We start from the raw sequence: 57,671 nt of genomic DNA, 5'->3' as shown, positions 1-57,671 counted from the left end.
TTAATACCGCCCGCCGTACTTAAAGAACCTCCACCAATAAACATGAGCACCATGGTTACCAGTGCGGATGCATCAGTCATGTCGCCTACATTTAAACTATTAAATCCAGATGAACGCGGAACGGTTGCATGAAACCAAGCATTGACTGCTTGTTCCATCGTGCTCATCGGAGCTAGTGTAAGTGGATTATTTGCTTCTAATAGCCAAAATATAACGAAGGAAAATAGATTGAGTCCTGCAATAGTCAACAAAATTAGCTTGCTATTTGGACTAAGTTTTTTCCAGCTTCTTTTATGTTTAATGTCCATTAAGACCAAGAAGCCAATCCCGCCAACGATGTACAGCAGGCTAATGGTAAATGTAATGAAATATTGGCTAGAAAAGTCCATTAAACTATTGGGAAATAAAGAAAACCCACCATTGTTAAATGCGGAAACACTGTAAAAAGCCGCATAAAAGAAAGCTTTTAAGAAATCATATTCTTGCATCCAAGCGATAGTGAGAATGAATGTGCCGATGGCTTCAAAAAATAATGAGTACAGTAGAACCGCTTTAATGGTGTGCGAAACCTTCGATAAACTGGTATGTCCGATTGTTTCCTGTGCCATGATCTGCTGTTTTAACCCAATTTTATTTGAAAGGCTCATCACGGCTAAAATGGCGAAAGTCATAAAACCTAAACCACCGCATTGGAGCAACAGCATAATGACGACTTTGCCAAATACCGTATAAGCTTCACCCACATTGACGGCAGATAATCCTGTAATTGTGACTGCCGATGTTGCTGTAAATAGCGCATGTATCCAAGATAAATCACCGTGATGGGCAATCGGTAATTTGAGTAGCAGGGTCCCAATGAGGATAAAACTTAAAAAGCCGAGTGCTAATAAGCTAGGAGGGCTTAAGTTGACCGTATTTTTGGGCTTTTTCTGGATTATTTTCATATTATTTAAAACGATTCGATAATTTGCGGAGTTGTTCCAAATGACCCTCAACCACAATGATATCGCCACGCTGTAATATCAAATTAGGGTCTACTTGATATAAAAGGTCTTTGCCGCGCTTATGTAAGATGACATTAATTTCAGAGTTGTATTCACGGATGGTTTGAAAACGAGTGCCATGTAAATTGTCTTTAATCTCAATTTTTACCATATAGCGATCATCTTCCAATGACATATAACGACTGACCATAGGATAGCTGAGTGACTGCGCAACACGGACGCCCATATCCTCTTCTGGGTGAATAATTTTATCGATGCCTAAATGGCTCAGAATCATATGGTGAGATTTTGATTTTGCTTTTACCCAAATTTTTTCGATGCCCATATTCTTGAGATGTAAAACACAAAGAATACTGGCTTCAATATCCTCTCCAATGGCCACTACAACAGCATCACAATTTTGAATATTTAATTCATTGAGTACGTGTTCATCGGTTGCATCTGCAATTACAGCATGGGTCAGTACATCAGAAATGTTTTCTACATATTTTTTATTGCTGTCGATACCCAGTACGTCATGTTTTAGCTCAACCAATTCAGTTGCAACAGTTGCACCAAAACTTCCCAAACCAATCACTGCAAATTGAGCCATGTTAGGTCCTTATCTTGTTGGGTGTATTATTATTTACACATTTAAATTTCATAATGTCTAATCATAGCCTTAATTGATGCTTGAAATGAAGTTTTGCTGTATTGACTGTACATTTAGTAGTGCAAGCAAAATGAATCAAATAATTAGGATTTTAATATGAACGAGAAGAAAATTTATAAGCAGTTAAGAAAATGGTTCCCTGAGCTGAAACAGAAGCCATTACCTAAAAAAAAGCATCGTGCAAAAGCAGAGTACCTTTTAACGTGGTTAAATACTCGGGAAAATGAGCAAACTTTTGAATATTTAATTGCGTTGAACATGCATCAATATTTGGAAAATGGACTGGCAGAGCATCCTTTTTTTCAGCACATGACCACTGAAATTGAAATGGTGCAAGCACAAATACAATCACGTGCAGATCCAATTTTAAAACACTATGAGCAATTTGAGCATGCGATAGGTCGTTTTTATCGGGTACAGGATCAAATTTTAGAAATCATCTTAGATGAAATTTATGGGTTTCTGAAATCTCAGAATTTCGCATTATTGTTGCTTTGGGGAAAAGAGCATTATTGGCTTGCTGTGCCGAATCAGTCGAAAAAAATAAAGGAATTTTGTGAGTTATTTAATCAACAATTTGATGAGACAGATTTAAAAGTAGAAAAGTATCAACCTTCAGAAATGTCGTGGTCTATTTAAATCACAAACAGAGTCATAAAGACTCTGTTTGCGTGAATTCAATTGATTATTTTAAGAAGCGTTGGTAACCAAGATTGTTGGTAATTTCCACGTATGGATAAGTAATACTTTCCAGTGTTTCAATCAATCCATCTGGATTTTGTTTGGCATCGCTGGCTTCTAAACCGACCAAAACACGACCTTCGGCAGCGCCGTGGTTACGGTAGTGGAAGAGGGTAATGTTATGGGTTGGACCTAAACGCTCAAGGAAAGTGAGCAATGCGCCCGGACGCTCTGGAAATTCTACGCGGAATAAACGTTCATTTTCTAAGTCTGCATGACCACCGACCAAGTAACGAATGTGTAGTTTTGCAACTTCATCATCAGAAAGATCATCGACATCATATTGAGTTTTCAGTAACTCATGAATGTCGTGGCGTTCTTTTTCCCCACTTTTTAGGCTAATGCCTACAAAAACTTGTGCGGCAGATGCATTGCTTGCACGATAGTTAAACTCGGTGATGTTACGACCTTGTAGTGCACGACAGAATTTGAGGAAAGAACCTTTTTCTTCTGGAATAGTTACCGCAAAAATCGCTTCTTTGTGTTCACCGAGTTCTGTACGTTCTGCGATATAGCGTAAACGGTCAAAGTTCATGTTTGCACCGCAAACAATGGACACCATGTTTTTACTGTGAATATTGTGCTCTTCAACGTATTTTTTAATACCTGCTAAAGCCATTGCACCAGAAGGTTCGACAATGCTACGACATTCGTCATAAGTATCTTTAATGGCTGCACAGATTTCATCCGTATTCACCAGAACGACTTCACGCTCAACAATAGGCCCAGAGTTATCTGATTTTTGCAGTTGTAGTACTTCAAATGGTTTTTCACCAATTTGTGCGACGGCTGTACCATCGGCAAATAGACCAACTTGAGGGAGAATCACACGTTCATTGGCTTCAAATGCCGCTTTTAAACAAGCTGATTCGTCATATTCAACAGGGATAATTTTGACATGCGGTGCAACATCGCCTAAATATGCTGCGATACCTGCGATTAAGCCGCCACCGCCAACAGCGACAAATACATATTCCACATCACGCCATTGACGTAAAATTTCATTGGCAATCGTACCTTGACCCGCCATGACCAATTCATCGTCATAAGGGGGAATAAAGGTCATGCCTTCATCTTTGGCACGTTGAATCGCATATTTATTGGCAACATCAAATGAGTCACCATGAAGAACAACATCACCGCCTAAACGTTTTACGGCTTGCACCTTAATATCAGGCGTGGTCTTTGGCATAACAATAATGGCGTGAATACCTAACTTTTGACCAGATAAAGCCACGCCTTGAGCATGGTTACCTGCTGAAGCAGTAATAACGCCACGTTCCAACTGAGATTTCGGCAATTGACTAATACGGTTATAGGCACCGCGTAGTTTGAAAGAAAAGACAGGTTGTAAGTCTTCGCGTTTAAAGCGAATGTTGTTGTTTAGCTTTTCACTAATTCGTGGCGCTGCTTCGAGTGGGGTTTCGATTGCAACGTCGTATACCGTTGCTTGTAAAATTTGTCGAACCAAACGAGACAGCATGTTAATTTTCCATCTAACAGTTTAAAATAGGCGTTTATTGTAACAAACCCCTGCACATTTGCGTTTTAAAATTGCGCAAAACGTGAAAAAAAGTTGAGTGATGTCATGAGTCTATATGCAACCCAAGATGAGAAAAAACAAGCAGCAGCGAAAGCCGCTTTAAAACACTTACCAAAAGGCGGCATTTTAGGAGTGGGTACAGGCAGTACCGTTAATTTTCTAATTGATTTATTGCCAGAACTTCAACTTGAAGCGGCTGTTGCGAGTTCAGAAGCAACGGCAGAGCGTTTAAAGAAACTTGGCATTGAAGTGGTTGATATGAACCATGTGGGTGGTTTAGACGCTTATGTTGATGGTGCTGACGAAATTGACCGTCATATGCATATGATTAAAGGCGGCGGTGCTGCTTTAACTCGTGAAAAGATTGTGGCATCAATTGCGAAGAAATTTGTGTGTATTGTTGATGATTCAAAATGGGTTGAACAATTGGGTCGTGAGTTCCCATTACCTGTAGAAGTGATTCCTATGGCGCGTTCTGCTGTGGCACGTAAAATCGTGAGCTTGGGCGGTGACCCAGTTTACCGTGAAGGTGTAGTGACAGATAATGGCAATGTGATTTTAGATGTTTATAACTTAAATATTCTGAATGCACTTGAACTTGAAAAAACCATCAATAACATTCCAGGTGTGGTATGTAACGGTATTTTTGCGTTGAATAAAGCAGATATTGCTATCGTTGCAACAGACAACGGTATTGAAGAACGTACTGCGGTTTAATTTTAAATCTCCCCAAACTCTGAGCAAATCTTAAAGCACTGCTTTAAAATTTGTGCAAGAAAACTAATGAGTAAAATGATTACTCATTCGTTTTCTCCCTCCTTTCAAAAAGGAGGGCTGGGGAGGATGATTAAATAAAAGAATAATATTAATGACCTTAGCAGACGTACCTGAAATCCAAATCACTCATCATGCTCGTGCAACGCGGTTACGTTTACGTGTGGAGCCAACTCAAATTCGCTTAACAGTTCCGAAGTTTTGTACAAAAAAACAAATACAGGCTTTTTTACAACAGTCTGAACAATGGATGATTGAGACTTGGCAGAAACAACAAGATAAAATGGGACAGCTTGATCAAAGCTTACCGATACAATTAAATCTGTTTAATCTAAAACAACCTTTACACGTTATTTATAAAACACAAAAGCAATCTTTTATTTTGGATGAACAAAATCATCAGCTTTGTGTGAGTGATCGACAGCCCGAACAATATCTCAAAGCGTTTGTGATTGCCCATGCTAAGCAGCATTTACCTCATTATCTGACACAAGTAAGTCACGAGACGGGGTTACAATATATGCAATGTAGTATTCGACAAGCAAAAACTCGTTGGGGCAGTTGTAGTGCGAAGCATGACATTATGTTGAATAGTGGTTTAGTGTTGTTTCCTCGGGAAATTACGCGCTATGTGTGTGTGCATGAATTGGCACATACGGTTTACTTTGATCATAGTGCTTATTTTTGGGGAAAAGTTGCTGAGCATGATCCAAACTTTAAACAGCATCGCCATACATTAAAGAACACAGCATTACCCTTTTGGTGGTTCTCTTCTTGAAATAGCTAAACTTCATGATGTGATGGATTTAAGTTTGAATGCGTAAATAAATCATCTACACTGCGATTACTTTTAGTACAGACTTTTAGTATTGGGCGTGAATTTTACAGATACCCATTATTTTATATTAATTGTTCCAGCTTGCCTGATCTTAATGGGAAGCTTGTTTTTAATATGCCATTATTTTTATCAGGCTCCAAAATACTTATTTTGGCTAGGTCTAGGTTATATCGTGCCTTCTTTTTCAGTGGCAGCACAAAGCTTTATGTCTAACACTGAGTTGGCGCTGTATTCTCCAGTATTGGGTGGTCTGTATTTGTTTGGTGCTTGGGCAAGTGCCTATGCAATGGCTTTAAGGAAAAAAGCGCACGCGCACTCGTTTTGGTGCTTTGGTTTAATTGCGATAGCACTATTGTTATTGAGCTATTTTTCCTATGTAGACAATCAATTATGGATCAGGATGTTGATTCTTAATTTTGCTATCGCAACAGTCGAGTCGTTGGTTTTATTCTCGATATTTCGGCATTATCAAGATGTGGATATCTTCAATAAGATTGTAGATTTTTCTTATTTATTCATTGTGATTTATACCTTTACGCGTAGCTTAATTATTTATCTTTTTTTAAGTAATATTGAAGCAGATGTGCTAGTCACCTCCGTTTGGTGGTTAATTATGCTTGCCGCAAGTATCTTTTTTAGTATGTGGTTTGCGATTATTTTATTGGGAACCTTGGTGCGAGATATTATTCATAAGTTGAATGATGAGCGCTTAAAAGACCCCTTGACCCATTTGTTAAACCGACGCGGTTTTTATGAACGGGCAAAGTTAATACTCTCACGTATACCAGAACAATCCTATTTTTTGCTCATGTGTGATATTGATCATTTTAAGCAGATTAATGATCAATATGGGCATTTGATTGGTGATTGTATTTTGCAACAGGTTGGAGAAATTATTCGAGGAAATGTTCCCGATCAAGATTTAGTTGGGCGTTTTGGCGGCGAAGAATTTATTCTGCTTCTACAAGTACAAGATCAATATCAGGCTTACGCAATTGCTGAACGTATTCGCGTCAGTATAGAAGGGAGTCAGTTATCAGTCAGCAAAATATCAGTGACTGCCAGTTTTGGTTTGGCGCAGATCATTGAGCAAGATTTTGTTCGCGCGATAGGTGTTGCAGATCAATTACTGTATTCCGCCAAGCGATCTGGACGGAATTGTATCGGTTTAGATAGTTCAAATATGATTTCTACTGCATTGAATTAAAGCTTTAACAATACTAAAACATATAAAATCCAAGTAAAACAGTTTAGAAAGCCCTAACTTCCTGTCATACTACGCAGTTACAAAATGGCTGCTTTTGAATAGGGGTAAAGCGCGTGATTTCAGTAGGTATTGTTGGTGGAACAGGTTATACAGGTGTTGAATTATTGCGCCTATTGCTTCGACATCCAAATGTACAAGTCAATGTACTGACATCACGTACCGAAAATGGCCGCCGCGTCGATGATATGTTCCCGAGCTTACGCGGTCATACAGACCTCAAATATTCAGATTTAAATATCGAACAATTAAAAGAGTGTGATGTGGTGTTTTTTGCGACACCGCATGGCGTAGCGATGAAACATGCGGAAGAACTCGTTGCAGCAAATACTAAAGTGATTGATTTAGCCGCTGACTTTCGTTTGCAAAATTTGGTGCAATTTGAAAAATGGTATGGCATGCAACATGCTTGCCCTGAGCTACTTAAAGATTCGGTCTATGGTTTATCAGAACTAAACCGTGACAAAATTAAGCAGGCAAATGTGATTGGTAACCCTGGTTGTTATCCAACAACGGTGCAACTGGGTTTAGCGCCATTATTTAAGCATAGCGACACATTGGTTAAACCTGAGAGCATTATTATTGATGCGAAATCAGGTGTTTCTGGTGCAGGGCGTAAAGCCAGCATGGGCATGATTTACACTGAAAATGCCGATAACTTCAAGGCTTATGGTGTAGCAGGACATCGTCACCATCCTGAAATTGTAGAAGCCTTAGAAAATATTTCAGGTCAAATAGGTGTTTTTGATCAAATTTTGTTTGTTCCGCATTTGGTACCTATGATTCGTGGCATGCTTAGCACCATTTATGTGGATTTGACGGAAGCAGGTGCTGCTGTTGATTTACAAACATGGTATGAACAATTCTATGCAAACGAAAGTTTTGTTGATGTAATGCCTGAAAACAGTTCACCTGAAACGCGTTCTGTACGTGGGGCGAATCAATTGCGTATTGCTCTGTATAAGCCACAACCTCAGAAATTGGTGGTTTTGGTTGCACAAGATAACTTGGTAAAAGGTGCTGCTGGTCAAGCTGTTCAAAATATGAACTTAATGTTCGGTTTTGATGAAACAGCAGGTCTAGAAGGCATTGGTTTATTACCATAAAACTTATTAAATACCTTCACACACATTTAAATTTAGATTTAAATGTGTGTTTTGAATAATTCAAAATAAGAGATGACGATGCAGAACACTGACTCGAACACTACGTCACAATCGAATGAACCTGTCAAAAAGCCTTTTCTTGAAACCAATTTGCCGCTAGTGATTGGTGCCGCCGTTTTGGTGCTCGGAAGTGGTTTTATTGGCTATTCGGTGGGGCATCGGCAGGGTTTAACAGTGGTTGGTTATGATGCAGATGCCGAACAACTGGTTGAAGTTGTACAAAAGCAAAAACAAACGCTTGAAGGCTTAAATAAAAGCATGAATACCGCAGTACAAGAGCGTGATGTCGCGGTAAGTAATTCAAATGATTTATTTACAGCATTAAATCAAGCGAAAGACAGTGAAACTCAGGCGCGTAGTCTGAGTGCACTTTATCGTGAGGTTTTACGCCAACGCGGTGGTTTAAGCTTAACTGTACAGAATTTAAGTATTAAGCCTTTACCTGAAAATGCTTTTGAATATCAATTAGATTTAGTGCAAGTTAGCCCAAGTAAAGGTAATACTTCTGGGGAAGTAGAGTTACGTCTCATTCAAGGTACTGAAGTTTTGGTTGTTCCAATGGAAGATAAAAACTTTAACTTTGATGAATACGAGCGTTTGACTGGGCGTTGGACAATGCCTAAAGGTTTTACCCCACAATTTGTAGAAGTTCGTTTAACTGGAACGAATACACCTGTAATTAAACGCTTTAGTTGGGCGAAAGGGAATGCAGTAGAATCACCATCTGCCAGTATCTCTGAAATTCCTCAAGCTGAAGCGAATGCCCAATAGTTGTAATTTATCTTATGCGAAATTCGAAACGCCAAATTTGTCTAAACGACATTAAAAGTAGTTTTTATCAGTCAGGTTTAGTGGACTGGCATTTTAATCCTCGTTTAGTGGATGAGCCTCAGCACGATGAGCATGGGGATGTTGCTGTACAAACTGCACCACCCGAATTAAAGCGTCCACCTTTGTATGCTGTCGTTTTAATGAACGATGATTACACCCCAATGGACTTTGTAATTGAAATTTTACAACAATACTTTGCAATGAATCTTGACCAAGCCACTCAAGTAATGTTAACAGTACATTACGAAGGTAAAGGTGTTGCAGGCGTATATCCAAGAGACATCGCGGAAACCAAAGCGAACCAAGTCAATAATTACGCTCGATCTCAAGGTCATCCACTACTTTGTCAGATTGAGCCAAAAGATTAAGGGGGTTACATGCTCAGTCGTCAATTGGAAGTATCATTACGTTTGGCTGTAAGCATGGCTCGTCAAAAGAGACATGAGTTCTTAACAGTTGAACATTTATTATTGGCATTGCTAGACAATGATTCTGCTGTGAATGCATTAAAAGCATGCGGCGCAGATATCATCGTCTTACGGAAAGAATTAGAAGAATACGTAGAACAACATACTCCGAAACTTGGTGAAAACAGCGATCAGGCACCGCATCCAACCGAAAGCTTTGATCGTATTCTGCAACGTGCCATTTTCCACGTACAATCGAGTGGTGGTGATCGGACTGTAGAAGGGGCAGATATTTTAGTGGCAATGTATTCTGAACGGGATTCATTTGCAGTTTATTTATTAAAACGCCATCAAATTAATCGTTTAACTTTAACGCAATACTTGTCGCATGGTACGCGTAAAGACGAAGTGCAAGTTGAAGAAGAAGCAGAGGAATTGGATGGGGAATCTGCATCTTCAGCCAATGCTGGTCCATTAGAGCTTTATACGACCAACCTGAATCATGAGGCACAAAAAGGCAAAACCGATCCGCTGATTGGTCGTGAAAAAGAAATTGAGCGTGCGGCACAAATTTTATGCCGCCGTCGTAAAAACAATCCATTACTCGTTGGTGATCCAGGTGTGGGCAAAACTTCGATTGCAGAAGGTTTGGCTTGGCTTATTGTCAATGGTAAGGCACCAAAGCCACTTGCAAATGCTGAAGTGTTTAGCCTAGATATTGGCGCCTTGGTTGCTGGGACTAAGTACCGTGGAGATTTCGAAAAGCGTTTAAAACAATTGTTGAATGCGTTGAAGAAAAGACCTGAAGCTGTGTTATTTATTGATGAAATTCATATGATTATTGGTGCTGGCTCAAGTATGGGTAGCACAATGGACGCATCGAATTTAATCAAGCCTGCTTTAGCGAATGGATCGTTGCGTTGCATTGGTTCAACCACATTCCAAGAATACCGCCAAGTGTTTGAAAAAGATCATGCGCTTTCACGTCGTTTCCAAAAAATTGATGTCAATGAGCCATCAATTTCTGAAACGATTGATATTTTACGTGGTTTAAAATCTAAATTTGAAGATTTCCATCATGTGAAATATGACGATAAAGCACTGGTTTCGGCAGTAGAGCTCTCTGCCAAGTTTATCAATGATCGCTTCTTACCAGACAAAGCGATTGATGTAATTGATGAAGCAGGTGCACAGCGTCGTTTGAAAGCTGAACAAGATGAAAGCTTGATTACCGTTGAAAATATTGAAGATATTGTTTCGAAAATTGCTCGTATTCCACCAAAAACAGTATCGAAAGATGATAAAACGGTACTTGAAAATCTTGAACGTGATTTAAAACGTGTGGTGTTTGGTCAGGATGAAGCAATTGACGCATTGTCTTCTGCCATTAAATTGTCACGCGCTGGTTTAAAATCTCCAGACAAACCTGTTGGTAGTTTTGTATTTGCGGGTCCTACGGGAGTCGGTAAAACAGAAGTTACTAAACAGTTGGCGAAATTGTTAGGCGTTGAACTGGTTCGTTTTGATATGTCGGAATATATGGAACGTCATGCAGTTTCACGTTTAATTGGTGCGCCTCCTGGTTATGTTGGTTTCGACCAAGGTGGCCTGTTAACCGATGCCATTCATAAGAATCCGCACTGTGTATTGTTACTTGATGAAATTGAGAAAGCGCATCCAGATGTCTTTAATTTGTTATTACAAATTATGGATCATGGTTCGTTAACTGATAATAATGGTCGTAAATCTGATTTCCGCAATGTGATCTTGGTTTTGACCACGAATATTGGTGCAGAAAGCATTTCTCGTATCAGCATTGGTTTTATGGAGCAAGACAATAGTCGAGATAATCAGGAAGCAATGAAACGCGCATTCTCTCCAGAATTCCGTAACCGTCTTGATGGTGTAATTCAGTTTAAAGCACTTCCTACGACTGTTATTGAAAGTGTCGTTGATAAGTTCTTGACTGAGCTGCAAGCGCAACTCGATGATAAGAAAGTTATGCTTGAAGTCGATCAGAGTGCGCGTGAATGGATGGCGGAGAATGGCTATGACCGCTTGATGGGTGCTCGACCAATGCAAAGATTAATTCAAGAACATTTGAAAAAGCCACTTGCTGAAATGATTTTGTTTGGTGAGTTGGCAGAACATGGCGGCAACGTTGCAGTTTCTGTCAAGATGGAAAATGGCGAAGCAGTAGGTTTAAAACTTGAAGTTTTTGAAGATCAAACGGCTGAACCTGCGTAAGATCAAACCGTATTGAACATCAATAACCCGTGTTAACACGGGTTATTTTTTGCTTGTGCTTTTAACATGTTTATTTAAATAGACGGATATCGCGAAAAAATTTATGGATTATCCAATTTTAAAAATTTTGACAACCTTCTTTTTATTTGTATTGACCGCTATTGCTGAAATTTTAGGTTGCTACTTTCCGTATTTAATTTTGAATCAAGGTCGTTCACATTGGTTGTGGATACCGACAGCATTGAGTTTAGCTATTTTTGTATGGTTGTTGACTTTACATCCTGCGGCATCTGGACGTATTTATGCGGCTTATGGTGGGATCTATATTTTTTCAGCACTCATGTGGTTGCGATATGTAGACCAAGTCATGCTATCAAGATGGGATGTATTGGGTGGGGCAATTGTATTAATAGGGGCTGCGATCATTATTATGCAACCCCAAGGACTCATTCGTTAAAGCCTGTTATTCAAAATTACAATCAGAATTCTTCAAATTAAGCGCATAGCTTTTTTGTTCTGCCGTGAGTTTAATTTGAACTTGATATGGATTCACTCTTTGAAATTGGTGTTCGAAAAATTTTGGACAACTATGCACTAATGTTTTTTTCATCATTTCATGGACTTGATCATCGCCAATATCTTGTGCAAATTGCTTAAAGTCAGGAGAAGTAATTAGCCCTGAGATTTCCATATGATTTGCATATAGGCGCATTTTTTCAATCACGATGTTCTGATCAAGTTGGTAAGGCATGGTGCGAGAATCTTCATCACTAATATAATCAAGAATTTCATTGAGGGCAGTGGTGTTCTTAATGGTGTAGTTTGTGTCGATAATTTTTTTCTTTAGTAAATATTGATCTAAATCTGTGGGTTGTGCCAAAGCAAGCATAGTGAAAGTGCTGGTGAATACGCCGAGAATAATCTTTTTTAATAGCATGTGTGTAAATCACTTATAGAGTTTATGGTTTTGATTATATCGTCGCAGAAATAAAAAAAGCACCTAAAGGTGCTTTTTTTATATGTAATTTTTAGTCTCTTTTAAGATTTTCATTAATCAGAAATTCAACTAGAGCTTTCTGAGCATGTAAGCGATTTTCAGCTTCATCCCAGACAACAGCATTCAAATGGTCTAGCATAGTTTCAGAAATTTCTTCACCGCGATGGGCAGGTAAGCAGTGCATGAATAAACAATCAGGGTGAGCAAGGTTCATTAATCGTTCATTGACTTGGTAATCAGCAAAGGCTTTTTCACGGGTTTTCTGTTCTTCTTCTTGTCCCATGCTTGCCCAAACATCGGTCACAATCAAGTCAGCATTGACTGCTGCATCTTCAGCAGAGTTAACTAATTCAACGCAATGAGCAAACTCTGATAAGAATTTTTCTTGTGGTTCATAACCTTTAGGTGCTGCAATTTTTAATTTGAAGCCCCACATATGCGCAGCTTCAATATAAGAGTTACACATATTGTTACCATCACCAATCCAAGCGACTGTTTTACCTTCGATTGAGCCACGATGTTCAAGGAAAGTCTGCATGTCAGCAAGTAATTGACATGGATGATGGTCATCTGTCAAAGCATTAATTACAGGGACTTTTGAATAAGAAGCAAACCGTTCAACAATATCGTGTCCAAAAGTTCGGATCATCACAATATCTAACATGCTTGAAATAACGCGTGCTGAATCTTCAATAGGTTCGCCACGACCAAGTTGGGTATCTCGTGGAGATAAGAAAATTGCGCTACCACCAAATTGGCCCATTCCAGCTTCAAACGAAACGCGTGTACGGGTGCTCGATTTTTCAAAAATCATGCCCATAACTTTACCAACGAAAGGTTGAAAAACTTCGTTGTCGTGCTGTTTTCGTTTCAATTCGATGGCACGATGCAAAATTTGGTTGAGTTCTAAAGTCGATAAATCGCGTAAAGTAAGAAAGTGACGTAGAGCCATGGTTACTCCACAATAATTGCTATTTCATGTACAGCAATTAGTTGTTGGTTGGTTAAAAGAAAAGACTAACAGTTATATACTAAAAATGTCAGGAAATGCAAAAAAACTAGGCTTTTTGATGACCGTCTAAGAAGCGGTCGACGCAATAATGAATATATTTTAAGTTTTCTTGCTCATTTTCTTGTACGTAGATATTCATGAGCACTTGCCATTCTAAATTACGGACGATGCCAAAAAAGAGTTGGGCAGAATATTGAGGTTCTTCGCATCTAATGAGTCCGAGTTCATTCGCTTTTGTTAATATACATGCAATCGCATTTTGAATATGCTTTGGGCCTTGCTCATGGATATGTTGAGCAAGTTGGGTGCTACGTTGCGTTTGTTCCATAATGAGACGAAAGAACGAAGCATTTTCAGGTAAAACGAGGTGAATTTGCAAATTCAGCAAAGTCTGAATGAGATAATGACGTAAGTCATCTTTCTCAATATTGAAGGGCATACAAATATCTTTAAAAAACTGCTCACGACGATAGTCGCAGATAGCAGTAAATAGACCTTCTTTATTCCCAAAATACTTGTAGATAGAGGCTTTAGAGCCACCAGCATGATTGACGATGTCATCCAATGAAACTGCATCATAGCCATGTTGTAAAAACAACTCATTTGCGCTTAATAAAAGTGCAAGACAACGTTCATGCCCACGTTTGGTATGTGGAACATCACGTGCGAGAGGTTCTAAATCTGCTATATCATGCATGTTTTTGAAAAGTATCTTTAAAAATCACTTGAAATTATAACAAAAGTTTGCGCAAATTTATTTAAACCATAGTATTTATATGTATTTCCGATGTTATGAGATTAATTAATAACACTATATTTATCTATTATTGTCGTGCATTCACGTTTAAATCGGATTAATCATAACATGGAGAAACTTTACTCCATGTTATTTAACTGGTTTTGCGACTTTGTTGATTAAACTTATTGCGCAATGACTTTGACTAAAATGGTTTGGCTTTCTTCAAAGTCATCTTGAATTTGTTTACGATGAAGTTCCTTACTTTTCACTTTGAAATCCCGATTTTGAAAGTGAATCACTAAAGGGATTTGATCAAAATATTGGCCATCTACATCCAATTCCTCTTCAAACAGTGGTGTGCCAAGCTGGTAATCTTTACTTTTTAAAACCACATATTTGACGGTTGTTTTCATTGTAATCTCTGCCTTTGTTTCTATGCTTTATTTTTAGTTGTATCAGTTTTTAAGCACAGAATAAACCTTTATGCTTAGGGTTTGACTAGGAAGTGGACAAATAACACTTTAAATGGCGTCATGAAGTGTCATGGGGAAATTATGCTCAAGCAATGTTGTAATGAATTAGAGCGCCAACAGCTCAAAATAGCATTCATAGAAAGTGCTAGCTCAGGTTTTTTGTGCAGCCAATTTTCTATTTATAAGCATAGTGGTGCGGAAATTTTATTGGGCAGTTTGGTCTGTTACGATCCAAGCATTAAGCTACAAGTGTTACATATTGACCCAAAATTGATTGAGCAGTATACCGCTGAGTCGGCAGAAGTTACGCAGGCTTTGGCAAATGCAGGGCAAAAACTATTTAGCGCGGCTGATGTGATTGTGGCCTGTACAGGTTTGTTAAAACCTGGCGGCAGCGCAACAGCAGAAAAGCCAGAAGGAACTTTTTTTATAACCATTCTATTTGCTGGGAAATTACATGCTTACCGTTATTTGATTACAGGAACGCCAGTACAAAGATTAAATGAGCTGACAGAAAAAGTCGCAGCATCAGTTCTGTTATTAATTACAACGGACAATAGATTGTCAGCAGGATAAGAAAAATTTGATGTTTGGCTGATAATGTTTCATTTATGTCTATAAATGTCAAAATTTGTCACACTTTTAGGTTGTAAATGTAGCTTAAACGTGTCTAAATAGAACTACCTCTTAAGAAATGGGGGTGGGGTATGAAAGCTTTAGAATTATTAGTAACGTCATCGTCGGTTCTGATGTTGATGGTTGTAGTTTATGCCTTTGGGCAAATGATGCATTAACGACCTTGAAAATATCATCTTATTTAAGATAAACCCTAGTTTTATAACTAGGGTTTATGTTGTGTGGTATAAAAAAGAAAGGCTTCTTTTTAACTCCACCAATACCGCAAAATATGAAAAAAAATTGGTGCTGAGAAGCAAATGGAATCTATGCGGTCTAACATGCCGCCATGACCATGAATCAGTTGCCCCCAGTCTTTGACACCTCGGTCTCTTTTAATTGCAGACATAACCAAACCACCAAAGAAGCCAAAGATGCACACAATCAATCCAATGAGTGCTGCTTGCCAATAACTAAATGGTGTTAGCCATTTCATAAGAATGCCTAGCCCTGTTGCCAAGAAAATACCACCTAACAGACCTTCAATGGTTTTGGAGGGTGAAAGTATCGGTGCAACTTTGTGTTTTCCAAATAGTTTTCCGCAGACATATTGCAGTACATCAGAGGCTTGTACCACAATAATCAGCCAGATGGCCAGCCAGATTTTTTCGCCTTGAAAGCCCGGCAATTTTAAATTGATGAGGGCTGGAACGTGCGAAATACAAAAGACACAAACCATGAGTCCCCATTGGATTTTGGCACTTCGCTCTAAAAAGTGTTTGGTGTCTTCCTGTTTCAAACTAGCGATTGGAATTAAAAGAAAAACATACAAGGGAATAAAAATGGAATATAGACCGTACCAATCGATATAGACCAAATAATATTGATAAGGAATAACAAAATAAAAAGCGATTAATAATGGAAAATAATCACCACGGCGTGTGGGCAGTAGACTGATAAACTCTCTCAGTGCAAAAAGTGAGATGAGGGCAAAAAGCAGAATAAAAGTCACTTTTCCCATTAATATCGCAGTCGCAAGAACGACTAACATGACCCACCAAGCATTGATACGTGCGTTTAAATTATCAATAACAGGTGAAATTTGCTGAGCAGTACGCTTCTTTAAGATCCAACCGACGGTTGAAGCGAAGATGAGAATTCCAGTAAAAATTGCAAAGAGCAAATAGGTTTGCTGTAAGTTGGTTGCTGTCATTGGAACTCAACCTCTTTTAATTCTAATAATGCTTTTTGTGCTTGCAATAAGAAGTCATTTTTATCTGTATGGGATGTAAATGTTAATGGAGCACCAAAAATTACAGTCGATAATAAGGGTAATGGGACTAAAGCCCCTTTGGGCATGACACGTTTAAGATTGGAAATCCAAACAGGAATAACTTCAACTTCTGGAAATTGTTGGCTTAAATGATAAAGCCCACTTTTAAAGGGTAACAGTTCTACATCATCATTCAGGTTACGCGTTCCTTCGGGGAAGAAAATAATAGAATCGCCTTGCTGAAGGACATTTTTTATCGGTTCAAGAGGGTCTGACTGCCCATCATGATTCCTTTGAATTGTCACACCTGTAAAGGTGTCATGAATGAGAAAGCGTCGAAAGCCATCTTTCAGCCAATAATCTGACGCTGCTACAGGGCGTGTTTTACGGCGGACAGGCGTTGGTAATGATGACCACAGTAAAATAAAATCGATATGGCTATTGTGATTGGCATAGTAAATTCGTTGCTTGGTGGCAGGTTTGCAACCGATCCATCGACTACGCGCACCTGTTAATAGCCGTGCGCTACGACGGGTTAAAAAAGCAATAAAACGTGCCAGTGACTGAGAAAGAAAATGGGCTTTATGGTCGGTTTCAGCTGAGGAAGAATTTGTACTTTGCATAAAGTCACCGAATTTTATTTTTGTTGTAATAAAAATATCATGAGCGATATTAAAACGATATATTGGCATAAAACCATAACGACATGAAGCTTAAATAAGCGCATACAGCCCTGAATACGAACCTCCCAACTCCGCTGTTGCTTTTTAGCAGGAATGAGTCCTAACTCGAGTAAACTCTGGTCAAGTCTTTGCGTTTTCTGTGCTATGGATGGTATTTCTTCGCTATTTCCCGAGTTAGTCCCTATCAAACTTAGCAGCTCTGCATCAAACTTAACCCGAATACTCAGATAATGTTGAAGTAGACATAAAATAAAAATAACGATGAGTGAGAGGTAGACTCCAATTGATTGCCAAGCATAGAAAAAATAGCAAAGCACGGAAAGACTAAATGCGATGTAACCGGCATTGCGGATACCATCTGTATTTTGTAGTAGCTTGGCGACAATCAGTAATTTCATGTCTTGACCTGCTGTAAATATTGTTTTTGATAAGTATCTATCGCTGCAAGTTGCTGAGTGTTGAGTACAATCCAAGGTCGAGCTTGACGAATGATTTGAATGGCATCATCAACATGATGGGCATGCCCAGTTTGGAGCAACCATGCAGCAAGTATACTGCTACTGCGTGAATATCCTAAGGCACAAAAAATCAGAATTTTCGTATTGCCGTACTGTGAAGACAGTAATTGATTCAAGGCTTGTACGGCAAGATTTAGCTGTTCAGCCTGTAGCGGAATAAGATCAAGACTCAAAAATTGTTGATATGTAAGTTGCTGTTTGATAGGAAGCTCGGCGCAGCAATCAAATAAACCATTATACTGTTGCATATTTTGAGTTGATGGAATTCGACCCAGAAAAATCTCAGTGTTCTCTTTGGTCAGAATTAAAGAATCGTTGGGATGTGTTCTGGTCCAGATACGGCTATTGAGTTTTGCGAAAAGAAAATAAGGCGAAAATAAAATCCACGCTGCAATGCTCATCGTGCCATCAGATTGTTTCTGAAAAAAATGTGGACGATTTAAACCATAGGCACAAGCAACTAAGAATAAACTGTTTGCGGGATAAGCCAACCAAAGCATCCATCCTTTCAAAAACAGAGCTAAAAATGCCAGAAGGCATGCTGCAATCAGATAATAACTGGCTAATTTAAAATGCTTAAAAGTTCGTTGTTGTAATTTCTGTGCTTGTAATGGAGAGACTACATGTAACGGAAACAACCATAAACAAAATGCACCAACCCAAATGCCAGTCGGGATATCAATAAAATGATGCTGCCATGTGGTTAGTACCGATACAGCAATGAGAAAACTCCAAAGATCGACAATCCAGCGGTACAAGGAAGGCACATGACGACGATAGAAATCCCATAAGATCATTAACAGGACAATATGTAAGGACGGAGCTTGATTAAATGGTTTATCAAAACCCATGAGAATATCAAACCAAACACCAAAGAAGCCTTGTAATTCGGGGCGCTCAAAACTGAATTTCAGTGGAAATAATAAAAAACAGCTAATCGAAATCAGTTGCGCGCTGAAAAGTCGAAACACATGCTGTTTGAGTTCAAATTTATTCCAGCACAGCAGCAGTGAAAGTCCATAAAACAAGTCGATTGACCAATAGGGCACAATACTCCATGGCCACAAAGGAATATATTTTTCCCAAGAGAACACAATGCTTGGAACGTGACTAAGCCCCGCAGCATAGTGATTGGCAAAGCCATAACTTAAAAAGAAAAAAGGGGCAAGAAATAACAGGCAGAGTATTCCCCATTTCCAAGTACCTGCCTGACGAGTGAGTGCCTGCATAGAAGGTTACGACTCGATCTTTTGCGCGACAGAAACCGTAAAAATGCCGAACTCATCAATACATTGATCAATTTTCTTAAATCCAGCTTGTTCGACTAAGGCATCCATCTCCGCTTGTGAGCGTAAACGCATGACCCATGCGTCGCCTTGACGATGTGAGGTTAGGGCGCGAGCAATAAATTCTTGCTGTGGATGCCAAATTTGTCCCGTATAAATCAGATAGCCATCTTTGAGCATGGCTTTATAGAGTCCAGTTAGGGATTGGCGTAAGAGGTCATTATCACTAAATAGTTCATACAACCCTGAAACGACAGCTAATGTCGCTTTGGGTTTAATGTTTGCGAGCGATTCGGTATCAAAGGCATCGGCTTGAACAAAATTTGCGATTTGGCTTAAGCCTCTTTCTTGAATGAGTGCTTGCCCAGCTTCGACATTGATTTCGCTATAATCACGTAGCAAAACAGATTCGGGCTGTTTGGGTAACTGTGCAACCGCATCTAAAATATAACGCCCATGTCCAGCGGCAATATCTAAGATGCGAACAGGCTTACGCTTTTTAACCAACAATGCTGCATATTTTTCCAGTAGAGATTCAATATTTTGTTTACGAACCCGAATACCTCGCCAGCCAATTGCATTTAAATACTGTTGATCAATGACTTTACCCAGTAAATTTTGGCTTTCTGATTGATTGCGATAAACAAAGTCTAGGGTACTGCCAGAGTCGTAACCCGTTTGTTCGCCAATTTTAAGGCCTTTAGAAAACTGACTACCAAATTTGAGTTGACGTTGAGTCAAATTCCAAAACAGTTGTTTTAGTGATTTTTGCGGAAGCGGCTGGCTGAATTGCTCCGCAGTCGAGCAGCTGGCGCCAATTTTATCGGCATTCAAAATATCTGGCGTATCATAAGGATGAGCAAAACATTGTTGAATAAAACGGCGGACTTTTTTAACGGCAATCTCGCGGTTTTGTTCACCTAAAGTGTCGTGAAAAAAGCCTTCTAAAACATGAAACTCTTTATTGGGATGCGCCAAACGTTCATAAAAGTCCCGTTGTGGTTTTTGCTGCACCACAAAGTCAGCACCTGAACACAGCACTTGAGTGGGTACATAGATATTTTGGGCATCTTTAACCAACCGTTCGGCAGCATCATACAGCCCTAGCAGCATACGTACAGAAATGGCCTTAGCAATTTTCGGGTCATGGTCATATTGTTGCGCACGATCTACATCGTGAGTCAGCATTTTGGCTTTGACATAGCTGTTAATGAAAAAATTCCCGCGTAATTTATTCAGTAACGTTAAACCTTGTTTGGCAAATGGGACGTACAACTTAATATCAAAGGCAGGGGATGCCAAACATAAGGCACGAATTTTAGGGGCATAGTCATGTACCCATGTGGCTGCCAATACAGCGCCAACACTTTGAGCAACAATCGCAATATTCTCAGATGGTATTGCATAGGTCTGTTCAATATGTTGAATAAAGTATTGAATGTCTTTGACACAGGCAGAGAAGCTAGGAGCATCGCCACGTTCACCTGGCGACTCACCGTGACCGCGCGCATCCCATGCAAAAAAATCAAAATCAGGAAGATCTAATTCTTCAACCAAATGCGCCATACGCCCTGAATGTTCATGCCCACGATGAAACATCACAATGGCTTTTTTCTCGGGGTTATGAGGCGAAGCCCAGTGTTGATAGAATAAAGATGTACCATCATGACTCATGAAATGTTGTTGGCTGTTTTTGTAATACATGTATTTATAGTCCTAATAATTAATTTGAATTAATGTGAAGTACTTTGAATTGCATGACGTATGCGGTTATAGATTGTGATCATGAGTAAAAGTGCTATGACGGCTAATAAGCCATTACTCATTAATTGTTGTAGTTTAAATGTCACATGTTCTGAAAAATATTGGCTGAGTGTATAGAAGATGGCCAAAAGACTAAACCAGAAAGCTCGGTCACTTTTTCCCATGGGGCCATCATAACGGCGTTCTTGCCCAATCACGGGAGCCATGACACCTGCATATTCGCTGAGAATGGCTAAGAATACGACGCCTAACAATAAGGGTGCAGATATACAGCTTAAAATGATAAAGCAAAGATAAAGCGCCGTATCAGAAATCACATCACACAATTCATTCAGATAAGCACCCAATTTAGATTGTTGTTTAAATTCACGTGCCAACATGCCATCAATTGCATTAAAGGCCATGCGAATGAGCATCCAAAGGGGAATAAGAAGGAAATAAAATGCATTTGCTGATGTTGAATGACTAAAAATAAAACCTAACCAAGCCGCTATAAGCAATGAAATTAACATTGCAAATAAAGTCACCTGATTTGCCGTAATGCCATGTCGATATAAGCGGCGAACGATAGGCCGCAATAAATTCTGAAAAGCAGGTTTAAGCTGATAAATAGATGGCATTGGCTTTTTTTAAGTATCGTATTTTGGTTGAATTGTACTCATTTCGGTAAGTTGAATTCAAGTCATGTGACTTTTAAAACAAAATAGCCTAAGTTGAATTCACATTTTCATTATGAAGTGCCTATAATTATTCAGTTTATTCCAAGAGTAGAAGCAAGATGACGCCAGCCTGCAAATTACTAAAAAGCAAAAAAATTGATTTCTCTATCCATGAATATGAGCATGATGCCAATGCGAAAAGTTTTGGTTTAGAGGCGGCAGAAAAGCTAAATTTGCAAGTAGAGGAAGTGTTTAAAACACTCTTAGTCACGGACGATAAGACCTATTACGTTGCAATTTTACCAGTACATCATTTACTAAACTTAAAAAAGGTAGCGGCTGCGGTTGGAGCAAAAAAATTGCATATGGCAGATCCTAAAGATGCTGAGCGCTTGACTGGTTATTTGGTTGGAGGAATTAGTCCCGTTGGGCAAAAGAAAAGACTCAAAACTGTGATTGATCAAAGTGCTCAAACTTTGGCAAAGATTTATGTGAGTGGCGGTAAACGTGGCTTAGATATTGGGTTAGCGCCACAAGACCTGAGTGAAGTGTTAGGTGCAGTATTTGCAGATGTGGTTGATGAATAATCACGATATTTCACCGAATAAATTTAAGTTTATTTTTGAAGTGTTGCTAGCTCATGATTGACGTGTCTCATTTTGCGAAATGTACATACAGTCATTCTCGAATTTGAGTTTGTGCTATTTAATCAACTGATTTGTTTCGAGAAAGTCAGAATGATAATATGCGCGACCTTAATATGCAGCGAACAGGGATGAACTAAGATGGGTAAATGTCGGATTATAGCAACGCTATGCATGAGTCTTTTACCGTTATGGGGGTGTTCTGTCGCACCTATAACAGCGCCACCACCACCATCTGCTATGGTACCTGTTGCACCGATTCATGACTCAGATGTGATGACTCGCCAATTCACCATATCATTGGCCGACTTAACTCCAGTTGCGCATAGCACCCGACCTTCTGCCGTGATCTTTTTTAATAAAGGTGTGAATGCAGAAAAATTTAACAAAGCACTGTGTGAGGGCTTTGTGCAATTAGAAACGGCTCAAGATGTTGAATCCAATCAAGGCGTGGCTATTGAGCATCAGGTTGTGACTAAAGTTCCTGTAACCACAAATTTGTCGCAAAATACTGATGATTGCGAGTTAATTTTAAACGTATATGACTACAATCTTGCGGAAAGTGAATTAGTTAAGCTTAATCCTAAGTTGCTCTATTCAACGGGTCCTTTTATCGCCGTATACAATCCTAATTCTTCTCAGATCGATCAGATTATTGATTTAAGAGGAACTTCTACGGCTGATTTGAAAAAATTCGGAAGAAATTGGAGCGCGATCTTTACTCAGGCTGCTCAGCAGTACGCGCAAACTAATTCAAATAGATCAAATTCAGTTGAAGTAAAAGAATTCAACATTTGGTTGTTCGTTCGAGATTTATTTCAAGCTTCGGTCTGTGTCACAGATCCTAACCTGATCTACATTTTTAATGAGCCTGCTGGAAAAATAGCAGATATTGTTTGTAAAGGAACCAAGGCTTAAGTTGACAAAAGCCCATCATTAGATGGGCTTTTTTTGTACAGTTTGCTTACCATGCCGAGATCGCGTAGTATGTAAGTTCAAAGTTGGATACGTTTTGATATCCATTCTACATGCTTTGCTGATGTAAATATTATAAGTTCATAGGCGCATTGCCGCTTTATAGAATAAACTCCAAACTCCCGAATGGTCTTATTTATGAAATACTTTTTGTTTGCAAAGGCTCAATATATGAGTAATTAAGTTGAATTTTTTAAATGGCTGGACAACAGCAAGAGCCATAAATGGCGATGAAATACGGGTAAAAATTATCCCTCTGAAGCGAAAACAAAATAATTTATTTGGCGTAAGCTGGGTCGAAGTGGGCAAACAGATTGAGTTTGAGTCTGGTGAAAAATGCGCTCTAAATATTGATGGTAGATCGTTTTATACCTTGCAGAACAAGCTTTACAAGTTAAAGAGTTAAATCTGCTATCATTTCGTCGATAAAACGTATATATTTATGCGCACTAGAAGAATAATTTTATTGTGTTTACTGATTTTATTGTGTTGTTGATTTCCATCCTTCATTGTATTAGAGGTTTATGTTAAATAAATTATTTTCTATTCTCAGCTTAATTTTATAGGAAATATCTTATGTCTAATTTAACTACTGGTACTGTAAAGTGGTTTAACGAAACTAAAGGCTTTGGCTTCATTGCTGCTGACAATGGTGAAGATGTGTTTGCACATTTCAGCGAAATCCAAACCAATGGTTTTAAAACTTTACAAGAAGGCCAACGAGTACAATTCACTGTTACTGCAGGGAAAAAGGGTGCTCAAGCTAGTGGCATCACAGCAATCTAAGTTTGACTTGATTGTTTTGATGAAAAAAAGCTCGCATTAAGCGGGCTTTTTTATTGCCTAATTTATAGGTAAAACTCAACTGTTTTAATGCAAACATAGTTAATTATGAATGAATGCGTTATTTATTTAAAATAAAGTTTGCTTTATTACGCATTAAGGCGTATAAAGTCAACTCGTTGATGCGGGATGGAGCAGTCTGGTAGCTCGTCGGGCTCATAACCCGAAGGTCGTTGGTTCAAATCCAGCTCCCGCTACCAACGAGAAAAGATTCAAAGTTTATAGCCCAGTCTTCCTAGACTGGGTTTTTTTATGGGCGATTGTTTCTGTTGAGGTGAGGTCTCTACTCAGACCTTGTGAAGTGCTTTATCGCTTGTGTTGCAGTGCAAATGATGTTCATTGTGGTGTCGAACAGAACAACAATAAAGACAGTATGGTTCGGCTAAGGATGAATAACCATTCTAAGTACGAAGCAGCATTTATCAGTGTGTTGCCCCGCCTTTTAATTTTCAATAGTTGCTCACGATCTCGGCTATTTCATTAGCCACTAAAATATTCAATCTCATGCAGTACTATCTTTTGCTGGACGCTTTATGACTGGTTATTTGTATTGAATTCAGGTACAAGTAAGCAAGGCATAGAGTAGAACAATAGAGGAGAAATACGTGAGTGACTTGAATTTAGAATTTTTAGACCAGACCATCGATAAGTACGAAGCAAAAGGCAAAAAAATTAAGAAAATTCGCATTGGATATAAACTATATGCAAAATTTATGGCTGATCAAAAGTTTGCAGATGAAGTAATTAATTCGGCATTAGATCCAGATAAGCGCAGCTATCGCGGAATTAGAGTTAAAATCACCCATGATGATTATGAGTTAACTTTTTTAATGAAAAATTAATTTTAGATGTAGTCGTTGTAACCATTTGACCTACTCAATATTTTGGGTAGGTTTTTTATTGTCTTCAATTGGATGGAGGAAAAAGCCAAAGTGATTTTTTTATTACATAAACTTACCAAGCATTAAAAAAATAAAACATGAATGAGGGGGATTTAGGTTTTTATGCGTGTTTTTTAATCAAAATTATTTCATATCGTGTCATTTTTGCTCAACTGTTATTTATTTGATTAGGCTAACGGCTGTACATAACAATAACTTGAGGAACATAAATGCTGAAATTTCATGAACATGTTGTTTTGGGTGCTATTTTTGATATGGATGGAACAATGTTTGATACTGAGCGTCTTCGGTTTCAAACATTGAAACAGGCATCTCAAGAACTTATCGGTCAGTCTTTTTCCAATGCGTACTTAATGGCATGTTTAGGCTTAAGTGCCACAACAGCACATGAATTGGCACAGGAAACCTATGGAGCAGATATTCCTTATGCCGCAATTCGTAAACGTGCAGATGAATTGGAATTAGAGTCTGTACGTAGCTATGGTGTTCCAATTAAAAAGGGGCTTGTTCAGGTTCTAGAGCGTTTAAGAAAGTCAGGTTTACGTATGGCGGTAGCGACTTCTAGTCGTCGTGCCATTGCAGAAGAATATTTGATTAATGCCAATGTATATAAATTCTTTGATGTGGTGGTCTGTGGCGATGAAGTTGAAAAGGGTAAACCCCATCCAGAGATTTTTTTGACCGCTGCTGAAAAGCTCAACTTAAACGCTGACCAATGCTTAATGTTTGAAGATTCGGAAAATGGCGTGACTTCAGCATTTGAAGCTAAAGGAATTACCGTTTTATTCAAAGATATTAAGCCAGCAAATGCCAATATGCGTGACAAAGCCAATTACTATTACGAAAATATGTATGACTATCTGGAAGATTTAGATGGTTATATTGCCAAACAAGATTTACCCCAATTACAAGAATCTTTTCCTCAAACTTTAAATCAGCTCACTGTGGGTATTCATGGCTTTGGGGCTATAGGTGGTGGTTATTTGGCGCAAATATTGTCGCATTGGGATGGCTACACGCGCCCTAAACGTATTGTGGCATCGACACGTAATGCTCTGTTTCGTGAGGCGGTAAACGCTTTTGGTGGTTACTGCATTCGCTATGGACAGATCTCCTATGATGAGTCAATTCAAAATATGACTGTGATTGATGCAGATGATGAAGCACAAATGACGGACATGTATGTTGAATCTAGTTTGATTGCTGTGTGTTTACCTGAAAATGCCTTAGTACATGAAGTGAAGATGATTGCCAAAGGTCTATATGAACGACATACACATCAATCAGGACAAGCAACAGAACCTCTGACAGTTTTGATTATTCTGAATAAGGTGAATGCGAAACAACTTTTTCTTGATTATTTACGCCAAGCCTTAAATGACTTAACCAGTGTGGCCATTACCGAGCAGATTCTACAACAACATTATTTTTGCGATACCGTAGTCAACCGTATGGTGTCGAAACTGAACCAGAAAAATCTATATCGTCAACTCAAAATTAAATACAACATTTTTAAACAGTTTCAGGAAGAAGTCGAAAATGAAAATGCTGATTTAGATGAAAGTATTCAGTTGGATTCGACCCAAGAGCATCAAGCCGCTGTGTATATTGAAGATTTGCGCCGTAATTTCCAACCGAGCCATATTTTACAGAGTATGGATTTAATCCTGTTTCATGCAGAGTTGGATATGCCAATTTATGTGGAAAACCAAAGTCCTTTACTGAGTAAAATGCGACAAATGGTTCTGGTCGATGATATTTCCGAGATTCAGTTGATTAAGAACCGTTTGTGGAACGGAACCCATGCCATGATGGCGTGGTATGCCAGCCTATTGGGGCATGAGACGATCGGTATCGCCATGGGGGATGTACAGCTACAGCAGTTTAGTCAGCAACTCTTAGCACAAGTTAAGCAAGGTTTATTGCTGCAACTACCGCATCGGGAAGCGGATTTGAATCGTTTAACGCAGAGTTTTATCGACTCTTGTAAATTTGCCTTTAAAGACCCTTGTTCGCGGGTAGCACGTGATCCCTTACGCAAGCTGGAGTCTAGTGAACGAGTTCTATCTTCTGTACAGCAGCTCATTGTAAATGGACAAGCATATGACCAATTGATTGCGGGTGCAGTATTGGGTTATGGCTATGCCATTTTGCATGAGCAGATAGCTATAGATGATGTGATGAGCACGATGCAAAATGAAGTAGAAAAGATGTTACTTAGCATTCCGCAGCAACAAGCATTACTGATGCAATTAAAGCGTGGTTTAGCTGATCTACTTCAGCATCCCGATCAGTTTGATCCTAAACGGATTTCAATTCATTCAAGTGATACATCTGCTGTTTGTGCATAATTTGAATCATTTTCAGCACAAGTTGAATATTTATAAACTTTGCCTTGCATGAGTCTGGCAAAGAACGTGTTTTAATATCACTTTGCAGTTTAAAGTGATATTAAACGTGTTTTTAGATCACATTCATCATGTTGTTCCCACGATTCACCGTGATTATCCAGAATGGCATCATGGTCGGGAGCACTATGCACTGTGGTATATTGAAATTCAAAATCCAGACTTGATTTTGTATCTTAATCAAGTTCAAGATTATTTCTCTGAATATTTATTATTTCCCAATACACGTCAGTTTCATATCACACTGTTTATTTGCGGTTTTTTAGCACAAGATCAAGCAATTTTTGATGATGACTGCACGCAACAGCAGTTCCAACAACAATATGCGCAGTTGAAGTTAAGCCGACCAGAAAAATTTAAACTTCAAATAGGTGGCCTGAACAGTTTCAGTAGTGCTTTATATCTACAGGTTATTGATACTAACTCAGCTTTAGAGCAAATCAGAGCGCACTGTGCTCAGTTTAGTGATGAAGTTGCGGCATTAAGCTATTGCCCGCATATCACTGTGGGTCTATATAACGCTGCGTATCCCAGCCAAAGTATTTTAGACAAAATGGCTGCATTTCCTGCTCAGCAGTTTGAAATTGACATTGACCAGATCAAGTTTGGTTATTATCAGGCCCAAGTCTTACAAGGTCCTTTACATACTCTACAGAACATTTCATTAGGTGACGTATGTTGCAACTCATATTAGGGGGTGCTCGTTCAGGTAAAAGTCGTTTGGCTGAACAGATTGCACAAGATTCGGGGCTTCAGGTTCACTATGTGGCAACCGCTCAGGCTTTAGATGCTGAAATGCAGCAACGGATTCAACATCATCAATTGCAACGCCCATCACATTGGCAACTCAGCGAAGAGCCGCTGTATTTGGCCGATTGTTTGCAGCGTATAGATGCGCCAGAACAACTGATTTTGGTAGATTGTCTGACTTTATGGATGACCAATTTGTTACTGGCGGATGATCAAAACTTATTGGCACATCAGATGCAAAAATTACTCGACGTTTTACCGACCTTATCTTCCACAATTATTCTTGTAAGTAATGAAACAGGTTTAGGCGTTGTGCCTATGGGAGAGTTAAGCCGTAAGTTTGTGGATGAATCTGGGCGACTGCATCAACAACTGGCTCAGCTTGCCGATAAGGTACAGTTTTGTGTAGCGGGATTATCAATGCAATTAAAAGGAGACAAATCATGAGTTGGTGGTTAGAGGCGTGTCAACAACCGAATGATGCAGCAAAACAACGTGCAGAAGCGCGCCAATTACAACTCACCAAGCCTACGGGCTCTTTGTCTGAGTTAGAGCGTATCGCAATTGTATTGGCGAGTTTACAGAATAATGATCAACCCGATATTCAAGCGCCGTGGATTAGTATTTTTGCTGGCGATCATGGGGTGATGGAAGAGAATATTTCGGCTTATCCTCAAGCGGTGACCCGTCAAATGTTGCTCAATTTCACCACGGGTGGTGCCTGTATTAGTGTCATTGCCAAAGAATATGCTGCAACCTTACAAGTGATTGACTGCGGTACGGTGGGAGAAGCCTATCAATATCCACACGTAGAAACCCATTGTATTGCTCCAGGCACAGCCAATTTTGCCAAACAGCCTGCAATGACGGAAGCACAGTGTATTGCAGCCATGAATTTGGGTAAGCAAAGTGTCGAACGTGCCGTAAAGGAAAAAGCTTCTATCTATGTTGCGGGTGAAATGGGCATTGGCAATACCTGTTCGGCTTCTGCTTTGGCTTGTATGTTACTCAATGAGGCGGCAGAACAACTTACAGGAGTTGGCACAGGCATTCGTGCAGAGCAATTAGCACATAAAAAACAAGTGATCGACCGTGCAGTAGCATTACACCGTGAGTATGTTCAACAAGATGCTTTCAAAGCCTTATGCGCCGTTGGTGGTTTAGAAATTGCTGCGATGGTCGGTGCATATATCCGTTGTGCGCAATTAGGTTTACCAATGGTGGTGGATGGCTTTATTAGTACGGCTGCGGCACTGATTGCAGTCCAACTGAACCCAGCGGTACGTGAATGGATGCTGTTTGGACATCAGTCTGCCGAATATGGGCATCAACGTTTGTTGAAAGAGTTAAACGCAGAGCCAATTTTAAAGTTAAATTTACGCTTGGGTGAAGCCAGTGGTGCAGGTGCAGCACTTGGGATTATTAAATTGGCATGTCATTTACATAATCAAATGGCGACATTTGCAGAAGCCGCTGTGATTGGTGAGAAAATTTAGGAAATCTGCTATGCACTTAAAGATTGATCTACTACGACATGGCGAAAGTGAACTGAGTCATACGCTGCGCGGTTCACTGGATGATGCTTTGACAGCTAAGGGGTGGCAACAGATGCTTAGCAGTATAGGTCAATCTCAAACTCTGCCTCAGCAATGGGATGTAGTCTTTTCCTCACCCTTGCAGCGTTGTTCTATGTTCGCGCAACACTTTGTAAAAGAGCAGGATATACCGCTTATTTTAGATAAAAACCTGCAAGAAATGCATTTTGGCGATTGGGAAGGACAGTCGATACAACAGCTATATGAACAATTTCCTGAAACTTTGGCAGACTTCTGGCAAAAACCAACGCAGACCACACTTCCCAATGCGGAAACTATGCAGCAATTTCATCTCCGAGTAAGTACAGCAATAACGGACATACAGCAGCAGATGCAACTCAATGGTTGGCAATCTGCATTGGTGGTCACACATGGCGGTGTAATCAAACTGTTAAAATGTATGGTGTTACAGCAACCCTTGGATGATGTGTTGAAAATGTCGGCTGAATTGGGGCAACTCAATTCTTTTCGTTGGGACGCGGCTACACAGATGCTGGCTTTAAAGGAGTTAACATGACTCCATTTCTGATTGCTTTACAGTTCTTGACTACGTTACGAATTCAACTTAAAGAGATGCCGACGGCTAAGCAGAATGCAAACTCGATTTTATTTTATCCCTTGGTGGGTCTAATTATAGGGCTGATCTTATATGTCGTGGCGCTGTTGTTGTCTGGATTACCTACAGTTCTACTCTCAAGTTTAATTCTGGTGCTTTGGATTTGGTTGACGGGTGGCTTACATCTCGATGGTTTGGCGGATACTGCCGATGCATGGGTCGGAGGTTTTGGAGATAAGGAGCGCACACTTCGGATTATGAAAGACCCGAGTTGTGGACCTATTGGGGTTCTCAGTTTAATTGTTGTCTGTGTATTAAAATGGGCTGCCTTGTATGTATTGCTAGAGCAGAAAGCAGCACTGGCTTTATTACTGTTTCCATTACTTGCACGAATTTCACCTTTGGCTTTATTTGTGAGCACACCCTATGTCCGTTCCAATGGATTAGGGTCGAGTATTGCAGCGCATTTGCCTAAGCGCCGTGTATATGGCGTGATTGCACTCAGTTTGAGTGTAGTCTTGTATTTTTACGGTATAGGCTTACTTACAGGACTGGCATGGGTACTAACATTCTTTTATTTGCGTGCTAAGTTCCTGCAACGTCTAGGAGGCATTACAGGAGATACCATTGGTGCGAGTATTGAGTTAAGTGAAACGGTTTGCTTATTGATATTTGTGATCGGTCTGAATTATTTACCAATGACGACCTTATTTTAAGTTTTTTAACCAACTCATTAGCCTAAGCAACGTAAGATCAGATGAATTAGGCTCGGACCGAGGATCACCATAAATACACCTGCTAAAACCATAGTTAGGGAAGCAATCACACCTTCCTCATGATGACGCATAAAGGCTTTACTGGTACCGAAGCCGTGTGCTGCATTGCCTAGCGAAGCACCTTGTGCAAATACGGAGTTGAGTTTTAATAATAGTAAAACAGTATCACCTAACAACACGCCTGCAATCCCGGTAATCATGGTAAATAAAATCACCAGTTCAACTGAACCGCCAATATGCGTGGTGAGTTCCATCGCAAAGGGGGTAGAAATCGAGCGTGACATCAGGCTGTAGGTGGTTTGGCTATCAAAATGAAACAGTTTTGCCAAATAAAAGGCACTGATTACACCAGCACTCATTCCAATGACAATCCCCAGAGCAATCGAAAACAGATGGTCGCGAATCAATTGACGATATTCATAGATAGGGATAGCAAAGGCGATGGTTGCGGGTCCAAGCATCCAGACAATCCAGTGGTTATCGGCCATATAGGTGTCATAGGAGATATGGAAACCCAACAAGATTAAAATCAGCACAAAAGGAACCAGCATGGCAGGGGACAGCAGCATATAGGGATATCGACGATAGAGTTTTTTCGCCAAGATGTAGCCGATAATAGTAGCAATGAAACAGACTAGCGCCGTGAAGTTCATAAATGTGCTTCCAATTTAGCTTTATGATGATTGTTTTTTTGCTGAAGTTTATGTTCTAACTTAAAACCAAAATGAACACTGTATGCGGTCATCACCATAACGCAGATGGTACCAATTACAACCGCAAGAATGAGCTGCCAGCCTTGTGTGAGAAAGAGTTGTTTATATTTGACTAGGCCCACGACGCAGGGAATAAACATCAACACCAATTCGGCAAGAATAAAATCTGCTCCTAATTTAATCCACACTAATTTCATCACTCCTGACATCAGGGCAAATAGAAGCAGAATGAGTCCAATCACGCCCGCGGAAAGTGGAAGACGAAAGAATTGCTGAATAAAGGAACTGATCCCCCAAAGTCCAATTAAAAATAAAAGTTGAACGATGACTTTGAGAGAATGAGTCATTTTTGAAGTCGAGGGAGAGGACATGATACAAACAGGTTTAAACAACATGAGAGTATTTTAAAATTGACCTGTTGCATGAATTATGAATAATAAAAAAATAATTATGTAGATATGGAATATTTGTTATGGATATTAAAAGTCTGCAAGTTTTTGTCACTCTTGTTGAGACGCAGAGTTTTACCTTAGCAGCTGAACAGTTGAATTTAACCCAACCGACCATTAGTAAGGCAATGCGCGGACTAGAAGAGCAACTCGGAGTCGCGCTGTTGCATAAAGGGGCAGCAGGACGAAAACGCGGGGTGGCTTTGACCTATGTGGGGCAGCAAGTGTATGAACATGCATTAATTATTTTGAACGAACAGCAACGTATTTTTGATACGGTGACACAAGTCAGAGGATTGAAAAAAGGTAAGCTGACGATTGGTCTACCACCTTTGGCAGCCATGATGCTAAGTACCGTAATTGCTAAGTTTCATAGTCAATATCCGCATATTGAGCTGAACTTTTTGGAAGTTGGGGCTACGGGCATCGAAGAGGCGATTTTCCGTAAAGAGGTTGATGCTGGGGTAATCATGGGAGAGCTAAAACCTTTGCTGAGTGGCTTTGAAATTATTAACTCTCCGATTTGCCTATTGGCAAAGAAAAACTCACATTGGCGCAAAAAATCAGAAATTAAACTGATTGAACTCAAGGAAGAATCCTTTTTGCTGTATGCCAATACCTTTACTTTAAACAATGTGATTATACAGGCGGCACAGTCGGTGGGTTTCGAACCGAAAGTGGCTTGTCGGAGTAGCCAATGGGACTTTATAGCAAAGTTGGTCGAGTCAAATGTTGGGATTGCATTATTGCCACAAGCTTATTGTGAACGGCTGAATGGTGAAGAGTTTCATATTTCATTACTTACAGAGCCAAATATTAATTGGAATTTAAAGATGGCATGGAATAGCACTGTTACTATGACCCCAGCGACTCGAGCTTGGCTAAATGTTATTGAAGATAATTTGGAAAGTATTCATTTTTAGCAATATTGATTGATGGGTGATAAATAGACAGTTCAATGAAATATGTTAATATAAAGTCAAACATGATAGAGGGATGGAGTACGTAACTCATGTCGTATCCAATAATGAGAGTCAGTCGGTATGATGACGAAATGATTCCTAAACTTGCCACTCATGCATTTCGACATGCATTTCAACATGCATGCGCCGTGTCTCAAGTGGTGTATGTCAAAGATCATCAAATGCTACAACGCAACATTGATGGTCATGAGGTTGTGCTGAAAGATGTTTCGCAGGCCTATATACCAATGGGTCAATTACCAAAGACATTAAAGCGAAAAAAGCATGAGGTAACTGTATAAGTTATGCCTCAACCTAGAATCCGTATGTTTGCTGGTCCAATGGTTCTGGGAAAAGTACTGTCAAAGATTATTTATTGCCCCAACATATCGATGCTTATTTCAATGCAGATGAGCTTGAAGCTGAATTAAAATCAAGTGCACAACTCAATCTTAATACTTATCATCCAGCTTTATTTGCAGCACCATTAATCGAATTTTTAAAAGAAAAACAACGACCATCTTCTACTGGGTTGATTGCTGTATTACCACATGAACCGATATTGCTCTCAGCACAATGTATTCAGTTTCAGCCTGAAGCAATCGACTCTTATCTGTGCGCACGTATTATTGATTATATTCGGTTAGAGTTTTTGTGTTTGAAGATCAGTTTTACCTTTGAAACGGTCATGTCACACATTTCTAAAGTCGAATTTCTACAACTAGCGAAACAACAAGGTTATCGGACTTATTTGTACTTTGTATCTACGGTCGATCCTGATATTAATATTGCGCGGGTGCAATACAGAGTTAGTCAGGGAGGGCATGGCGTTCCTGAACACAAAATTCGTGAACGTTATTACAGAAGCATGGATTTGTTAATGCAGGCTGTTGATGCAACAGATCGTACTTATTTTTTTGATAATTCTTCAAATGGGGAGAATGCAGCATTTATTGCTGAAATTGAGCAAGCTGAAACGTTAAAACTGAATCCAGTATTAGAAGAACTGCCTAAATGATTTGTTGATAAGGTCTTAACTGAATTCGCAAGGTGGGTTTGCGTGAAATTTATACAAAATTGCTCTTGAATAAATTACAAATAAACATATTATGAAAACATATATTGTTTTAAGTGGAACGCAGAAAATGCATGACTATCTAACCGCTTTTATCGGTGGGACACTGCTGGGTGTATCCGCCGTGGGTTATTTGTGGGTCAATGGTCGTATTGCAGGTATTAGCGGCCTGATTTCACAAGTCCTTAGTCCCAAAACCTTATTGAGCACACCAGCAGTTTGGTTCTTATTGGGATTAATTATCGTGCCATTTGCTTATGGGGCATTTACACAACCACACATTCAAATTGATAGCTCACCGTTAATCATGATTTTAGCGGGTTTATTGGTGGGTTTTGGTACGCGACTCGGCTCTGGATGTACCAGTGGTCATGGCATTTGTGGGATTAGTCGTTTATCAAAACGATCACTCATAGCAACAGCAACCTTTATGCTTGCTGGCGCCGTGACTGTGTTTGTAATGCGTCATATTTTGGGAGCATGAGCATGAAAAATATATTTGCCTTTATTTTTGGTGGTCTATTTGCCATTGGTTTAATGTTTTCAGGAATGTCTAATCCAGAAAAAGTACTGAATTTTTTGGATGTTTTTGGCACTTGGGATGCTAGTCTGGCATTTGTGATGATGGGTGCAATTGCGGTGGCATTTATTCCTTTTCAGATACTCTCTAAACAACAAGCCCCAAAAACGGTTTTTAAAGAACCAATTGTAATGCCTAAGAATACACAGATTGATTCAAGATTAATTCTAGGGAGCGCAATTTTTGGTATGGGTTGGGGCTTAGCAGGTATTTGTCCCGCACCAAGTCTTACCTTGATTGGTTTAGGACATTATCAAACGCTATATTTTATTACTGCTATGGCAATAGGTATGATTATATTTAATAAAACGATGGGAGCGAAATCGTGTTGATAAAACCAATCGTTAAGGCTTTTTTTGATAAAGAAACCAATACTTTTAGCTATGTGGTTACAGACCCGAATAGTCACCAATCTGCCATTATCGATAGTGTGCTGAATTATGATGCTGCATCTGCAACAACAAAGACAACTTTGGCGGATGAGATGATTGATTATATTCAGCAAAATAGCCTAAGCATAATTTGGATTTTGGAAACACACGTCCATGCTGACCATCTAACAGCTTCCCAGTATTTAAAACAGAAGGTGGGGGGAGTGGTCGCAATTAGTGAGAAGATTGCGATTGTGCAGGAAACTTTTAGCGAAATTTACAACCTTGCACCTAAATATTTTAATGTGACACGGTCATTTGATTATTTATTTAAAGATGGCGAACATTTCAAAATTGGTGAAATTGACGCTTATAACATTCCAACACCAGGACATACGCCAGCGTGTCTAAGCTACGTGATTGGCGATGCTGTATTCGTCGGTGACACGCTATTTATGCCTGATTACGGTACAGCACGCTGTGATTTTCCTAAAGGTAGCGCAGCGACGTTATTTGATTCAGTGCAAAAGCTGTTTGCCTTAGATAGCAACATGCGAGTGTTCTTGTGCCACGACTATTTACCTGAACATCGTGATCACTTTGTTTATGAAACCAGTATTGCTGAACAAAAAAAGTATAATATTCATATCAATGAAAGCATTAAAAAAGAAGCTTTTGTTCAGATGCGAAATCAACGTGATACAACTTTAGCCATGCCTAAATTGATTTTACCTGCCATACAAATCAATATGCAGGCTGGACAATTCCCTCAACCTGAGGAAAACGGGATTAGTTATTTGAAAATTCCATTTAATTTTTTCAAATCTAGCATATAAAAATGAAATAAATGCAAAAAAATCAGGATAATACATCACTATTATCTTTGATTTTTGCTATTTTTATAAATAGCCTAAGCAAATTTATTGATTCTTAAAAACTAAAAAGCCACTATATATAAAAATACCTGATAGAAACACTATGATCCTTAATCATCAAATACAGAAACCAGTAAACCCAAGCGAATTAGAGCCTGTTGTACTCATTCATGGGTTATTCGGCAGTTTGAGTAACCTTGGTATGCTGGCACGGGCTTTTGATCAACGTGCAGTAATACAGCTAGATGTACGTAATCATGGGTTATCTGAGCATAGTGAACAGATGAACTATGATTTGATGGCGCAGGATGTACTAGAAACTTTGGATCATCTACAGATTCAAAAATTTTCCCTCATTGGACACTCTATGGGCGGAAAAATAAGTATGAAAGTGGCGGAGAAGGCTGAAAATCGTCTGGTATGCCTAATTGTGTTAGATATTACGCCATTTGCTTATCAAGAAAATCATCACGAACAAATTTTTAAAGCATTATTTGCTGTACAGGACGCTGCACCATCATCTAGATTGCAAGCTACTGAAATAATGAAGGAATTTATTCGAGAAGATATGGTGATTCAATTTTTATTGAAATCATTTACGCAAGGCAAATGGCGTTTTAATTTAAATGCTATTTTTGCGCATTATGCAGAGATATTATCTTGGCAAGAGATAGAGCCTTATACACAGCCAGTATTATTCTTACGTGGTGGGCTATCTCCATACATTCATAAACCAGAGCATTTTGAGGCAATTCAGAGACAGTTTCCAATTGCTGAAATAAAAGAGGTTTTGAATGCTGGACATTGGTTGCATGCTGAGAAAACAGATGAAGTGCTGCTTGAGATACAAAGCTTTCTTAAATCATAAAATATGATGTACGGCGATCTTGTTCAAACAAGATCGTACAGCTCCATACTTTGTATAGTCAGATTATATTGATTTCGTATAATATATATTATGTTAAATAACGTATCCAAGACTGTAGCCTTCACAACGCAGTTGTTGCTACAGCTCGGCATCATGAATCTACAAAATTATATTCATGATGCCGAGTACCTTAAGTAACATAATATTCGTTATGCCGAAATGTGAATGCATTACCCGCATATTATAGGTTGCGGAAATTTGAAATTATGGCCAGCGATTAAAGCTATAACTTTGCTGTGCTTGTCTATCTATATGATTCTGTAGTTTATGGATCAGCACTGTTGTAAATAAGAAGATAAGCTGTAATTTTCTATGTTAATTACGTTTAAATTCCAACGCTCTCATTTTCTAACTAGCTCAGGTTATAATAATGGCCTCCCAAAATATGGTTGATCTATTATGAACACCTCCAATGACCCTTTACACGGCAAAAAACTTGCTGACATTTTGGATGAATTATTGGATTACTACGGTGGCTTTGAGGGCTTAAGTCGTAAAATTGAAATTAGATGTTTTTGCATAGACCCAAGTGTTAAATCATCATTGCGATTTTTACGTACCACACCATGGGCACGTGAAAAAGTAGAAAGCTTATATTTGTATGTCTTACGCCAAAAAGCCAAACAGAAATCGTAGCTATCAAAACCTAGCCACAGCATAATATTTTATACCAAATAGTAAAACACTATATTGAATAGCCACCGATTTTGTAGACACCTTTTAATTAGTGGTGGACTGCCACCTAGTTTACTCATTGAGCGACCAATGTAAGTATATGATCTTTTATAATTTTAGCTGAAATTGTGACCTTTTTATTAAGTTCTAGTTCTTGAGCTTCAACGGTCATGGAAATTAGAATTGTTCCTATTGATTGAAGTAGATAGCTTAATATTTTCAAAATTTATGCCATGTTTGTTTTGAAAAGATTAAAGTAGCAGTACTCCCCTTGATTTAGACAAATCAATAAGGGTAGCAACCTCACTACCCTTATTCTTGAAAAAATTATTGTCTGTAATGGTTTTTGTTTTTAACAAAGCTTTGTCAGTTATGGCGATTCCTTCGTTTGTAGTTATTACTACAACTCAGCATTATGAATAAAATTTCCAGATTCATGATGCCGAGTACGTGAATGAAGATAAGATTCTTTATATCAAAACCCTTTGACTGATGTACATATAACCGCGAGTAAAATAACTCTCCAAAGCTCTATAAAAATTTACTAAACAACGCATTTTGTCGAATTATAGCTGTACAACAACTCTACCTCGAATTTTTCCATCTAAAATTTCATTGGAAATATTTAAAGCATCTGTTAACTGAATTTCAGTCGTTACTGTTTCTAATTTTGTTTGATCTAATTCTGTAGCTAAACGTTCCCAAGCTTCTTTTCTTAACTCGATTGGTGCCATCACACTATCAACTCCATATAAGGTAATCCCTCTTAGAATAAATGGAGCAACTGTCGCTGGAAAATCCATTCCACCTGCCAAACCACACGCAGCGACCGCACCACGATATTTTGTACTAGCACATGCATTGGCTAAAGTATGGCTTCCAACAGTATCAATCACGCCAGCCCAAACTTCTTTGTTTAACGGCTTTCCTGGTGAAGATAATTCAATACGATCAATAATTTCACTCGCACCGAGATAGGTTAAATATTCTGACTCTTGAGGTCGACCAGTTGAAGCTGTAATCTCATAACCAAGATGATTCAAAATAATAATGGCAATACTACCCACTCCACCATTTGCACCTGTTACTAAAATCTTTCCATCACTTGGTTTAATACCATGTTTTTGTAAAGCCATGACACACAACATTGCGGTATAACCTGCTGTACCAATAACCATCGTATCTTTAAAAGAAAAAACAGAAGGTTTTTGTATGAGCCAATCACCAGAAACAGTGACTTGCTCGGCTAGCCCTCCAGAATACTTTTCACCTACTCCCCAACCATTCAGTAGAACTTCATCTCCTTCTTTCCATGCTGGATGTTTTGATTCAATCACAACACCTGAAAAGTCGATGCCTGGAGTTAATGGAAAACTACGAACTACTGGAGAGCGTCCAGTAATGGCTAAGGCATCTTTATAATTTAGTGTTGAATATTTGACTTTGACTCTAACCTCTCCTTCTTGTAAAGGCTTTGATGCAATCTCTGTAATTTTTGATGTGTAACCTGCATCATCTTTAGTAATTACGATACCTTTATACATAGAACTTCCTCTCTATTTAATTAGACTAATTGTCTAGAATTAATTAAAAAATAAATGCAGCCATCTGCATTTATTTTTTAATTAATTTTTAATATGGCTGAGCTGCCCTGCACAAATAGCAAACAAGCGATAAAATGCATCTAAAGGACTTGTTGATTTGACCAAACGTGCTCTTAGAACTGCACCTTCCCACCCAATCCAAAACTGATAGGCAGCCTCATCACAATCAGCTAGGCTATATTGTGAATTTGACTGATGTAGGCAATCAGAAACTAATTTCTCCCATACCTTAAAGATACTTTCGATTCGGGCAATAATCTCTGGTGGCAAATACGAAACTTCTTGTCCTAAGTTACCTAAAATACAACCTCGTTTAAAATCATATTTTTGCAGTTTTTCACCCGCATCTTTTACAAAATTTTGCAGCCTTTCTAATGGGGAAAGATCAGTTTGACTTAAAAACTTATTCAATCGCTTCACAAAATAAAGCTCATAAGCATCTAAGACTTCTAAAATAAAAGCCTCTTTATTAGCAAAATAATGGTAGAAAGACCCCTTAGGAACTTGGACTGATTTCATGAGATCGTCCAAGCTCATAGCATTCATTCCGCGTTCGGTCAGTAACTCGATACCTCGGCGGATTAACACTTCTTTAGTGTCTGCATAGTTACAACCGTGTTTGGTTGGTCGACCACGTGGTCTTTTGGGTAAAGAAGAATAGTTCATATAATAAAAATAGACTATGTGACTAGAAATATCAACAATAAGATTATTTGATTGAAAATTTTATCTAAACGGCATCTATTTCTTTGCTGGGAGAACTTAGCCTTTTATATAAATGGACTTGAATGAGCATTATTCATCCTTTGATTTGGATATATCTAATCATCCGCCGCAATAAAGTAAAAAACCACCGTAGCGAGTATTACGCCCACCACCTTTAAGGTGTAGCACATATTTAGCTCACTAAATGAGCCAATAAGAGGTGTTATTTGACTCATGCTGTAACTTGGCTTTTTATATAATGCTTATAACGGCGCTTAAGCTTTTCGAAAACTTACTAAATCCTCACCCCAACCCCATCAAAAAATACTCAAGTAAGCTCTCCCGCTCATCTGGTTTGTTCGGGTCTAAAAGCTGAACCATTGCCCCGTCTATCACAAACAAAAACATGTGTGCATCTTGTTTTAAAGCACTCGAATTCGTAGTTAAAAGAAAATTATAGATTTCATTCATCAGCCAGTTTCGGTAGTCAATTACAAGCTGATACGCTTTTGGATATGTTTTAGAAATTTCAAAAATCGCTTTAAATGGTAAATTGTAAAGCCCTTCTACATTGGCATGTAAAAAGTAAATTTTGCGAAGTTTTTCAACTATCGATAGTTCTTTATCAACGTAGATTATTGAAATAACTTCATGTTTAAGACCATCTGTTTGAAAGGTTAAACTCATTTCAATAAGACGTTCTTTTGAGTGAAAGTAATTATAAAATGTAGCTTTAGGGATTTTTGCAGACTGAATAATGCGGTCTACCCGAATATTATGAAAACCGTATTTATTAAAAAGAACTCTTGATGTATGAAGCACACTTAAAGCACGAAATGAGAGAACTAAATCTGGCATAGTTTTACCGTTATAAAATAAATTCTTGTTGTATATAAAAGAGATATAAAAGCCTTTTAGTTTTTTTAAGGTGAAAAAAAGGCGTAGCAAAGTCGTAAAGACTGTGCCTAGCACATCTCAAGTTTTATTGTTGCTAAGTTTTTTAGTAATAATAAATTAAAGCCTGAACAGCCGAACGGCGCTCAAAGCTTAGTAAAAGTTTAAGTTGTATCGTTATAGTGTACTTTGGCAATGGTTGCCAAAAAAATATGAATGTGCAAAGTCAACTCCTTATATTTGGAGTTCTGCCAGAGCATAAGAGATTTATGGTGGCAGAACGAAAGAGGGTTCGCAGACTGGAGAAAGATTAACCAGCACACCCGAAGGTGTCCCTCTCCCGTCCTACCGCAACGGGAGGGAACGAGGAGTTCACGCACAAAACTATCCCTCAGAAGGAATAACTCTGATGCGGTCTTTCATTGCGGTCTGCGACAACCGACTGGCAATGTGGCCAGCACATAAATGTTAATCTTCAATATTTAAGGTGTCAATGTAGGATTGACTAGAAAATATTTAAATAGTTGTTATTTTTCATTTAATTACATATTTAAAGACAATCTTAAATACTTATTGAGTATCTACTTTCAGATTATGATGAAAAAAATAAAGTTTAAAAAAGACATAAGTTACGAGATGCTTTTTTTGAATTAGGAACTGTAAAAATAAGGTAAATAATCGATTAAATTTTCTTAAAATTTATAGCATCAATAAAAATATTTTTATTAAGTGTATGAAGTTGATCCTCTAAATATTCATTTAATGGTTGATAGATACTAGATTGATTGAAACCAATCTAGTATCTAAAGTTATTGAAAAATTATCTATTTTTAAATCCATGTATCTTAGCTTGTAAGACCACATAGAAGGAAATTATTGATAAAACACACATCGCTATCGTGAATGATGATGGGCCGATTTTTTGGAGTAATACTCCACCTAGTAGTCCTCCTCCAGCAACGGCTAAATTGAAGACAGTAACTAACATAGACTGGGCTACATCAGCACCTTCACCAGCAGTATCTGCAATTGCGGTTTGAAGCAAAATTGGAGCCCCGCCAAAAGTCATACCCCACAGCGCGATACCACTGAGTACTAGCCAAGCAGAGTTCCCACTACCACCTAAGTCAATTAAGATCGCAGCAATTGCAAACCCAGCTAAACTTAGCAAGGTTAATAAACGTAATGACTGATCCACCCAAACACCAGTGACCCAAATCCCGATGATTGATGACACACCAAATAATAAAAGTACCAGATCTATATGATTATCAAGCCCTACAGATGCCAGATAAGGTGAAATAAAGGTATATAAGACGTTATGTGCAAGAATCCATAAGAAAATTACCGCTAACACTGAGCGAATGCCTGGATGTAAAAAAATCTCTTTGATCGATTGGCGTTTTTCTGCAACTTGTCCAGAAAAGTTTGGAATCGCGGCTCTAATCCAAATCACTAGAAATAAAGCAAGCAGAGAAATAATCCAAAATACGCCTCTCCAACCAAACATGCTGCCTAACCAAGTACCTAAAGGCACTCCAAGACATAAGGCAATAGGCTGTCCTACACCAACTATGGCTAACGCTCGACCCTGTAAGTTAGCAGATACCATGCTTCGAGCATAACCTGCGAGTACTCCCCAAATAATTCCCGCCGACATTCCTGCAATAAAACGAGCAACCAACACAACAATATAGTTAGAAGATAACGCAGTTAAGGTATTGAAGATTAATAAGCCACTGATTGCCAATAAGAATAAAGGTCTTCGTGACCAACTGCGAGTAGCTGCAACAACAGGAATAGCAGCTATGACCGAACCTAAAGCGTAAACAGATACTAATTGCCCTGCTAAAGCTTCCGTTACCTGTAAATCCCTACTAATTAATGGCAATAAACCTGCTGGCATGGTTTCCGTCATAATTGTAATGAAACCAGCAAGCGTAAATGCTAGAAGCTTTAAAACAGGAATATCTTCTTTAGAGCTATTCACAATATCTGATGTCACAGCGTTATTTTGTATATTCATAGTCCAGCCTTTAATGAAGCTTTGCTTGACTCTTCTAAAGCTTTATTTTTCATAGCTAAGGTTCCATACATTTACGTTAAAACTATTTTCTTTAAGGTTCCTAGCTATTGCAGCCTTTGTAATGCCAGTAGCGAAGACTGTAATTGTCTTTGCTTTAAATTGTGCTGCTTGAGTCATTGTTACTTCCTTTCTTTGTTGCTGATAAAAAATGGTGTGTGTTGAATTTGTATGACTGACTTTTAAAATGGATTGTTTTGTAATGATCATTCCATAATTGGTAAAAAAAGGACATGCCTTGATGTATTAACAGTTCATCTATTAATACATATCAAGGAATATGACTATTTTATCAATTCATAAATTTAGATTGCGCTTATCGCAATATCCACGATGTCAACGAGCCTTTCGGATTGACATTTTTTTTCACTGCCTTTACTTACGACACGGATTCCTTGAATTGTACTCACGATAAATCTAGCCAATGCTTCAGAGTTTTTTGTAGCATCAATTTCGCCATTAGCTTGGCCACGCAATATTAACGAGCTAATGGCTCTTTCCATTCTGCTTAAATTTTTTGCTACTAAATCAGCAATTCCCTCATCATGTCTTGCCATTTCTAAACAGGCATTGGCAACCATACAGCCCAGATTTTCAGTATCATTAAGCTCTTCTGAGACAATTTTCATGAGTAAACGGCGTATTAGTTCTTTAGCAGTTCCATCTTCAGATAATATGGCTATATTGCTAGCAGTAATTTCATAATAACGTTTTAAAGCAAATTCATATAATCCGTATTTACTTCCAAAAGCGTTATAAAGGCTGCCACGTCCTAGGCCTGTGCCCTCTACTAAGTCTTGAACACTTGTTCCAGCGTAGCCTCTTTGCCAAAAAACTTTCATAGCAGCTTCTGCAATATCGTCTTCTTCAAACTCTTTTGGTCTCATCTAAAACTCTTTCTGGAATGATCATTCAAAAAATATATCATTCACTCGACTTAAACGTCAATAAAAAATCTTATTAACACTATTTATCAAGGAATATATTTTATGGGTAGAATTACACGTATGGGTTCAGATCAAACACAGTATGCAGAATCAATATCAATTCCAAGCGATATTTCTTTAGTTTACGTAAGTGGAATTTTTGCAGACATTGGAGATTCTTCAGCTCCAGTTGGTACAATTAAAGCTTATGGTTACACACAAACACAGACCGTATTCATATTAAATAAAATTCAAAATATTTTTTAAAAAAACAAAATCTTAAAATAAATAACATCACTTAATTAAGAGCTTTTTTAGTTGGAACTAAAGAGCATGAGTGTTTTGAGTAAACTTTTCTTTATCGACTTTCAGTACGTAGCGGGTATTACGTCCACCACCTTCAAGTTTATGCAGCACATCGCTTTCCAAAAGCTCGGTTAGGTGACGTGTTGCTGTAGCTTTACTTACTCCAGTGACTTTTTGATACTGAGAAGCATTGATACCTAGAGGAAAATCATTCTCTTCGCCATTGAGTAAACGATTTAAAACTTTATTCTGGGCTTCATTGAATTCGATATGAGAATAAGAGCTCCAAAATTTCGCTTTAGCAATCGTTCGATCAAGTCGTAGTAAAGACCTATCTATACTTTTCTCTAAAGTATCTAAGAACCAGACCAACCACTCATTAATCGCATAAGTATTATTCTGGCATTTCTCAAGAACCTCATAATAACTACTACGATTTTCATGGATGGCCACGGACATAGCGTATAAACGGATACTTTGGTGATCCATTTGGGCTAATGCCAAGTCTGTAATGACACGAGTGATACGACCATTACCATCTTCAAATGGATGTAATGTCACAAACCAGAAATGAGCAAGTGCAGCTCGCAATAATGGATCAAGCATTACATCTTCTCTGGAACGATTGAACCATTCTATAAATTCATTCATTAGTCCCTGTAAATGCTCTCCACCCTCAGGTGCTTCAAAATAAACCTTGGTTGTAGTGCCATAAGGAGAACCACCAACAACCTGCATTGGTGCCTCGTTATCACGGATCTCTCCTACTTTGATTTTTTGGGCAACATAATCGAAGCGTTCTATGGTTTGAAAAAGCCAGTTATGCCATTGTAACAAGCGCTCCATGGTTAATGGCGCATTATGATTGCTCACTGCATCCATCATGATATTGGCTAAGCCTTCAGTTTTATCTTGAATTGGTGCAGGATTTTCTTCTGTTACCCCTAAACGCCGAGCTAATGAGGATTTGAGTGAACGAACATTCAACTTCTCATCTTCAATGAGTGAGGATGCGACTAGGTTTGTGAGCAGTGTATCTAATGGTAATGCCTCAGCATCTGGTGATGCTTTACTCTCACCGACCAATTGACCTATCTTCTTATGAATCAAACGCAGTTTTACCGTAACGAGTGCTTCATCCCATTTAAATTTAGTCCAGTTTGCTTTTTGCCATACCCATTTTTTCATAAGCATTCCCCTACTGCATGAGCCGATTGTAACACCTATTCGGCTCATTTTGTGAGCTTATTAGTTGAGTTATTCGGCTCATTTCATGACGCGTGACCTAATAAAACCTATATTGTGAGCCGAATAAATGGCTTAAACAGCTCATATGGTGAGCCAAATATATAGATTATTAGGCCCATTTACTTCTTTTAGCCAAAAGGCACAGTTATGTCAGTTAAAAATGCAGTAATAGGTTGGTACTATGAATTTTTTGATTGCTATCAATGAATAATAATTGTTCTCAAAAATACTGTAAAAACACTTTTTGTGAATATATTTGCTCATTTTCATTGAATTACATGGTTTTTGCGCAAAATTTTGCTCATTTGAACAAGGTAGTATTCTTACGGCGAACTTATCGATTCAAAATAAAAGGATGCAATAGACGTTGCATCTATTGCATCTTGGTTTTGCTAAATGGTTTAACCTGCAAGGCTGCACATTACGGATGAACAATAATTTTTACAGCAGACTCATTATTATGAATCAGCGTTTCAAAGCCTTTAGAAACAAGATCATCTAATGCAATACGTTGGGTAATAAAAGGTTCTAGATTAATCTTACCTTGCTCGACTAAACGGATGGTTTCCTGATGGTCATTGACATAAGCAATCGTGCCACGAATATCTAGCTCTTTCATCACTACACTATGCACATTAATTGTGGCAGGATGGCTCCAAATAGAGACGATAACGACTACGCCAGTTGGTTTCATTGCTGCAACAAGCGTATCCATGACTTTATTGACACTACTACATTCAAAAGCGACATCTACACCACGGCCTTCAGTAATTTTCATTACTTCATCAACCACATCAACCTGAGATGGGTCGAGTACATAATCGGCAACACCAGCCTCTATCGCTTTTTCTTTACGTTTTGCACTCAGTTCAGTAATGATGACCGTAAGACCTTTGGCCTTTAAAATGGCTGATAAAAGTAAGCCTATTGGGCCTGCTCCACCAACCAGTGCGATATCACTAGCTTTTGCACCACTTCTGACATAGGCATGATGACCGACAGATAAAGGTTCTATCAACGCTGCTTGGTCTAAGGGAATATCATTTGAAATAGGATGTACCCAACGTCGTTGAACTGCAATTTTTTCAGAAAGACCGCCACCACGTCCGCCTAAACCAATAAAGTTCATATTTTTTGATAAGTGATACTTATCATTCGGGCCAGTCGGCACATCGTCAGCAATAATGTAGGGTTCAACTACGACATGTTGCCCAATTTGAATATCATCTACACCCTCACCAACTGCATAAACCACGCCTGAAAATTCATGTCCCATTGTTACAGGTGCAGATTCTCCCGAAATTGGATGTGGATGACCACAAGGTGGAATAAAAATAGGGCCTTCCATGAATTCATGTAAATCTGTACCGCAAATGCCACACCATGCAACTTGAATTCCAACTGTGCCTGGAAGTACTTGCGGTTCAGGAATATCTTCAATCCGAATATCCCCTCGGTCATAAAAACGAGCTGCTTTCATTATGTATTCCTTATGTTGATATTAACGGTAAACCATTCCACCATCTGTCAAAATAGACTGACCTGTAATGTAGTTTGCATCCTCACTGGCTAAAAATGCAACGAATGCAGCCACGTCATCTGGTGTTTCAGCACGTCCTAAAGCAATACCATCTACATATTTTTTATACGTTTGACCAATTGGTGCACCTGTAATTTCAGAGAAATGCTGATCTATTTCGACCCACATGTCTGTGCCTACAACACCCGGACAATAGCTATTTACAGTAATTTTAGCACTGGCATATTCTTTAGCCGCAGCTTGCGTCAATGCACGAACTGCAAATTTAGTTGCCGAATACACACCGAGTAAAGCAAAACCTTCATGACCTGCGATTGAGCACGCATTAATAATTTTTCCAGCCTGTTGACGTTGTTTAAATTTATTTGCTGCGGCTTGAATCCCCCAAAGCACACCACCGACATTGATGTTCATAATTTGGTTAAATTCACTCGGTGTTACTTCTGCTAAAGCTTTAACTTGTGCAATACCTGCATTATTGATCATGATATCAAAACCATTAAGTGTCGATTCGGCATGATCAATTGCATGACTGACTTGTATTGGATCTGAAATATCCGCAATAAATGTGGTGGCTTTTACGCCAAAGGTTTCAACTTCTTTTTGAACAGCACTTAACTTTTCTTGATGAAGATCGACCAAGGCAATATGAACCCCTTCTTGGGCTAAACGTAAGGCAATACCGCGTCCAATGCCTTGTGCCGCACCCGTAATTAATGCAACTTTATTGTTTAAACCTCTAGGCATGTTGCGACTCCTTAAATATGAATTGCACGTTGCATCGCCGACAAAACTGACTCATGCATCGCCTCAGACAAAGTAGGATGAGGGAAAATGACCTGCGCTAAGCTTTCATCCGTAGCTTCTAGGTATTTTGCAATGGCAAAACCTTGTATGTGTTCGGTGACTTCATGTCCAACCATGTGAGCCCCCAACAATTCCCCCGTTTCCTGACTAAAAATGGTTTTAACAAATCCTGCGCTATCGCCCAAAGCCAATGCCTTACCATTGGCTTGTAAAGGGAACTTACCCACATTGATATTCAAGCCCGCAGCTTTCGCTTTCTGTTCTGTCAAACCTATACTGGCCACTTGAGGATGGGTAAAAATACAGCCCGGAATTTGTGTACGATCTAAAGCATGTACATGACTTAGACCTGCAATTTTCTCCACACAAAGAATGGCTTCATGACTGGCTTTGTGTGCCAAACACGGTGCGCCTGCGACATCGCCAATTGCATAAACGCCCACAACATTGGTTTTACACCATGAATCGACTTTAATAAAACCATTCTCAAATTCAATACCCAAAGCTTCTAGACCCAGATTTTCAGCATTCGGTTTCACGCCAATTGCTGAAAGTACCTTTTCAACGCTAATGATTTGCACACCTGTGGCAGTTTCAATATGACAATGTACTTGAGCCTGATCAGTTTCTATTTTTTTTACGGTCGCTTCGGTTAAAACCTGCATCCCCTGCAGTTCAAATTGCTTTTGTACATACTTCGCAACTTCAATGTCTTCGCTAGGGAGAATCTGCTTTGCGATATCAACCAAGGTGACTTGGCAGCCTAAGTCTTGGTATAGGCTTGCAAACTCACTGCCTATAGCACCCGAACCAATGACCAGTAAAGATTTTGGTAATTGTTCTGGAACCAAAGCCTCTTTATAACTCCAGACCTGATCACCATCTACAGGAATATGAGGTAAATTGGCCGCACGTGCACCTGTTGCGACAATAATATGCGGCGCAGAAATCTGCTGTTTTTGACCATTCGCATCTGTAAGCTCTAATTGCTCTTTGGCAATAAATTGTGCTGCTGCGTTAAAAACAGTGATTTGATTTTTTTTCAATAGTTGACCGATACCTTGTACCAGTTGTTCAGAAACCTGTCTGCTATGATGGACCAGTTTTTGAATGTCAAAATCAACCGCGTTAAGCGTAAAGCCAAACTGCTCTGCGTGTTTGAACTGCTGCGCAAGCGCAGCCCCGCTCAATAATGCCTTGGTTGGAATGCATCCCCAATTAAGACACACTCCGCCTAAGTGTTGTTTTTCAACGATTGCCGTTTTTAATCCCAGTTGCGCTGCGCGAATCGCAGCGACATATCCTCCGGGACCAGCACCAATAACCACAAGATCAAATTGTGTATCTGACATGGCTGTTCCTCCTACACCAAAATTAATGCAGGATTTTCGACAAACTGCTTAAATGCCGATAAGAATTGAGCACCCAACGCACCATCAATAACACGATGATCACAAGACAATGTTGCTGTCACCATTTCACGAACAACAATCTCATCATTTTCGACGACAGCACGTTTCTCTGCTGCACCTAAGGCCAGAATTGCACCTTGAGGTGGGTTAATAATGGCATCAAACTGTTGAATACTCAGCATTCCCAAATTGGAAATACTGAAACTGCCACCTTGAAACTCATCAGGCGCTAATTTTCCAGTTTTGGCACGTGTCGCCAGATCGCGCATATCATTGGAAATTTGCGCCAAAGATTTACGGTTCGCTGCTTTAATAATTGGTGTGATCAGTCCGTTTTCGATGGCCACAGCAACTGAAATATCAGCCTGTTCAAACTGTAGAATTTGCTGATTTTCTTCATCAAACTGAACGTTGACCTGTGGAACTTTGATCAATGCGGCAGCAGCAGCTTTAATCAGCATATCGTTAATGGACAGTTTTACTTGCGGTACGGTACTGTTAATTTGCTGACGCAAAGCCTGAACCGACTCAACATTTAAGTCTATCGTTAAGCGAAAATGTGGTGCATTGCGTTTCGCAGCCTGTAAGCGCGAAGCAATTGCTTTACGCATACCATTCATAACCACGGTGGTAAATTTTGCTGACTCTGGTGGATGCGCATGCTCAGCATGTTGAGCTTGTACAGGGTTTTCACGTTGATATACAGCTTCAACATCTTCCTTACAGACTCGTCCACGTGAACCCGATGCACGACAATCATGCAAATTAATGCCCCATTGTTTGGCTAAACGGCGGGCAACAGGTGTTGCTAGAACATCACTATCATCTGCTTTAGATTTCGCGGCTTTGGTACTGGCTTGATGACGCACATCTGGCCAAGAACCACCAGCAGCTTGAACTACGGTCTGAATATCTTGAACACTAATACGACCTTCACGTCCAGAACCCGTAATCTGAGACAAGTTTACATTATGCTTTTCAGCCAATTTCAAGGCATGTGGCGTTGCAAAAATATCATCGCTTTGTTGGAAGCCTTGTAACGCAGCAGGAATAGAATATCCACCCTGAGGCACCGCTTTTGATGCATTACCAACACTGTTCTGTGTAGGAGCAGCTTGTACTTTGGTTTCAACTTGAGCTAAAGCTACTTTTTCAGGAACCACTGCTACCGCTTTATTTTCAGTTACAGCAGGCGTTCCACCTAAGGACTGTGCAAATGCTTCGACTTCTGCATCGGAAACTTGAGCGTCTGCACAAATTGCAATGACTCCACCTACGACCAGTGTGTCACCATCTTTAGCAATAATTTTTCGTAGCAAGCCATCGAAAGGTGCTTCCAGAACATTGACGATTTTTGTGGTTTCAATTTCACAAATTTCCTGTCCTTTACTAAATTGCGTACCTTCCTGAATCAGCCATTGGGCAATTGTGCCCTCTTCCATGGACAAACCCCATTTTGGGATTTCTAAGGTTTTAATTTCGCTCATCCTAAGCCTCCAACGTCTTACGTACAGCCTGTTCGATGCGTTCTACACTGGGTAGCCATTCTTTTTCTAATACTGGTGAAAATGGTACAGGTGAGTGTGGTGGAGTGACTAACTCGATTGGTGCTTTAAGATAATGAAATCCTTTCTGTGCAATGAGTGCAGCCACATCATGTCCGAAACCACAACGCGCTGCAGATTCATCTACAATCACTACACGACCTGTGGAAGCCACTGACTCTAAAATGCCATCTTCGTCTAATGGAGAAATGGTTCGAGGGTCAACCACTTCAACCGAAATGCCCTCTTTTGCGAGCTTGTCTGCAACTTCATTGGCACGATGCACCATCAGGCTTAAGGCAATAATGGTAATATCTGTACCTTCACGGGTGTAATTTGCGACACCAAAAGGAATAGTGTAGGCCTCATCTGGTACTTCGCCCTTAATGTCGTATAACAACTTGTGTTCACAAAAGACCACTGGGTCATCATCTCGAATGGCTTGAATCAACAACCCTTTCACATCATAGGCACTCGAAGGCACCACCACTTTTAAGCCAGGCACTGAGGCAAACACGTTATATGGTGACTGGGAGTGCTGCGCTGCGGCGGAAAAACCTGCCCCGATCATGCCTCGTACAACAAGTGGTGCTTTGGCTTTGCCACCAAACATGTAGCGGAATTTAGCCGCTTGGTTATACAGCATGTCATAACACACGCCGTAAAAATCCATAAACATTAAATCAGCTACAGGTCTTAAACCCGTTGCAGCAGCACCTGCCGCCATACCAATAATCGCAGATTCTGTAATTGGCGTATCAATGACTCGTTCAGAGCCAAATTCAGTCCATAAGCCTTTGGTTACACCAAGTACACCGCCAAAACCTTCCAGTTTATTGTCATCGGTATTTTTACCACCATGTCCACCACGAACATCTTCACCAACCACAATGACACTTGGGTCTCGGCGCATTTCTAATTCAATTGCTTCTTTAATCGCGTTTCGATAACTTTTATTTGGCATTTTTCTACTATTCCTTTAGTAAGAGACGTAAACATCAGTAAGTAACTGAGAGACTTCTGGGTACTTAGCTGCGCGTGCTTTTGCAACGGCATCGTCTACATTGGCTTTAGACTGAATATCAATTGCATCCAGTTTGGCTTCGTCAATTTTGCCTTTGACTTTTTCACGGAATATTTTCAATGGATCTTTATGTTCTTTGACATAATCCAGCTCTTCTTTGGAGCGGATAAGCCCCGGATCACCTTCAAAATGTCCATAAAAACGGTTGGTTACTGTTTCAATCACACTTGGACCTTCTCCACGGCGGGCACGTTCAATGGCTTTTTGTGCAACTTCATACACAGCAAAAAAGTCTGTTCCATCTACTTTTTCAGCAGGTAAGCCAAAACCTGCTGCTCGACCTGCAATGTCTTTACTGCCTACGGCATAATCATGCGCAGTACCTTCACCAAAACCGTTATTTTCAAAAACAAAAATGACAGGAAGCTTTAACACCACAGCCATATTAATGGCTTCAAAAGTTAAGCCCTGATTTGACCCGCCATCACCCGTAAATGACAGACCAATACCACCATTTTTCAGTGTTTTAGCACTTAAAGCTGCCCCAATCGCTAAAGGTGGGCCACCGCCCACAATACCGTTTGCACCAAGCATGCCTTTATCTAAGTCTGCAATGTGCATTGAGCCGCCTTTACCACGACACAAACCATCATCTTTGCCAAAAATTTCTAGCATCATGGCGTGAATGTCACAGCCCTTAGCAATACAATGTCCGTGACCACGATGTGTTGATGTAATGAAGTCCTTGTCTGTTAAATTTTCACAGATCCCTACGGCAACAGCTTCCTCACCGCTATAGAGATGGATGAAACCAGGGATATCACCTGTATTGTTTTCATCGTGAAGTCGATCCTCAAATTCACGAATGTCGCGCATTCTTTTGTATGCTGCTAGCAATTGCTCTTCCGTTAATTGCATATATTTGTTCCTTATTTACTACGCTTAAAAGAAAACCCAAAATTGAATAATTGGATTTTTAAATCGTATATTTATATAAGAATATTTTTATTTAATTTCATATTAGACTAAAAAAATATAATGCATAAAAAGATGAGATAAATATTAAAAACAGAAGGTTATGAAATTAAAAATTTTTGTAAAATTTTACAATAGTTCAATCACATACAAAAACAAACCTTTAACCAACCTTTGTTTTATATGATAAGTTTTTTGCCCTGTTTTAATATTATCAATGCAGTTAAAGCAGCTTATTTAATATCAGGGTCTATATTAATTATTTTAAACGACGGAGTGTTTGAAATGGATTTAAATAACACAGTATTAACAGGAAAGAAGTTACGTGGCGCTGAAAAAATGGCGCGTATTCCAATTAAAGTTGTTCCAACGGAAACGACACCGAAAAAGCCAGAATGGATTCGGACTAAAATTAGTCAACCTGAGGAAGTCCAAATCATTAAGGATTTATTAAGGCAACAAAAACTACATACGGTTTGCGAAGAAGCAGCTTGTCCTAACTTGCCGCAATGTTTCGGCAGTGGAACAGCAACATTCATGATTATGGGAGATATCTGTACTCGACGCTGTCCATTCTGTGATGTCGCTCATGGTCGTCCTCATGTTTTAGATATTAATGAGCCAAAGCATTTGGCTGAAACAGTCAAGAATTTAAACTTAAAGTATGTCGTGATTACTTCGGTTGATCGAGACGACTTAAAAGATGGTGGCGCACAGCATTTTGCCGATTGCATTCGAGAAATTCGTGAGATTAGCCCAAATACTTTGATTGAAATTTTGGTTCCTGATTTTCGTGGTCGTGCAGATATTGCCCTGAAGATTCTGAGCCAAAACCCACCCGATGTTTTTAATCATAATATTGAAACCGTTCCACGTCTGTATAAAGCCATGCGACCAGGCTCTAACTATCAGCATTCATTGGATTTGCTCAAGAAATTTAAACACTACTGTCCCGACATTCCAACCAAATGCGGTTTGATGGTCGGTTTAGGAGAAGTCGAGGCTGAGGTTATTGTGTTATTAAATGATTTGAAAGATTATCAAGTTGATTATGTCACAATCGGTCAATACTTACAGCCATCCAAGTCTCATGCGCCAATTCATCGTTTTGTTACGTTGCAAGAATTTAAGCACTATCAAACACATGGAGAGCGCTTAGCGTTTAAAAATATTTGGAGTGCGCCATTGGTACGATCAAGTTATTTTGCCGATCGTCAGTATCATGGTGAGGCTGTACCTAACCCTTACATGAGCGAATGAATTTTCATCCTATTTACGTTTATTAACATTTCAGATGGAAATAGTCATTTTCAGCGCATAAGAACACTTTTAAAGTAGCTCAAGGACTGGTAAAGCCAAAAGATGTGATTTAACCAAGCAAAGATAAAAGCATTTAAAATCGAAGCAAGAAGAAATGACGTAAATGACTATAAATTTGGAAGCTCATTTCTAAAGTTTAAAAATATTACAGTCTCATCATAAAGGAATATGATATGAACCTGTTCAATACACCATCTGCAAAAAAGCTGCAAACAACCCATTTAATTAATCAAACTACTGTGCATGCTGCCCCTGTTTTAGCATTGCCTCAAGAAGATCAAACGTCTTTATTCCGCCGCTCTATTCAACATAATTATGCAGATTTACTCAAAATAGCGGATGATTCAGATATGGCGATTGGTCTTACAGATCATCACGGGACTCTCTTATGGACATGGAGTAGTTCAGCCATGCTTTCTTCTGCTGAACAGGTTCATTTTATTGAGGGTGGACATTGGTCTACACAGGCAGTTGGAACCAATGCGATTGGTATGACGTTGAACAGCCAAATTTCAAGTTGCGTCTATTCTCATGAAAACCAAATGGACAGTGTTCGTGATTGGGTTTGTTATGCCGCACCGATTTGGGACCCAACATCAGGACAATTTCACGGCATTATTAACCTTTCTACAAAATACAAAAAACATACGCCTTTAGGGCTGCTCGCAGTTGAACGCTGTGCAGATTTAATACAGCGTGCCATAAAATTTGAGCAGCAAAATTTTTTATACATTAAAGCGCTAGGTTCACCTTGGGTTCAATTTAATGGGCAAACTTTAAACTTGAGTCACCGTCAAATTGAAATACTTTGCATTTTAGCTTTGCATCCCTATGGTATTGGTTTAGAAGAGTTACACTATGCCCTTTATGGTGAACGTAGTGTCAGCCTAAAAACCCTAAAGGCTGAGCTTTCACAATTGCGTACTCTACTACCACACTGTATTGAAGCTCGTATTTATAGACTGACCTGTGAGGTTCAATGTGATTTTTTACGTGCTGAACAATCCTTAAATGCGAATCTTATTGCCAGTACATTTTCATTGTATAAAGGGAGCTTTTTATCTAAATCAGAAAGCCCTTTATTGAGTACGTGGAGACATTGTTTTGACGCTCGTTTAAGCCAAATGATTTATCAAATAAAAGATATCGATCAATTATTGCGAATTATTGGTCAAACTCACGATCGTATTGATGCAATACAACGCTTATTAGAACTCTTACCACAAGATAGCGCCCACCGTAGCTATTTTTTAAATCTGATTTAAATTTTAATTTAAGGAAACATTTCTTTTTATCTGCACCTTAAAAGATTCAGGTGCAGATGAAAATTATGAATACAATAACGTGGCATTTTAATCACAAAATTATATTAAAGCTTTTTTACCACATTTATTACTTTTAAAAATAAATACTTATAGTCATTAAATTGACTATACGATTAAACATTTAAAGCGAAAGCCTCGGCGGTATTTTGCTGTTCGAGCAAGTTATGAATCGTAAAGTTGTTATTCTCTTTTTTCTGTTCGCATGTAAACTCAGATTTCTGATTCAGAGATAAAGTACATCCACTTAATAATGGGCATTCAGTAAATAATGCAGCAACCCAATCTACAAACACACGCACCTTAGGTGATAAATGACGATTCTGTAAATACACCACCGAAATAGGCAAAGGTTCAGGTAACCATTGATGTAAGACTTCCTTGAGTTCACCAGACTCCAAATGTTTTGCAACCATGAAGTAAGGACATTGAATTAAACCAAAACCTTGCAGTGCCAACTCAATATATGAATCTCCATCATTGACAGAAACTCGCCCATTGACAGCAAGGCTTTGAATTTCACCATCCACCACAAAATTCCAGTCAATATTACGACCTGTACGGCTGTTAAAATACTGAACGGCTTGATGTTGCTTTAAATCCTCAATTGTTTCTGGCATACCGCGTTCAGCGAAATATTTTGGGGATGCAACCGTTACAAACTGAACTGTACCAATACGGCGCGCCACTAAACTAGAATCTTTAAGTTGACCAATCCGAATCACGCAATCCACGGCATCCTGAACTAAATCTACAGGGCGGTCATTCATCCCAATGACTAAATCAATATCAGGATATTTCGCGTGAAAATCACACAGCATAGGGATTAAAATCATACGCCCTATAGATGCTTTAACATCAATTCTTAAACGGCCACGTGGCCCACGCTCAGCATCATGAAAAGTCGATTCTACATCTTCTACATCCGCTAAGATTTGTGCACTGCGTTCGTAATATACAGCGCCATCTGGCGTCAAACTAATTTTACGAGTCGTTCGGTTGAGTAAGCGAATTTGTAAATGCTTTTCCAATCCTTGAATTGTGGTTGTCACTGAAGCACGAGGTAGCCCTAAGCTATCTGCTGCCAAACTGAAACTGTTGGTTTCGACCACTTTATTAAATACTTTCATGGCATGAAAAAGATCCACGCAGCACTCCTAAGACTGTAACTTTTGAAATTTAATATTCGATTGTTATTAATTTTCGAATAGTGTTATCAAATTTAATATATTTATTCGTAATTGACAAACATTTAAGCTCCGATCTCTTCACCTCACCTGTTTCTCCCTTCAGACATGTATTTGTCGTCAAACAGGTATACGAATAAAAACAGGAGCATTTCATGTCAATTTCCCGCAAACAGTTCACGCTGTCTGCAGTGCTTGTCGCTATTTTAGCTACGGGGGGTAGTTTTATGTTTTTACATGAAAATGCCGATGCTAAAGCTACACAAGATACAAATGCACAAGCTGCTGTGACTGTCGATGTTGCAAATGTTGTGAGTCAAACCATTACCGATTGGCAAGAATACTCTGGTCGCCTAGAAGCCATTGATCAAGTGGATGTTCGACCACAGATTTCAGGCAAACTCATCGCTGTTCATTTTAAAGATGGCAGTCTGGTCAAAAAAGGTGATTTACTTTTTACGATTGACCCACGACCATTTCAGGCAGAGCTAAATCGTGCCAAGGCACAACTGGCCGCGGCCGAAGCCCAAGTAACTTATTCCACGAGTAATTTATCTCGCAATCAACGTTTGATTGAAAGCAATGCCGTTGCTCACCAAGAGCTTGAACAAGCTGAAAATGAAGCACGCACGGCGAGTGCCAATGTTCAAGCCGCCAGAGCTGCTGTCGAATCAGCACGTTTAAATCTTGAATATACTCGCATTACCGCACCTGTTAGTGGCCGTATTTCACGTGCCGAAGTAACGGCTGGAAACGTAGTATCTGCGGGCAGTGGTGCGCAGGTTTTAACCAGTATTGTGTCAGTCGCACGCTTATATGCATCTTTTGATGTCGATGAACAAACTTATCTGAAATATCTCAGTGATCAAAATAATGCCGCTCAGATTCCTGTATCTATGGGACTTGCCAATGAAGATGGTTTTTCACATACAGGTGTAATTAGTTCATTTGACAATAATTTAAATACCACATCGGGAACGATTCGTGTCCGAGCTACTTTTGATAATCCTAAAGGGTCTCTCCTTCCTGGTTTGTATTCTCGCATTCGACTGGGAGGTGGACAGCCTCGTGCCGCAATTTTGATTAGCCCAACCGCAATTGGGGTCGATCAAGATAAACGCTTTGTCGTGGTTGTAAATAGTAAAAACCAAACCATGTACCGTGAAGTCAAACTAGGGGTAGTTCAAAATGGCTTGCAAATTGTTGAGAGC

61 protein-coding genes, 1 tRNA gene and 1 pseudogene (2 of these 63 running past the window's edge) are annotated in these 57,671 nt (G+C 39.1%); 34 read left to right on the top strand and 29 right to left on the bottom strand.

The genetic code is table 11. The features are described from left to right. Positions 1-944: the 5' portion of a TrkH family potassium uptake protein gene (locus E0H87_RS10355; RefSeq protein ID WP_131323524.1), read on the bottom strand. Its footprint begins 397 nt before the window's first position; only the first 944 of its 1,341 coding nucleotides appear in the window; its start codon is at positions 942-944; its stop codon lies beyond the left edge, outside the window. Position 945: 1 nt separating this feature from the next. After that, complete coding sequence (locus E0H87_RS10350; RefSeq protein ID WP_131323523.1) at positions 946-1,596, bottom strand: potassium channel family protein; 651 nt, start codon at positions 1,594-1,596, stop codon at positions 946-948. Positions 1,597-1,752: 156 nt separating this feature from the next. Here E0H87_RS10350 and E0H87_RS10345 point away from each other — a divergent pair, with 156 nt between their 5' ends. After that, complete coding sequence (locus tag E0H87_RS10345) at positions 1,753-2,295, top strand: hypothetical protein (RefSeq protein ID WP_131323522.1); 543 nt, start codon at positions 1,753-1,755, stop codon at positions 2,293-2,295. A gap of 46 nt (positions 2,296-2,341) precedes the next feature. Here the strand turns inward: E0H87_RS10345 and ilvA are convergent, their stop codons facing one another. Continuing rightward, positions 2,342-3,880, bottom strand: a complete 1,539-nt coding sequence (gene ilvA / locus E0H87_RS10340) for a threonine ammonia-lyase, biosynthetic (protein ID WP_131323521.1) — start codon at positions 3,878-3,880, stop codon at positions 2,342-2,344. A gap of 105 nt (positions 3,881-3,985) precedes the next feature. Between ilvA and rpiA the strand changes: the two genes are divergently transcribed. The 8 genes from rpiA (at position 3,986) to E0H87_RS10300 (ending at position 11,924) form a co-directional block, all read left to right on the top strand. Then, on the top strand, positions 3,986-4,657 hold the full coding sequence (gene rpiA / locus E0H87_RS10335) for a ribose-5-phosphate isomerase RpiA (protein WP_131323520.1): 672 nt from the start codon (positions 3,986-3,988) through the stop codon (positions 4,655-4,657). 151 nt (positions 4,658-4,808) lie between these two features. Beyond that, positions 4,809-5,492 (top strand): SprT family zinc-dependent metalloprotease, encoded by a 684-nt coding sequence (locus E0H87_RS10330; protein ID WP_131323519.1) that lies wholly within the window; start codon positions 4,809-4,811, stop codon positions 5,490-5,492. A gap of 154 nt (positions 5,493-5,646) precedes the next feature. Further along, positions 5,647-6,759 carry a GGDEF domain-containing protein gene (locus tag E0H87_RS10325; RefSeq protein ID WP_131323653.1) on the top strand — a complete coding sequence of 371 codons (1,113 nt, stop codon included), beginning with the start codon at positions 5,647-5,649 and terminating at the stop codon, positions 6,757-6,759. Positions 6,760-6,872: 113 nt separating this feature from the next. After that, positions 6,873-7,922, top strand: a complete 1,050-nt coding sequence (gene argC, locus E0H87_RS10320) for an N-acetyl-gamma-glutamyl-phosphate reductase (protein ID WP_131323518.1) — start codon at positions 6,873-6,875, stop codon at positions 7,920-7,922. A 78-nt stretch (positions 7,923-8,000) separates the two neighbouring features. After that, the gene (locus tag E0H87_RS10315; protein WP_131323517.1) at positions 8,001-8,753 is read left to right on the top strand and encodes a DUF6776 family protein; all 753 of its coding nucleotides are present in this window, start codon (positions 8,001-8,003) and stop codon (positions 8,751-8,753) included. 14 nt (positions 8,754-8,767) lie between these two features. After that, positions 8,768-9,181, top strand: a complete 414-nt coding sequence (gene clpS / locus E0H87_RS10310; RefSeq protein ID WP_131323516.1) for an ATP-dependent Clp protease adapter ClpS — start codon at positions 8,768-8,770, stop codon at positions 9,179-9,181. Positions 9,182-9,190: 9 nt separating this feature from the next. Next, entirely contained in the window at positions 9,191-11,467 is a 2,277-nt protein-coding gene (clpA, locus tag E0H87_RS10305) for an ATP-dependent Clp protease ATP-binding subunit ClpA (protein WP_131323515.1), read from the top strand. A 103-nt stretch (positions 11,468-11,570) separates the two neighbouring features. Continuing rightward, the gene (locus tag E0H87_RS10300) at positions 11,571-11,924 is read left to right on the top strand and encodes a YnfA family protein (RefSeq protein ID WP_131323514.1); all 354 of its coding nucleotides are present in this window, start codon (positions 11,571-11,573) and stop codon (positions 11,922-11,924) included. 6 nt (positions 11,925-11,930) lie between these two features. Here the strand turns inward: E0H87_RS10300 and E0H87_RS10295 are convergent, their stop codons facing one another. The 4 genes from E0H87_RS10295 to E0H87_RS10280 form a co-directional block, all read right to left on the bottom strand. Further along, positions 11,931-12,404, bottom strand: a complete 474-nt coding sequence (locus E0H87_RS10295; protein WP_131323513.1) for a hypothetical protein — start codon at positions 12,402-12,404, stop codon at positions 11,931-11,933. Positions 12,405-12,495: 91 nt separating this feature from the next. Further along, positions 12,496-13,416: an ornithine carbamoyltransferase gene (gene argF, locus E0H87_RS10290; protein WP_131323512.1), complete on the bottom strand. Its 921-nt coding sequence runs from the start codon at positions 13,414-13,416 to the stop codon at positions 12,496-12,498. Positions 13,417-13,522: 106 nt separating this feature from the next. After that, positions 13,523-14,173, bottom strand: coding sequence for a TetR/AcrR family transcriptional regulator (locus tag E0H87_RS10285; protein WP_131323511.1), 651 nt, complete (start codon positions 14,171-14,173; stop codon positions 13,523-13,525). A 224-nt stretch (positions 14,174-14,397) separates the two neighbouring features. Beyond that, positions 14,398-14,628 (bottom strand): hypothetical protein, encoded by a 231-nt coding sequence (locus E0H87_RS10280; RefSeq protein WP_131323510.1) that lies wholly within the window; start codon positions 14,626-14,628, stop codon positions 14,398-14,400. A 141-nt stretch (positions 14,629-14,769) separates the two neighbouring features. Between E0H87_RS10280 and E0H87_RS10275 the strand changes: the two genes are divergently transcribed. Next, entirely contained in the window at positions 14,770-15,264 is a 495-nt protein-coding gene (locus tag E0H87_RS10275) for a CinA family protein (protein ID WP_131323509.1), read from the top strand. Positions 15,265-15,571: 307 nt separating this feature from the next. Here the strand turns inward: E0H87_RS10275 and E0H87_RS10270 are convergent, their stop codons facing one another. Genes E0H87_RS10270 through E0H87_RS10245 form a run of 6 tightly spaced genes read right to left on the bottom strand, consistent with a single transcriptional unit; the run spans position 15,572 to position 21,447 of the window. Further along, positions 15,572-16,516, bottom strand: a complete 945-nt coding sequence (locus E0H87_RS10270) for a phosphatidate cytidylyltransferase (RefSeq protein ID WP_131323508.1) — start codon at positions 16,514-16,516, stop codon at positions 15,572-15,574. Continuing rightward, positions 16,513-17,199, bottom strand: a complete 687-nt coding sequence (locus E0H87_RS10265) for a lysophospholipid acyltransferase family protein (protein ID WP_131323507.1) — start codon at positions 17,197-17,199, stop codon at positions 16,513-16,515. Before E0H87_RS10265 ends, E0H87_RS10270 begins: the two co-directional genes overlap by 4 nt. 14 nt (positions 17,200-17,213) lie before the next feature. Further along, positions 17,214-17,657 (bottom strand): hypothetical protein, encoded by a 444-nt coding sequence (locus E0H87_RS10260; protein ID WP_131323506.1) that lies wholly within the window; start codon positions 17,655-17,657, stop codon positions 17,214-17,216. Beyond that, on the bottom strand, positions 17,654-19,006 hold the full coding sequence (locus tag E0H87_RS10255) for a phosphatase PAP2/dual specificity phosphatase family protein (RefSeq protein WP_131323505.1): 1,353 nt from the start codon (positions 19,004-19,006) through the stop codon (positions 17,654-17,656). The genes E0H87_RS10260 and E0H87_RS10255 overlap by 4 nt, the downstream gene beginning before the upstream one ends. A 6-nt stretch (positions 19,007-19,012) precedes the next feature. Next, positions 19,013-20,767: a bifunctional alpha/beta hydrolase/class I SAM-dependent methyltransferase gene (locus tag E0H87_RS10250; RefSeq protein ID WP_131323504.1), complete on the bottom strand. Its 1,755-nt coding sequence runs from the start codon at positions 20,765-20,767 to the stop codon at positions 19,013-19,015. Positions 20,768-20,796: 29 nt separating this feature from the next. Then, complete coding sequence (locus E0H87_RS10245; RefSeq protein ID WP_131323503.1) at positions 20,797-21,447, bottom strand: CDP-alcohol phosphatidyltransferase family protein; 651 nt, start codon at positions 21,445-21,447, stop codon at positions 20,797-20,799. A 158-nt stretch (positions 21,448-21,605) separates the two neighbouring features. Between E0H87_RS10245 and ybaK the strand changes: the two genes are divergently transcribed. From ybaK to E0H87_RS10185, 12 genes are all read left to right on the top strand, one after another. Next, positions 21,606-22,073 (top strand): Cys-tRNA(Pro) deacylase, encoded by a 468-nt coding sequence (gene ybaK, locus E0H87_RS10240; protein ID WP_131323502.1) that lies wholly within the window; start codon positions 21,606-21,608, stop codon positions 22,071-22,073. A 231-nt stretch (positions 22,074-22,304) separates the two neighbouring features. Further along, positions 22,305-23,048, top strand: coding sequence for a hypothetical protein (locus E0H87_RS10235; RefSeq protein ID WP_131323501.1), 744 nt, complete (start codon positions 22,305-22,307; stop codon positions 23,046-23,048). A 241-nt stretch (positions 23,049-23,289) separates the two neighbouring features. Continuing rightward, positions 23,290-23,511, top strand: coding sequence for a transposase (locus tag E0H87_RS10230; RefSeq protein ID WP_131323500.1), 222 nt, complete (start codon positions 23,290-23,292; stop codon positions 23,509-23,511). 170 nt (positions 23,512-23,681) lie between these two features. Beyond that, positions 23,682-23,891: a cold-shock protein gene (locus E0H87_RS10225; protein ID WP_016167826.1), complete on the top strand. Its 210-nt coding sequence runs from the start codon at positions 23,682-23,684 to the stop codon at positions 23,889-23,891. 180 nt (positions 23,892-24,071) lie between these two features. Next, positions 24,072-24,148: transfer RNA gene (locus E0H87_RS10220), tRNA-Met, on the top strand. Between the two features lie 405 nt (positions 24,149-24,553). Further along, positions 24,554-24,790 carry a hypothetical protein gene (locus E0H87_RS10215; protein ID WP_131323499.1) on the top strand — a complete coding sequence of 79 codons (237 nt, stop codon included), beginning with the start codon at positions 24,554-24,556 and terminating at the stop codon, positions 24,788-24,790. Positions 24,791-25,059: 269 nt separating this feature from the next. Further along, positions 25,060-27,201 carry a bifunctional mannitol-1-phosphate dehydrogenase/phosphatase gene (gene mtlD, locus E0H87_RS10210; RefSeq protein ID WP_131323498.1) on the top strand — a complete coding sequence of 714 codons (2,142 nt, stop codon included), beginning with the start codon at positions 25,060-25,062 and terminating at the stop codon, positions 27,199-27,201. A gap of 106 nt (positions 27,202-27,307) precedes the next feature. After that, on the top strand, positions 27,308-27,952 hold the full coding sequence (locus E0H87_RS10205; protein ID WP_227547351.1) for a 2'-5' RNA ligase family protein: 645 nt from the start codon (positions 27,308-27,310) through the stop codon (positions 27,950-27,952). Next, positions 27,934-28,455: a bifunctional adenosylcobinamide kinase/adenosylcobinamide-phosphate guanylyltransferase gene (gene cobU, locus E0H87_RS10200; RefSeq protein ID WP_131323497.1), complete on the top strand. Its 522-nt coding sequence runs from the start codon at positions 27,934-27,936 to the stop codon at positions 28,453-28,455. Before E0H87_RS10205 ends, cobU begins: the two co-directional genes overlap by 19 nt. Continuing rightward, a complete protein-coding gene (cobT, locus tag E0H87_RS10195; protein WP_131323496.1) occupies positions 28,452-29,504 on the top strand; it encodes a nicotinate-nucleotide--dimethylbenzimidazole phosphoribosyltransferase in 1,053 nt (350 codons plus the stop codon). Before cobU ends, cobT begins: the two co-directional genes overlap by 4 nt. A 10-nt stretch (positions 29,505-29,514) precedes the next feature. Then, on the top strand, positions 29,515-30,120 hold the full coding sequence (locus tag E0H87_RS10190; RefSeq protein WP_131323495.1) for a histidine phosphatase family protein: 606 nt from the start codon (positions 29,515-29,517) through the stop codon (positions 30,118-30,120). Continuing rightward, positions 30,117-30,875, top strand: a complete 759-nt coding sequence (locus tag E0H87_RS10185; protein ID WP_131323494.1) for an adenosylcobinamide-GDP ribazoletransferase — start codon at positions 30,117-30,119, stop codon at positions 30,873-30,875. The genes E0H87_RS10190 and E0H87_RS10185 overlap by 4 nt, the downstream gene beginning before the upstream one ends. A gap of 17 nt (positions 30,876-30,892) precedes the next feature. On the opposite strand, the gene E0H87_RS10180 is transcribed toward E0H87_RS10185, so the two are convergent. Continuing rightward, positions 30,893-31,588 (bottom strand): LrgB family protein, encoded by a 696-nt coding sequence (locus E0H87_RS10180; protein ID WP_131323493.1) that lies wholly within the window; start codon positions 31,586-31,588, stop codon positions 30,893-30,895. Further along, positions 31,585-31,995 carry a CidA/LrgA family protein gene (locus E0H87_RS10175; RefSeq protein ID WP_227547350.1) on the bottom strand — a complete coding sequence of 137 codons (411 nt, stop codon included), beginning with the start codon at positions 31,993-31,995 and terminating at the stop codon, positions 31,585-31,587. Before E0H87_RS10175 ends, E0H87_RS10180 begins: the two co-directional genes overlap by 4 nt. A 125-nt stretch (positions 31,996-32,120) precedes the next feature. Here E0H87_RS10175 and E0H87_RS10170 point away from each other — a divergent pair, with 125 nt between their 5' ends. The 8 genes and pseudogenes from E0H87_RS10170 to E0H87_RS10135 all read left to right on the top strand — a co-directional run bounded on the left by E0H87_RS10170 (position 32,121) and on the right by E0H87_RS10135 (position 37,524). Next, a complete protein-coding gene (locus tag E0H87_RS10170; RefSeq protein WP_131323491.1) occupies positions 32,121-33,020 on the top strand; it encodes a LysR family transcriptional regulator in 900 nt (299 codons plus the stop codon). Positions 33,021-33,109: 89 nt separating this feature from the next. Next, a complete protein-coding gene (locus tag E0H87_RS10165; protein ID WP_131323490.1) occupies positions 33,110-33,361 on the top strand; it encodes a hypothetical protein in 252 nt (83 codons plus the stop codon). Positions 33,362-33,364: 3 nt separating this feature from the next. Further along, positions 33,365-34,077 (top strand): annotated as a pseudogene (locus E0H87_RS10160) (zeta toxin). Between the two features lie 127 nt (positions 34,078-34,204). Next, positions 34,205-34,618: a YeeE/YedE family protein gene (locus E0H87_RS10155; RefSeq protein WP_131323651.1), complete on the top strand. Its 414-nt coding sequence runs from the start codon at positions 34,205-34,207 to the stop codon at positions 34,616-34,618. Between the two features lie 2 nt (positions 34,619-34,620). Beyond that, positions 34,621-35,046 (top strand): YeeE/YedE family protein, encoded by a 426-nt coding sequence (locus tag E0H87_RS10150; protein WP_131323488.1) that lies wholly within the window; start codon positions 34,621-34,623, stop codon positions 35,044-35,046. Next, a complete protein-coding gene (locus tag E0H87_RS10145) occupies positions 35,043-35,921 on the top strand; it encodes an MBL fold metallo-hydrolase (protein ID WP_131323650.1) in 879 nt (292 codons plus the stop codon). The genes E0H87_RS10150 and E0H87_RS10145 overlap by 4 nt, the downstream gene beginning before the upstream one ends. 142 nt (positions 35,922-36,063) lie before the next feature. Then, complete coding sequence (locus E0H87_RS10140; protein ID WP_131323487.1) at positions 36,064-36,828, top strand: alpha/beta fold hydrolase; 765 nt, start codon at positions 36,064-36,066, stop codon at positions 36,826-36,828. Positions 36,829-37,287: 459 nt separating this feature from the next. Continuing rightward, positions 37,288-37,524: a VF530 family DNA-binding protein gene (locus E0H87_RS10135; RefSeq protein WP_074947644.1), complete on the top strand. Its 237-nt coding sequence runs from the start codon at positions 37,288-37,290 to the stop codon at positions 37,522-37,524. Between the two features lie 605 nt (positions 37,525-38,129). Here the strand turns inward: E0H87_RS10135 and E0H87_RS10130 are convergent. The 6 genes from E0H87_RS10130 to E0H87_RS10105 form a co-directional block, all read right to left on the bottom strand. Next, positions 38,130-39,107 carry an MDR family oxidoreductase gene (locus E0H87_RS10130; RefSeq protein WP_131323486.1) on the bottom strand — a complete coding sequence of 326 codons (978 nt, stop codon included), beginning with the start codon at positions 39,105-39,107 and terminating at the stop codon, positions 38,130-38,132. 81 nt (positions 39,108-39,188) lie between these two features. Continuing rightward, positions 39,189-39,833, bottom strand: a complete 645-nt coding sequence (locus tag E0H87_RS10125; protein WP_131323485.1) for a TetR/AcrR family transcriptional regulator — start codon at positions 39,831-39,833, stop codon at positions 39,189-39,191. Between the two features lie 342 nt (positions 39,834-40,175). Continuing rightward, entirely contained in the window at positions 40,176-40,730 is a 555-nt protein-coding gene (locus E0H87_RS10120; RefSeq protein ID WP_205677751.1) for a TetR/AcrR family transcriptional regulator, read from the bottom strand. An 856-nt stretch (positions 40,731-41,586) separates the two neighbouring features. After that, positions 41,587-42,792 carry an MFS transporter gene (locus tag E0H87_RS10110; protein WP_131323483.1) on the bottom strand — a complete coding sequence of 402 codons (1,206 nt, stop codon included), beginning with the start codon at positions 42,790-42,792 and terminating at the stop codon, positions 41,587-41,589. A 42-nt stretch (positions 42,793-42,834) separates the two neighbouring features. Further along, positions 42,835-42,969 (bottom strand): NAD(P)-binding domain-containing protein, encoded by a 135-nt coding sequence (locus E0H87_RS16245; protein ID WP_264757386.1) that lies wholly within the window; start codon positions 42,967-42,969, stop codon positions 42,835-42,837. 185 nt (positions 42,970-43,154) lie between these two features. Next, positions 43,155-43,736, bottom strand: a complete 582-nt coding sequence (locus tag E0H87_RS10105) for a TetR/AcrR family transcriptional regulator (RefSeq protein ID WP_131323482.1) — start codon at positions 43,734-43,736, stop codon at positions 43,155-43,157. A gap of 102 nt (positions 43,737-43,838) precedes the next feature. Here E0H87_RS10105 and E0H87_RS10100 point away from each other — a divergent pair, with 102 nt between their 5' ends. Continuing rightward, the gene (locus tag E0H87_RS10100) at positions 43,839-44,042 is read left to right on the top strand and encodes a hypothetical protein (protein WP_131323481.1); all 204 of its coding nucleotides are present in this window, start codon (positions 43,839-43,841) and stop codon (positions 44,040-44,042) included. A gap of 57 nt (positions 44,043-44,099) precedes the next feature. Here the strand turns inward: E0H87_RS10100 and E0H87_RS10095 are convergent, their stop codons facing one another. The 7 genes from E0H87_RS10095 to E0H87_RS10065 all read right to left on the bottom strand — a co-directional run bounded on the left by E0H87_RS10095 (position 44,100) and on the right by E0H87_RS10065 (position 52,574). Then, positions 44,100-45,269 (bottom strand): Fic family protein, encoded by a 1,170-nt coding sequence (locus E0H87_RS10095; RefSeq protein ID WP_131323480.1) that lies wholly within the window; start codon positions 45,267-45,269, stop codon positions 44,100-44,102. 481 nt (positions 45,270-45,750) lie between these two features. Further along, positions 45,751-46,809, bottom strand: a complete 1,059-nt coding sequence (locus E0H87_RS10090) for a 2,3-butanediol dehydrogenase (RefSeq protein WP_131323479.1) — start codon at positions 46,807-46,809, stop codon at positions 45,751-45,753. 21 nt (positions 46,810-46,830) lie between these two features. Beyond that, positions 46,831-47,616, bottom strand: a complete 786-nt coding sequence (locus tag E0H87_RS10085; protein WP_131323478.1) for an acetoin reductase — start codon at positions 47,614-47,616, stop codon at positions 46,831-46,833. Between the two features lie 11 nt (positions 47,617-47,627). Further along, entirely contained in the window at positions 47,628-49,028 is a 1,401-nt protein-coding gene (lpdA, locus tag E0H87_RS10080) for a dihydrolipoyl dehydrogenase (RefSeq protein WP_131323477.1), read from the bottom strand. Between the two features lie 11 nt (positions 49,029-49,039). Beyond that, positions 49,040-50,575: a 2-oxo acid dehydrogenase subunit E2 gene (locus tag E0H87_RS10075; RefSeq protein ID WP_131323476.1), complete on the bottom strand. Its 1,536-nt coding sequence runs from the start codon at positions 50,573-50,575 to the stop codon at positions 49,040-49,042. A 1-nt stretch (position 50,576) separates the two neighbouring features. Further along, on the bottom strand, positions 50,577-51,596 hold the full coding sequence (locus tag E0H87_RS10070) for an alpha-ketoacid dehydrogenase subunit beta (protein WP_004979604.1): 1,020 nt from the start codon (positions 51,594-51,596) through the stop codon (positions 50,577-50,579). A gap of 15 nt (positions 51,597-51,611) precedes the next feature. After that, positions 51,612-52,574, bottom strand: a complete 963-nt coding sequence (locus E0H87_RS10065; RefSeq protein ID WP_131323475.1) for a thiamine pyrophosphate-dependent dehydrogenase E1 component subunit alpha — start codon at positions 52,572-52,574, stop codon at positions 51,612-51,614. A 342-nt stretch (positions 52,575-52,916) separates the two neighbouring features. Between E0H87_RS10065 and lipA the strand changes: the two genes are divergently transcribed. Next, positions 52,917-53,891 (top strand): lipoyl synthase, encoded by a 975-nt coding sequence (lipA, locus tag E0H87_RS10060; protein WP_131323474.1) that lies wholly within the window; start codon positions 52,917-52,919, stop codon positions 53,889-53,891. A gap of 233 nt (positions 53,892-54,124) precedes the next feature. Beyond that, a complete protein-coding gene (locus E0H87_RS10055) occupies positions 54,125-55,216 on the top strand; it encodes a transcriptional regulator (RefSeq protein ID WP_131323473.1) in 1,092 nt (363 codons plus the stop codon). A gap of 173 nt (positions 55,217-55,389) precedes the next feature. On the opposite strand, the gene E0H87_RS10050 is transcribed toward E0H87_RS10055, so the two are convergent. Then, positions 55,390-56,421, bottom strand: a complete 1,032-nt coding sequence (locus E0H87_RS10050; protein WP_131323472.1) for a LysR family transcriptional regulator — start codon at positions 56,419-56,421, stop codon at positions 55,390-55,392. A 194-nt stretch (positions 56,422-56,615) separates the two neighbouring features. Between E0H87_RS10050 and E0H87_RS10045 the strand changes: the two genes are divergently transcribed. Then, positions 56,616-57,671: the 5' portion of an efflux RND transporter periplasmic adaptor subunit gene (locus tag E0H87_RS10045; protein ID WP_131323471.1), read on the top strand. Its footprint extends 159 nt past the window's final position; only the first 1,056 of its 1,215 coding nucleotides appear in the window; its start codon is at positions 56,616-56,618; the stop codon falls past the right edge of the window.

The organism is Acinetobacter sp. ANC 4178 (genome assembly GCF_004331175.1).
GTDB lineage: Bacteria > Pseudomonadota > Gammaproteobacteria > Pseudomonadales > Moraxellaceae > Acinetobacter.
Note: the sequence above shows the minus strand (reverse complement) of the source record. Positions and strands in the feature narration are given on the sequence as shown.

Coding starts and splice junctions, on each gene's coding strand:
- E0H87_RS10350 (WP_131323523.1), bottom strand. CDS start 1,596: ATGGCTCAATTTGCAGTGATTGGTTTGGGAAGTTTTGGTGCAACTGTT.
- E0H87_RS10345 (WP_131323522.1), top strand. CDS start 1,753: ATGAACGAGAAGAAAATTTATAAGCAGTTAAGAAAATGGTTCCCTGAG.
- ilvA (WP_131323521.1), bottom strand. CDS start 3,880: ATGCTGTCTCGTTTGGTTCGACAAATTTTACAAGCAACGGTATACGAC.
- rpiA (WP_131323520.1), top strand. CDS start 3,986: ATGAGTCTATATGCAACCCAAGATGAGAAAAAACAAGCAGCAGCGAAA.
- E0H87_RS10330 (WP_131323519.1), top strand. CDS start 4,809: ATGACCTTAGCAGACGTACCTGAAATCCAAATCACTCATCATGCTCGT.
- E0H87_RS10325 (WP_131323653.1), top strand. CDS start 5,647: ATGGGAAGCTTGTTTTTAATATGCCATTATTTTTATCAGGCTCCAAAA.
- E0H87_RS10315 (WP_131323517.1), top strand. CDS start 8,001: ATGCAGAACACTGACTCGAACACTACGTCACAATCGAATGAACCTGTC.
- clpS (WP_131323516.1), top strand. CDS start 8,768: ATGCGAAATTCGAAACGCCAAATTTGTCTAAACGACATTAAAAGTAGT.
- clpA (WP_131323515.1), top strand. CDS start 9,191: ATGCTCAGTCGTCAATTGGAAGTATCATTACGTTTGGCTGTAAGCATG.
- E0H87_RS10300 (WP_131323514.1), top strand. CDS start 11,571: ATGGATTATCCAATTTTAAAAATTTTGACAACCTTCTTTTTATTTGTA.
- E0H87_RS10295 (WP_131323513.1), bottom strand. CDS start 12,404: ATGCTATTAAAAAAGATTATTCTCGGCGTATTCACCAGCACTTTCACT.
- argF (WP_131323512.1), bottom strand. CDS start 13,416: ATGGCTCTACGTCACTTTCTTACTTTACGCGATTTATCGACTTTAGAA.
- E0H87_RS10285 (WP_131323511.1), bottom strand. CDS start 14,173: ATGCATGATATAGCAGATTTAGAACCTCTCGCACGTGATGTTCCACAT.
- E0H87_RS10280 (WP_131323510.1), bottom strand. CDS start 14,628: ATGAAAACAACCGTCAAATATGTGGTTTTAAAAAGTAAAGATTACCAG.
- E0H87_RS10275 (WP_131323509.1), top strand. CDS start 14,770: ATGCTCAAGCAATGTTGTAATGAATTAGAGCGCCAACAGCTCAAAATA.
- E0H87_RS10270 (WP_131323508.1), bottom strand. CDS start 16,516: ATGACAGCAACCAACTTACAGCAAACCTATTTGCTCTTTGCAATTTTT.
- E0H87_RS10265 (WP_131323507.1), bottom strand. CDS start 17,199: ATGCAAAGTACAAATTCTTCCTCAGCTGAAACCGACCATAAAGCCCAT.
- E0H87_RS10260 (WP_131323506.1), bottom strand. CDS start 17,657: ATGAAATTACTGATTGTCGCCAAGCTACTACAAAATACAGATGGTATC.
- E0H87_RS10255 (WP_131323505.1), bottom strand. CDS start 19,006: ATGCAGGCACTCACTCGTCAGGCAGGTACTTGGAAATGGGGAATACTC.
- E0H87_RS10250 (WP_131323504.1), bottom strand. CDS start 20,767: ATGTATTACAAAAACAGCCAACAACATTTCATGAGTCATGATGGTACA.
- E0H87_RS10245 (WP_131323503.1), bottom strand. CDS start 21,447: ATGCCATCTATTTATCAGCTTAAACCTGCTTTTCAGAATTTATTGCGG.
- ybaK (WP_131323502.1), top strand. CDS start 21,606: ATGACGCCAGCCTGCAAATTACTAAAAAGCAAAAAAATTGATTTCTCT.
- E0H87_RS10235 (WP_131323501.1), top strand. CDS start 22,305: ATGAGTCTTTTACCGTTATGGGGGTGTTCTGTCGCACCTATAACAGCG.
- E0H87_RS10225 (WP_016167826.1), top strand. CDS start 23,682: ATGTCTAATTTAACTACTGGTACTGTAAAGTGGTTTAACGAAACTAAA.
- mtlD (WP_131323498.1), top strand. CDS start 25,060: ATGCTGAAATTTCATGAACATGTTGTTTTGGGTGCTATTTTTGATATG.
- cobU (WP_131323497.1), top strand. CDS start 27,934: ATGTTGCAACTCATATTAGGGGGTGCTCGTTCAGGTAAAAGTCGTTTG.
- cobT (WP_131323496.1), top strand. CDS start 28,452: ATGAGTTGGTGGTTAGAGGCGTGTCAACAACCGAATGATGCAGCAAAA.
- E0H87_RS10190 (WP_131323495.1), top strand. CDS start 29,515: ATGCACTTAAAGATTGATCTACTACGACATGGCGAAAGTGAACTGAGT.
- E0H87_RS10185 (WP_131323494.1), top strand. CDS start 30,117: ATGACTCCATTTCTGATTGCTTTACAGTTCTTGACTACGTTACGAATT.
- E0H87_RS10180 (WP_131323493.1), bottom strand. CDS start 31,588: ATGAACTTCACGGCGCTAGTCTGTTTCATTGCTACTATTATCGGCTAC.
- E0H87_RS10175 (WP_227547350.1), bottom strand. CDS start 31,995: ATGACTCATTCTCTCAAAGTCATCGTTCAACTTTTATTTTTAATTGGA.
- E0H87_RS10170 (WP_131323491.1), top strand. CDS start 32,121: ATGGATATTAAAAGTCTGCAAGTTTTTGTCACTCTTGTTGAGACGCAG.
- E0H87_RS10165 (WP_131323490.1), top strand. CDS start 33,110: ATGTCGTATCCAATAATGAGAGTCAGTCGGTATGATGACGAAATGATT.
- E0H87_RS10155 (WP_131323651.1), top strand. CDS start 34,205: ATGCATGACTATCTAACCGCTTTTATCGGTGGGACACTGCTGGGTGTA.
- E0H87_RS10150 (WP_131323488.1), top strand. CDS start 34,621: ATGAAAAATATATTTGCCTTTATTTTTGGTGGTCTATTTGCCATTGGT.
- E0H87_RS10140 (WP_131323487.1), top strand. CDS start 36,064: ATGATCCTTAATCATCAAATACAGAAACCAGTAAACCCAAGCGAATTA.
- E0H87_RS10135 (WP_074947644.1), top strand. CDS start 37,288: ATGAACACCTCCAATGACCCTTTACACGGCAAAAAACTTGCTGACATT.
- E0H87_RS10130 (WP_131323486.1), bottom strand. CDS start 39,107: ATGTATAAAGGTATCGTAATTACTAAAGATGATGCAGGTTACACATCA.
- E0H87_RS10125 (WP_131323485.1), bottom strand. CDS start 39,833: ATGAACTATTCTTCTTTACCCAAAAGACCACGTGGTCGACCAACCAAA.
- E0H87_RS10120 (WP_205677751.1), bottom strand. CDS start 40,730: ATGCCAGATTTAGTTCTCTCATTTCGTGCTTTAAGTGTGCTTCATACA.
- E0H87_RS10110 (WP_131323483.1), bottom strand. CDS start 42,792: ATGAATATACAAAATAACGCTGTGACATCAGATATTGTGAATAGCTCT.
- E0H87_RS16245 (WP_264757386.1), bottom strand. CDS start 42,969: ATGACTCAAGCAGCACAATTTAAAGCAAAGACAATTACAGTCTTCGCT.
- E0H87_RS10105 (WP_131323482.1), bottom strand. CDS start 43,736: ATGAGACCAAAAGAGTTTGAAGAAGACGATATTGCAGAAGCTGCTATG.
- E0H87_RS10100 (WP_131323481.1), top strand. CDS start 43,839: ATGGGTAGAATTACACGTATGGGTTCAGATCAAACACAGTATGCAGAA.
- E0H87_RS10095 (WP_131323480.1), bottom strand. CDS start 45,269: ATGAAAAAATGGGTATGGCAAAAAGCAAACTGGACTAAATTTAAATGG.
- E0H87_RS10090 (WP_131323479.1), bottom strand. CDS start 46,809: ATGAAAGCAGCTCGTTTTTATGACCGAGGGGATATTCGGATTGAAGAT.
- E0H87_RS10085 (WP_131323478.1), bottom strand. CDS start 47,616: ATGCCTAGAGGTTTAAACAATAAAGTTGCATTAATTACGGGTGCGGCA.
- lpdA (WP_131323477.1), bottom strand. CDS start 49,028: ATGTCAGATACACAATTTGATCTTGTGGTTATTGGTGCTGGTCCCGGA.
- E0H87_RS10075 (WP_131323476.1), bottom strand. CDS start 50,575: ATGAGCGAAATTAAAACCTTAGAAATCCCAAAATGGGGTTTGTCCATG.
- E0H87_RS10070 (WP_004979604.1), bottom strand. CDS start 51,596: ATGCCAAATAAAAGTTATCGAAACGCGATTAAAGAAGCAATTGAATTA.
- E0H87_RS10065 (WP_131323475.1), bottom strand. CDS start 52,574: ATGCAATTAACGGAAGAGCAATTGCTAGCAGCATACAAAAGAATGCGC.
- lipA (WP_131323474.1), top strand. CDS start 52,917: ATGGATTTAAATAACACAGTATTAACAGGAAAGAAGTTACGTGGCGCT.
- E0H87_RS10055 (WP_131323473.1), top strand. CDS start 54,125: ATGAACCTGTTCAATACACCATCTGCAAAAAAGCTGCAAACAACCCAT.